Source organism: Prevotella sp. P4-51, from assembly GCF_002251455.1.
Taxonomy (GTDB): Bacteria; Bacteroidota; Bacteroidia; order Bacteroidales; family Bacteroidaceae; genus Prevotella.
The window spans coordinates 1-57,671 of the sequence record NZ_NPJM01000065.1 but is presented as its reverse complement, the minus strand read 5'-3'; the positions used below and the strand labels follow the sequence as shown (position 1 = coordinate 57,671).

General features: G+C 55.7%; 38 protein-coding genes (1 of these 38 running past the window's edge). 10 read left to right on the top strand and 28 right to left on the bottom strand.

Annotated elements, in window-relative coordinates; translation table 11 throughout:
* The 4 genes from CIK94_RS11495 to CIK94_RS11480 all read right to left on the bottom strand — a co-directional run.
* On the bottom strand, window positions 1-1,904 hold the 5' portion of the coding sequence (locus CIK94_RS11495; protein ID WP_094423159.1) for a TonB-dependent receptor. 1,360 nt of this gene lie to the left of the window's left edge; 1,904 of the gene's 3,264 nt are visible here — the first part of the coding sequence; the start codon lies at window positions 1,902-1,904; its stop codon lies off the left edge, out of view.
* Window positions 1,905-2,093: 189 nt separating this feature from the next.
* Complete coding sequence (locus CIK94_RS11490) at window positions 2,094-2,846, bottom strand: hypothetical protein (protein WP_158216574.1); 753 nt, start codon at window positions 2,844-2,846, stop codon at window positions 2,094-2,096.
* Between the two features lie 17 nt (window positions 2,847-2,863).
* Window positions 2,864-3,076, bottom strand: coding sequence for a hypothetical protein (locus CIK94_RS11485; RefSeq protein WP_158216573.1), 213 nt, complete (start codon window positions 3,074-3,076; stop codon window positions 2,864-2,866).
* Between the two features lie 342 nt (window positions 3,077-3,418).
* On the bottom strand, window positions 3,419-3,709 hold the full coding sequence (locus CIK94_RS11480; RefSeq protein WP_094423100.1) for a hypothetical protein: 291 nt from the start codon (window positions 3,707-3,709) through the stop codon (window positions 3,419-3,421).
* 158 nt (window positions 3,710-3,867) lie between these two features.
* Here CIK94_RS11480 and CIK94_RS11475 point away from each other — a divergent pair, with 158 nt between their 5' ends.
* On the top strand, window positions 3,868-4,812 hold the full coding sequence (locus tag CIK94_RS11475) for a cation diffusion facilitator family transporter (protein WP_254045975.1): 945 nt from the start codon (window positions 3,868-3,870) through the stop codon (window positions 4,810-4,812).
* An 80-nt stretch (window positions 4,813-4,892) separates the two neighbouring features.
* Here the strand turns inward: CIK94_RS11475 and CIK94_RS11470 are convergent, their stop codons facing one another.
* From CIK94_RS11470 to CIK94_RS11435, 9 genes are all read right to left on the bottom strand, one after another.
* The gene (locus tag CIK94_RS11470; RefSeq protein ID WP_094423099.1) at window positions 4,893-7,184 is read right to left on the bottom strand and encodes a beta-glucosidase; all 2,292 of its coding nucleotides are present in this window, start codon (window positions 7,182-7,184) and stop codon (window positions 4,893-4,895) included.
* Window positions 7,181-8,689, bottom strand: coding sequence for a glycoside hydrolase family 28 protein (locus tag CIK94_RS11465; RefSeq protein ID WP_094423098.1), 1,509 nt, complete (start codon window positions 8,687-8,689; stop codon window positions 7,181-7,183). The genes CIK94_RS11470 and CIK94_RS11465 overlap by 4 nt, the downstream gene beginning before the upstream one ends.
* Window positions 8,690-8,762: 73 nt before the next feature.
* The gene (locus tag CIK94_RS11460) at window positions 8,763-10,247 is read right to left on the bottom strand and encodes a glycoside hydrolase family 28 protein (protein WP_094423097.1); all 1,485 of its coding nucleotides are present in this window, start codon (window positions 10,245-10,247) and stop codon (window positions 8,763-8,765) included.
* A 271-nt stretch (window positions 10,248-10,518) separates the two neighbouring features.
* On the bottom strand, window positions 10,519-11,817 hold the full coding sequence (locus tag CIK94_RS11455) for an alpha-L-fucosidase (RefSeq protein WP_094423096.1): 1,299 nt from the start codon (window positions 11,815-11,817) through the stop codon (window positions 10,519-10,521).
* Window positions 11,818-14,105: 2,288 nt separating this feature from the next.
* Window positions 14,106-16,244, bottom strand: coding sequence for a M6 family metalloprotease domain-containing protein (locus tag CIK94_RS11450; RefSeq protein WP_158216571.1), 2,139 nt, complete (start codon window positions 16,242-16,244; stop codon window positions 14,106-14,108).
* Between the two features lie 13 nt (window positions 16,245-16,257).
* Window positions 16,258-16,413, bottom strand: a complete 156-nt coding sequence (locus CIK94_RS14675; RefSeq protein WP_216821943.1) for a hypothetical protein — start codon at window positions 16,411-16,413, stop codon at window positions 16,258-16,260.
* Window positions 16,414-16,450: 37 nt separating this feature from the next.
* On the bottom strand, window positions 16,451-17,347 hold the full coding sequence (locus tag CIK94_RS11445; RefSeq protein WP_094423094.1) for a Calx-beta domain-containing protein: 897 nt from the start codon (window positions 17,345-17,347) through the stop codon (window positions 16,451-16,453).
* A gap of 31 nt (window positions 17,348-17,378) precedes the next feature.
* Window positions 17,379-18,917 carry a RagB/SusD family nutrient uptake outer membrane protein gene (locus tag CIK94_RS11440; protein WP_022310336.1) on the bottom strand — a complete coding sequence of 513 codons (1,539 nt, stop codon included), beginning with the start codon at window positions 18,915-18,917 and terminating at the stop codon, window positions 17,379-17,381.
* 28 nt (window positions 18,918-18,945) lie between these two features.
* Window positions 18,946-21,963 carry a SusC/RagA family TonB-linked outer membrane protein gene (locus CIK94_RS11435; RefSeq protein WP_094387937.1) on the bottom strand — a complete coding sequence of 1,006 codons (3,018 nt, stop codon included), beginning with the start codon at window positions 21,961-21,963 and terminating at the stop codon, window positions 18,946-18,948.
* Window positions 21,964-22,491: 528 nt separating this feature from the next.
* On the opposite strand from CIK94_RS11435, the gene CIK94_RS11430 reads away from it, so the two are divergent.
* Window positions 22,492-22,851, top strand: coding sequence for a hypothetical protein (locus CIK94_RS11430; RefSeq protein ID WP_094423093.1), 360 nt, complete (start codon window positions 22,492-22,494; stop codon window positions 22,849-22,851).
* Between the two features lie 730 nt (window positions 22,852-23,581).
* Here the strand turns inward: CIK94_RS11430 and CIK94_RS11425 are convergent.
* The 7 genes from CIK94_RS11425 to CIK94_RS11395 form a co-directional block, all read right to left on the bottom strand.
* Window positions 23,582-24,340 (bottom strand): DUF1573 domain-containing protein, encoded by a 759-nt coding sequence (locus CIK94_RS11425; RefSeq protein ID WP_094423092.1) that lies wholly within the window; start codon window positions 24,338-24,340, stop codon window positions 23,582-23,584.
* Window positions 24,341-24,450: 110 nt separating this feature from the next.
* Window positions 24,451-25,881: a BT_3987 domain-containing protein gene (locus tag CIK94_RS11420; RefSeq protein ID WP_094387940.1), complete on the bottom strand. Its 1,431-nt coding sequence runs from the start codon at window positions 25,879-25,881 to the stop codon at window positions 24,451-24,453.
* A 34-nt stretch (window positions 25,882-25,915) separates the two neighbouring features.
* On the bottom strand, window positions 25,916-27,118 hold the full coding sequence (locus CIK94_RS11415) for a DUF1735 and LamG domain-containing protein (protein WP_094387043.1): 1,203 nt from the start codon (window positions 27,116-27,118) through the stop codon (window positions 25,916-25,918).
* Between the two features lie 41 nt (window positions 27,119-27,159).
* Window positions 27,160-28,140: a glycoside hydrolase family 18 gene (locus CIK94_RS11410; RefSeq protein ID WP_158214704.1), complete on the bottom strand. Its 981-nt coding sequence runs from the start codon at window positions 28,138-28,140 to the stop codon at window positions 27,160-27,162.
* Window positions 28,141-28,169: 29 nt separating this feature from the next.
* Window positions 28,170-29,759 (bottom strand): RagB/SusD family nutrient uptake outer membrane protein, encoded by a 1,590-nt coding sequence (locus CIK94_RS11405; RefSeq protein WP_022310602.1) that lies wholly within the window; start codon window positions 29,757-29,759, stop codon window positions 28,170-28,172.
* A 16-nt stretch (window positions 29,760-29,775) separates the two neighbouring features.
* Complete coding sequence (locus CIK94_RS11400; RefSeq protein ID WP_094423091.1) at window positions 29,776-33,084, bottom strand: SusC/RagA family TonB-linked outer membrane protein; 3,309 nt, start codon at window positions 33,082-33,084, stop codon at window positions 29,776-29,778.
* A 48-nt stretch (window positions 33,085-33,132) separates the two neighbouring features.
* The gene (locus CIK94_RS11395) at window positions 33,133-34,143 is read right to left on the bottom strand and encodes a FecR family protein (protein WP_094423090.1); all 1,011 of its coding nucleotides are present in this window, start codon (window positions 34,141-34,143) and stop codon (window positions 33,133-33,135) included.
* A gap of 285 nt (window positions 34,144-34,428) precedes the next feature.
* On the opposite strand from CIK94_RS11395, the gene CIK94_RS11390 reads away from it, so the two are divergent.
* The 6 genes from CIK94_RS11390 to CIK94_RS11365 all read left to right on the top strand — a co-directional run bounded on the left by CIK94_RS11390 (window position 34,429) and on the right by CIK94_RS11365 (window position 43,912).
* Window positions 34,429-35,037 (top strand): RNA polymerase sigma-70 factor, encoded by a 609-nt coding sequence (locus CIK94_RS11390; protein WP_094387023.1) that lies wholly within the window; start codon window positions 34,429-34,431, stop codon window positions 35,035-35,037.
* 462 nt (window positions 35,038-35,499) lie between these two features.
* A complete protein-coding gene (locus tag CIK94_RS11385) occupies window positions 35,500-36,663 on the top strand; it encodes a TlpA disulfide reductase family protein (protein WP_022310606.1) in 1,164 nt (387 codons plus the stop codon).
* Between the two features lie 208 nt (window positions 36,664-36,871).
* The gene (locus tag CIK94_RS11380) at window positions 36,872-37,393 is read left to right on the top strand and encodes an NUDIX domain-containing protein (protein WP_094387034.1); all 522 of its coding nucleotides are present in this window, start codon (window positions 36,872-36,874) and stop codon (window positions 37,391-37,393) included.
* Window positions 37,394-37,395: 2 nt separating this feature from the next.
* Complete coding sequence (locus CIK94_RS11375; RefSeq protein WP_254046211.1) at window positions 37,396-40,659, top strand: glycosyl hydrolase; 3,264 nt, start codon at window positions 37,396-37,398, stop codon at window positions 40,657-40,659.
* 301 nt (window positions 40,660-40,960) lie between these two features.
* Window positions 40,961-42,304, top strand: coding sequence for an anaerobic C4-dicarboxylate transporter family protein (locus CIK94_RS11370; RefSeq protein ID WP_094423158.1), 1,344 nt, complete (start codon window positions 40,961-40,963; stop codon window positions 42,302-42,304).
* A 189-nt stretch (window positions 42,305-42,493) separates the two neighbouring features.
* A complete protein-coding gene (locus tag CIK94_RS11365) occupies window positions 42,494-43,912 on the top strand; it encodes an aspartate ammonia-lyase (RefSeq protein ID WP_094387037.1) in 1,419 nt (472 codons plus the stop codon).
* Window positions 43,913-44,050: 138 nt separating this feature from the next.
* On the opposite strand, the gene CIK94_RS11360 is transcribed toward CIK94_RS11365, so the two are convergent.
* Window positions 44,051-45,187: an AraC family transcriptional regulator gene (locus tag CIK94_RS11360; RefSeq protein ID WP_144008384.1), complete on the bottom strand. Its 1,137-nt coding sequence runs from the start codon at window positions 45,185-45,187 to the stop codon at window positions 44,051-44,053.
* Between the two features lie 207 nt (window positions 45,188-45,394).
* Between CIK94_RS11360 and CIK94_RS11350 the strand changes: the two genes are divergently transcribed.
* The gene (locus CIK94_RS11350; RefSeq protein ID WP_144008383.1) at window positions 45,395-47,272 is read left to right on the top strand and encodes a hypothetical protein; all 1,878 of its coding nucleotides are present in this window, start codon (window positions 45,395-45,397) and stop codon (window positions 47,270-47,272) included.
* 74 nt (window positions 47,273-47,346) lie between these two features.
* Entirely contained in the window at window positions 47,347-50,190 is a 2,844-nt protein-coding gene (locus CIK94_RS11345) for a C10 family peptidase (RefSeq protein WP_094423086.1), read from the top strand.
* 162 nt (window positions 50,191-50,352) lie between these two features.
* Here CIK94_RS11345 and CIK94_RS11340 read toward each other — a convergent pair whose 3' ends face one another.
* The 7 genes from CIK94_RS11340 to CIK94_RS14670 all read right to left on the bottom strand — a co-directional run.
* Window positions 50,353-50,844, bottom strand: a complete 492-nt coding sequence (locus CIK94_RS11340) for a pyruvate ferredoxin oxidoreductase (protein ID WP_094387948.1) — start codon at window positions 50,842-50,844, stop codon at window positions 50,353-50,355.
* Window positions 50,834-51,346, bottom strand: a complete 513-nt coding sequence (locus CIK94_RS11335) for an RNA polymerase sigma factor (protein ID WP_094423085.1) — start codon at window positions 51,344-51,346, stop codon at window positions 50,834-50,836. The genes CIK94_RS11340 and CIK94_RS11335 overlap by 11 nt, the downstream gene beginning before the upstream one ends.
* 73 nt (window positions 51,347-51,419) lie before the next feature.
* The gene (gene argB / locus CIK94_RS11330) at window positions 51,420-52,205 is read right to left on the bottom strand and encodes an acetylglutamate kinase (protein ID WP_254046210.1); all 786 of its coding nucleotides are present in this window, start codon (window positions 52,203-52,205) and stop codon (window positions 51,420-51,422) included.
* Window positions 52,206-54,098: a biosynthetic arginine decarboxylase gene (gene speA, locus CIK94_RS11325; protein WP_094387030.1), complete on the bottom strand. Its 1,893-nt coding sequence runs from the start codon at window positions 54,096-54,098 to the stop codon at window positions 52,206-52,208. It lies immediately after the preceding gene.
* The gene (locus CIK94_RS11320) at window positions 54,095-54,628 is read right to left on the bottom strand and encodes a shikimate kinase (protein ID WP_094387949.1); all 534 of its coding nucleotides are present in this window, start codon (window positions 54,626-54,628) and stop codon (window positions 54,095-54,097) included. The genes speA and CIK94_RS11320 overlap by 4 nt, the downstream gene beginning before the upstream one ends.
* On the bottom strand, window positions 54,625-56,949 hold the full coding sequence (gene topA / locus CIK94_RS11315; protein ID WP_094423084.1) for a type I DNA topoisomerase: 2,325 nt from the start codon (window positions 56,947-56,949) through the stop codon (window positions 54,625-54,627). Before topA ends, CIK94_RS11320 begins: the two co-directional genes overlap by 4 nt.
* Window positions 56,950-57,385: 436 nt before the next feature.
* Window positions 57,386-57,671, bottom strand: a 286-nt coding sequence (locus CIK94_RS14670) for a hypothetical protein (RefSeq protein ID WP_216821942.1), incomplete at its 5' end; no start/stop codon positions are given.

Genomic DNA, 57,671 nt, shown 5'->3' with positions numbered 1-57,671 from the left:
TAGTACTTGCTGTCGAAGTTGTAGTTGAAACGAGCCAGGTAAGCAGCAGACTGGGTACGAGTGCGCTCGCGTCTTACATTCTGAGTGTTGGCAGCAGAAGCACCGTAGTAACCCAGAGAGGTAGAACCGGTGAAGTCCTTGAAGCTGAGGTAACGGTAGTTGTTGTCGTAAGACTCACGAGTGTAACCTACCATTGCGTCAACGTGGTGCTTGTCGATATCTGTACCATAGGTCAAGATATTGTCGGTATTCCAGTATGAAGAAACAGAAGCTGTAGAGATACCCTCAACCTTGTTGTTGAACTTAGTTGGGTCGTCCATCTGACCGGTATTGCGGGTGTCTACCCACATCTCGGGACGGTTGAATGTATCCTGGTAGCTTGAGTTGCGCTGAGCGTTCAAGGTGAAGCGATAAGACAGACCCTTAAGGAATGGGAAGTCAACCTGTGCGGTCAACACGCCATTGACGTTGTTACCGTTTCTGTCGTTGACACCATAGAGATAAGAGTCGGCTACACCACCGCTAACGCCTGAACCCCACAGAGGGCTGAGGGTATTGCCATCGGGGTGAGAGTTGTACCAAGAGGTATACTTGAGTGAGCTCTCAACGATATTGCCATCAGCATCTCTAACAGGCTGAACAGTCTTGAATGAGAAAGGAGAATACCACTCGGCGTTACCGAGAGTAGCGGTTACACCCCACTGACGCCAGCCGAGGTAGTTGGCCTTCAAACCAACCTTCAACCAGTCGGTAACGTCGATGTCAATCTTAGACATTACGTTGTACTTCTCGTAGTCATCACCACGCTGTACACCCTGACGGCGAGTGTAGTCGCCAGAGAGGTAGTACTTGACGCCCTTGCTGCCACCGGCAACACTCAGGTCGTACTGCTGGCCTACACCAGTGCGGGTAACTTCGTCGAGCCAGTTGGTCCACATGCCGGCATCGTAAGCCTGCTCTTCAGTTGTGGTAACGAAGAAGGCTTCCTTGTTTTGCTTGAAGAAATCCATAGACCATGTAGCATCTGCGGGGAAACGCGTGTCACCAGCAGCCTGCTTGGCATAGAAACGGTTCATCAAGAAGCGCTCGGTGTTGTTAACAAACTCTGGCTTACGGCTCCAGTCAGAGAAGCTCCAAGAAGAGTTGAAACGTACTGTAGGCTTGGCGCTCTCGCCACGCTTGGTGGTGATGATGATCACACCGTTGGCAGCACGCGAACCGTAGATAGCGGCTGCAGAAGCATCCTTCAATACGTCGATGGTAGCGATGTCATTGGTATTGATTTCGCTGATACCGCCATAAGAGATAACGCCATCGACGATGAGCAGAGGAGCATTGTTAGCCTGCTTAGCAGCAGCAGGACTCTCTGGGATCACGTTCTTACCACGCAGAGTCATGGTAGAAGAGTTGTCACCAGCAGCGCTGCTCGTAGGAGAGTAGTGCAGACCGGCTACCTGGCTTGACAGGGCAGACAGGGCGTTAGGGTTAGGCAGGTTGGTCAGCTTGCCGTCATCAAACTTCACGCTGGTGATGGCGCCAGACACGTCTTTACGCTTGGCGGTACCGTAACCTACGACTACTACCTGCTCGAGTACTTCTGCGTCCTCTTTCAGGGTTACATCTACTTTGTCACTGGCCTTTACGGTCTGCTCCTTGAAACCTACGCTTGACACCGTGAGCATTGCGCGCGGCTTCACGTTGAGTTTGAAGGTACCGTTGACGTCGGTAATGGTAGCGTTCTGCGTACCTACCTCCTTAACGGTAGCACCGATGATGGGTTCACCGTTGGCATCAACCACGGTACCACTGACTGTTTTCTTGTCTTGCTGTACGGCAAGAGACTTGCTTGCATTCAGGTTGTTGCTTTCGCTTGCTGACGCTGACAGCGGAGCAAGGGTCAACATAGAGGCAGCGAACAAATATGCCCACTGCTTCGAAATGTTCAAAGCACTGAATGAAGTCTTTTTCAGTTTCTCATCCATAAACTATGATTTAAAAGGTAATAAATAATATAAGTTTCGTAACTAACCAAGTTTTACAAGATACGGTTGACGCTATGCAAGCACCAGATGTATTTGGCCACTGGCTTTCACTCACTTTTTTCTGTGTTTTGGTGTGTCTCGGGGGCTGTTCGGGCCCGTCAACACCATTTCACTCGCAAATGTAAGCATTAAAATTTGATAACAACTTATAAATATGTCATTTCTTCTATTAATATTTAATATTTTTTTGAATTGTAACAGGAAATGGGGAATAATCGTTAAAATCGGAGTGGTAATCGGCGGGAAAAGGACGATAATTGGTGGAAGAAGAGGAATAATTGGGACAAGGAGCGCAGACAGAGCGCCAACCGACGAATGTAGTGTGGATGCGGTGGGGATGCACATTATTACATATATGACCACGGGGGATGGCAGAGGCATCACAGAGATGTAGCCCGAGATGGCATTAATCATCATTTCAAGGTGCGATTTCACTATTTCGGACTTGGATTTATGCGTTGCAGGATGCGAAATAGTCGTTTCATACCCTAAAATTTGTTTAATTGTGGATGTATTCAGGTTCGCGACAACCATAGATTTTGGCATGGGCGGGAAACGGATAACGCAAAAAGCCGTGGCGTCTTCTGATGGCTCCGCCATAGTGACCGTGGCTCCGATGGCAACCGGAAAACAAGTTTTCCTCGGTGCCATCATCACCACACCCACAGTCATGCAAAGCATGACATCAGAAGACACCACAAACAAAAAGCGGCCTACGGCCGTAAAAAAAGTCCGGCTGGCGCCGGTACAAAAACAGTTGCCGAGAAAATTTCCCTCCACCCGTGCTGATAATATGGAAACCACAATAAACAATCGGCAAGTTATGGGGATGGTAGGGATGGGCATGGGGATGGTTGGTCGCGTCCGTAGGGATGGTTGGCGTGGGCATTGGAATGGTTGGGATGGGCATGGGGATGGTTGGGATGGGCATGGGGATGGTTGGGATGGGCATGGGGATGGTTGGGATGGGCATGGGGATGGTTGGGATGGGCATGGGGATGGTTGGGATGGGAGTCCTTGTCGGAATGGTCCAACCCAGCGGCAACTCTGTAGGAGTTGCGTTTTCATAGTCCAGGGTTGCGGGCGAAGCTCGCTACCCTGGGTAGCGGCACAACTATTATAGCTACTCTGTAAGAGTTGCGATTAGCCGAAGGCGTTATACTCAGTTTTATGATAATCGCCTACACATTTCTGCCCAACATCCTGCTGCGGGTAACGCCTACGGCTAAGCGCAACTCTTACAGCGTTGCTACACCTTTTATATATATACCCAGGGTAGAGGCGCTGTACGCCTCAACCCTGGGCTGGGAAATCGCAACTCCTACAGAGTTGCCGCTGGGTGCGAACTGTATCCCCACTTGGCCACTTGTGTCCTCCTAAACTACTCCAACCTTCGCTTCCACCCACACCATCATCCCCACGCCTACACCTACCCACAACTCCACCCACACCATCAACCCCTCACCTACTCCTACCCACAACTCCACCCGCACCATCATCCCCACGCCTACACCTACCCACAACTCCACCCACGCCATCATCCCCTCGCCTACACCTACCCACAACTCCACCCGCACCATCATCCTCTCACCTACTCCAACCCACAACTCCACCCACATCATCATCCCCACGCCTACACCTACACGCAAGTCCACCCACACCATCATCCCCACGCCTACACCTACACCGCATGGGGGAATCGGAGTGCCTTATTCCTGCAAAAATGGGGATGAAAAAAATGGGGGAAATGATACTATATATATAAATAATGTGTACTTTTGCACCGTTGACCCTATCTTCGGGGCCAACGTAAATGCAAAATATCATGACAATAACGAAGAAGGAGGAACAGATGGTCGCCGACGAGCGGGTGCGCGCCATCAACAGGGTGACCATCAAGGGCAGCATCATCAATGTGGTGCTGCTGATATTCAAGTTTGTCGCCGGCATCGTGGGCGGTTCGGCTGCGATGATAGCCGATGCGGTGCACTCGCTGTCGGACTTTCTGACCGACGTGGTGGTGGTGGTCTTCGTAAGGCTGGGCAGCAAGCCCGAAGACGGAGACCATGACTACGGTCACGGCAAGTATGAGACGCTGGCGACGGCAGCCATCGGCATGGCGCTGGGCGTGGTGGGCGCAATGCTCTGCTATGGTGGCGCAGACAAGATAGTGGACGCCATGAGGGGCGAGGCGCTCGAGCAGCCGGGGTGGATAGCTCTGGCGGCAGCGCTGATGAGCATAGCGCTCAAGGAGTGGGCTTACCGCTTCACGGTAAGCGTAGGCCGACGGTTGGACTCGCCCGCCGTGGTCGCCAACGCATGGCATCACCGCTCTGACGCGCTCTCGAGCATCGGCACAGCCATAGGCATCGGCGGCGCCATCATCCTGGGCAGCCGCTGGGCTGTGCTCGACCCCATCGCCGCCGTGGTGGTGAGCGTCTTCATCATGCGCACCGCCTATACACTGGTGGGCCAGTCGATGGGCGAGCTGCTCGAGAAGAGTCTGCCCGAAGACATGGAGCGGCAGATAGCCGACATCGCCAGCGAAGAGCCCACGGTGAGCGCCATCCACCATCTGCGCACGCGCCGCATAGGCAGCCACATCGCCATCGATATGCACGTGCGCATGCCGGGAGCGCTCTCGCTCTACGAAGCCCATCAGCACGCCACCAACATAGAGCAGCGGCTGAGGGAGCGGTTTGGCGAGGAAACGTATATCAATCTGCACGTGGAGCCGGTCAAGGTCAACGGCGAATATGTGAAGCCATAACGCAGCCCCATACAACAAGAGCGGGGAGGCATGCCATAGACAGGCACGTCTCCCCGCTCTCTTTGTATGGGGCAGACCGCTTAGCGGAGCACGCCGTTGACCCGCTCGACGACGAGGGGTGCCGACACCTGGATGTGGGCTTTCAGCCGGGCATCGCGGGCATTGGCGCCAATCTCGAGGGTATAGTCGCCGGCATCGAGTACCCATGCGTTCTGCGCCTCGTCGAAGCAGGCGAGGTCGCGCTGGGTGATGGTGAGACTGAGGGTCTCGCTCTCGCCGGGCTGGAGCGTGCGGGTCTTGCCAAAGGCGACGAGCTGATGGCGCAGCGAGCGCACGGGGGCATAAACCTGTACCACCTCCTTGCCGGCGCAGGTTCCAGTGTTGGTGACCTTGACGCTGAGGGCGAAGTTGCCATCGGCCTGGGCGCGGCAGACGGCGTCGCTGTAGGCGAAGGTGGTGTAGCTGAGTCCGAAGCCAAAGGGATAGGCCACAGGGCGGTTGAAGGTGTCGAAGTAGCGGTATCCCACGTACATACCCTCAACATAGTCTACGTAGTGTACGTTCTTAATGGCCGGTGTACGCGGTATCTTGGGGTAGTTACCGATAGCTTTGGGGCCGTGGTAGTCGTAGGGGAAGTTGTCGTGGGTGCTGCAGTCTTCGTAGCGCAGAGGGAAAGTCATGGTCAGGCGGCCCGAGGGACACACCTTGCCGGTGAGCACGCGGCATACGGCGTCGCCGGCTTCCTGTCCGGGCAACCACGAGAGCACCACTGCGTCGGCAAGCGAGCGCCAGGATGCCACCTCGACCACGCCCGACACATTGAGCACCACTATCACGCGCTTCCGGGCGGCGTGGAAGGCTCGGCTCACCTGGGCTATCAGCCGATGTTCGACGTCGGAGAGCAGATATTCTGTCGCATGCAGGCGGTCGGCTCCCTCACCACAGCTGCGGCCGATGGTGATGATGGCGACATCATCGGTCTGGGCGCTGCGGGCTATCACAGCCGAGTCGATGGTGAGCTCGGGGATGGCGGCGTAGCCCAGCGGGTCGTAGGCGCGGGCTGCGATGGTATCGCGGATGATGCGCTGGTAGGTCTGTGCCACGTCGGCATTGGTCTCGACGCCCACATTGGCAAATCCCTCAAGGAGATTGACGGTGTAGGGGGTCTTGACATTGCCCGAGCCGGTGCCGACGGAGATGAAGTTGTAAGAGGAGACGCCAAACATGCCCACGCGCCGGGTCTCCTTGGCGAGGGGCAGGGTCTGGTTATGGTTCTCGAGCAGCACGATGCCTTCCTCGGCAGCCTCGCGCGACTTGATGGCGTGGGCTTTGAGGTCGGGGTTCTCGCTATAGGTGCGGGGGGTGATGCGCTCGGTGCGGGCTACAAACTGGAGCATGCGGCGGGCACAGCTGTCGAGGGCGGCCACAGAGAGGGTGCCGGCCTTGACGGCGGCCTTGATCTCCTGACGCTGCTGGGCGGTGCCGGGGGCAAGCAGGTCGTTGCCAGCCCATATCTCGCGGCCGGAGTCGCGCCATCCGGGGGCAGCCCAGTCGCTCACCACGAAGCCGCGGAAGCCGAAGTCGCCGCGGAGGATGGTGGTGAGCAGGTCGCGACTCTCCATACACTGCTGGCCGTTGATCATATTGTACGCACTCATCACCGACCAGGGATCGCTCTCACGCACGGCTATCTCGAAGGGCTTCAGGTAGAGCTCGCGCAGGGGTCGCTGGGCGATGCGCACATCGACATCCTTGCGGTTGGTCTCCTGGTTGTTCACGGCAAAATGCTTGAGGGTGGCGCCGACATGCTGGCTCTGGATGCCACGCACAAAGGCTGCCGCCATCTTACCGGTGAGGAGCGGGTCTTCGGAGTAGTACTCGAAGTTGCGGCCTCCGAGCGGGTCGCGGTGCAGGTTCATGCCCGGGCCGAAGATGAGGTCGAGCCCGTATTCATGGGCCTCGTTTCCGATGGCCTCTCCCACCTCATAGATGAGGGGCTGGTTCCACGACGAGGCAAGGGCGGTGCCGATGGGGAAGCCGGTGTGGTAGTAGCGGCGGCTCTGGCCCTCGCGCATGGTATCGATGCGGAGTCCGGCAGGACCGTCGGTGAGCGCGGTGGGCGGGATGCCGAGGCGGGGGATGGGCGAGGTGGTTCCGGCAGCACCGGGCACGAGCTTCTTGGTGTTGCCATAGCCGGTGAAGGTCTCATTGCCGGCGCCCACGACGATGTTGATCTTCTCGTCGAGGGTCATGTGGGCGAGCACGTCATCGACATTGTCGCGGGTGAGCTGCGGCGCCTTGCCGCAGGCCACCATGACGAGAGCGAGCGCCATGGCGCCCATGCTCAGAGGGGTGAAGAGCTTACGTTTCATTGCTTGGAGTTATCGTAGATTTGTCCGTTCGTCTTGCCAAAGGGGTAAGAGATGTTCTCAAACTTGACATTCGAAGCGTCGTCGAGAACGAAGGCAGGACGGAAGTCGTCATTGCGGAGCAGGAGGTTGACATTGCGGAAGGTGACGCCATCGGCATGGCGCACGTAGAAACCGTAACAGGGCAGCTCGCCAAACATATCAAACTCGGGATAACGGTTGATCTGCTCGGGTATCTTGCTGAGCTCGCCCATGGTGAGGTAGCGCAGACCCTTGTCGGCTCCACCGGGGTAGATGATGGTGACATTGTCGATGAGCACATTGCGCACCTTGACGCCGGGGATGCCCACGATGCTCGAAGGCATGGGGTTGCGCATGGTGTTGGTGATGGGGCCGCGCAACTTATAGCCTACATCGGGGCGCTCGAAGGGAACTTCGCACACCATGTTGCGGATGGTCACACCATCGACGATGCCGTCGCGGCGGTCGGCCTGGCGCTTGCCGAGGCGGATGAAGATGGGGTTGCCGGTATTGAGAGCGTGGATATTCTCAACGAGCACGTTGCGCACTTCGCCGCCGTCGACAGCCTCGATGGCTATGGCAGAGCGGAAGGTGTTGCTGACCTTGATGTCACGGATGGTAATGTTCTTGAAACCACCGGCAGAGTTGGTACCGAACTTGATGGCCGACGCCGAACTCTCCACAGCGCAGTTGTAGACCTGGATGTCGTCGCAGGCGAGCTCGAGCTTGTCTGACTTGAGGCAGATACCGTCGTCGGCAGCATCGACGTGGCTGTCGCGGATGATGACATGCTGGCAGTCCACGATGTCGATACCGTCGTTGTTCCAGTAGGCGCGGTTGAGCACATCCACGCGCTCGATGAGCAGGTTCTTGCACTGGAAGAAGACGAGTCCCCAGCAGGCGCCGTTGCGCAGATGGAGTCCGCTCACCTCGATACCGTCGCAGGCATTGATGGTGAAGAGGTTGGGGCGCATGGCCTCGCGTGGGCGGTTGAGTCGGTCAAAGTAGTTGGGGTCGGGGCGCACGCCAGCCTTGTGCAGGCTGTCGATGGCGAGAGCCAGCTCGCAGCCGCGGGCGTCGATGGTGCCCTCGCCGGTGAGCTTGATGTTCTTGGCTTGGTATGCCTCGATGAGCGCGAGGCTCAGATAGTTCCACTTCTTAGGGTCGCTGCGGTCGGCGCCCTCCTTGGTGATGTCGATGTAGTCATAGGGATTGGTACTGCCCAAGAGGGTGGCGCCGCTCTTGAGGTGGAGCTCGATATTGGAACGCAGCTCGAGGGTACCGATGACATAGTTGCCGGGCTCGAAGACGATGGTGCCGCCGCCCTTACGACTCAGGTCGTCGATGGCGCGCTGGATGGCGGGAGTGTTGACGGTCTGACCGTCGGCTACGAGTTTGAGACCCGTAGAGCTCACGGTCTTGGCAGCTTCGGCCACAGTGGCAACGAGCATCATGGCTGCCACGAGAATATAGTTACGGTATTTCATAATGTTTGCTATGGGCAGCGTCTGCCCGATGATAGTTGTGGTTGTTATTTATGTCTATATAAGTATATGTAGATTAATCGTGACGATGGCACTTGCCACAGTGCTTGGGCTCGGGCAGAGTGATGTTGACTCCCTCGTCCTTGTAGCCATTGACATTGACCTGGCAGATGGCGGGACGGAAGTCGCGGTCGCGCAGGGTGAGGTTGACATTGCGCAGGGTGATGCCCTCGACGTGGCGCAGGAAGAAGGCCCAGGCGGGGAGCTCGCCAAACATGGTGAACTCAGGGTAGCGGTCGTAGTTTTCGGGAACCTCGGGCGCCTTGACATAGGCCATACCCTTGTCGGCACGACCGGGAGCGCTGATATTGATGTTCTCGAGCACCACGTTCTCTACAGGATGACCGGGCCAACCGGTGATACTTGAGGGGAAGGGGTTGTGGAAGTAGCTTACCTCGGGGCCGCGGATATCATAGTCGGTGTCGGGACGGCCGAAGGCGAGCTCAACATCCATATTGCGCAGGGTGATGTTGCGGATATAGCCCTGGTCGTTCTGGGCACGATTGCCCAACTTGACGAAGATGGCGTTGCCGGTATTGGTTGCCTTGAGACCGTCGACTACGATGTTCTCTATCTGCGAACCGTCGACGCTCTCGATGGCGATACACGAGCGGAAGGTGTCGATTACGCGGATGTTGGTAATGGTGATGTCGCGGAAATTACCCCAAGTGGCAGTGCCGAACTTGACAGCCGAGGCAGAGCTGCGTATCTCGCAGCTGTCGATGACGAGGTTCTGGCTTACGCCGCGCTTGTGGTAGCTCTTCAGGCAGATGCCGTCGTCGGCGGCATTGATGCGGCAGTTGGTGATACGCGAGTCGCGGCAGTCGGTCATGTCGATACCGTCGTTGTTCCAGTAGGCACGGTTGTAGACATCGAGGTGATGGAGATTCATATTGGAGCAGAGGTCGAAGGAGAGACCCCAGCAGGCGCTGTTGCGCAGATGGAGGCCGGCGATTTCGACTCCGTCACACTCGGAGAAGAAGAAGAGCTTGGGACGCATGATCTCACTGGGACGACGCAGACGCTTGCTGTAGTTGGGGTCACTCTTCACGCCACATTTCACGAGCGAGTCGATGGTGAGCGCCAGCTCCTGACCCTGTCCGTCGATGACTCCCTCGCCGGTGAGGGCGATATTGCGGGCACCCTGGGCGAGCACGAGGGCATACTTGGAGTTGTCCTTGCGCACCACGTCGCCGTCGCCCATCACCTGCAGCTGGTAATAGTCATCGGGATTGGTGCTGCCCAAGAGCACGGCTCCGCGCTCGAGGTGAAGCTCTACCCCACTCTTCAGCTGGATGGCCCCGGTGAGGTAAAGGCCCTTACTGATTGACAACTTGCCACCGCCCTTCTTAGACAGACGGTCGATGGCGTTCTGGATAGCTTCGGTGTTAAGGGTCTTGCCATCGGCAACGAGCTTGAGCGACGCCGAGGTAACCACTTTGGCGGCGCTGAGGCTGAGCGACAGCATCGCCATGAGGATGAATGATACGGTCTTCTTCATGATAAGGCAAAGATAGCAAAAAACAGAGTGACACACAAAAAGTTTAGCATTAATTCGTGTTATTTTTTCAATCATTCAAGTAATTACTGGGCAGGGCGAGGGAAGGACTGACTACGGACTGCCTGATTTTGAGCATCTGAAGGGGTAATGTGAGGCAAATCTGATACCACCTACATCACATCTCCCCACCCCCAAGCTCAAGGATATGACAAAGCCCGAAACCTGCAGATGGTTTCGGGCTTTGTTGGTTCTCTTGGTGAGAGGCGGCAGACTATTTGAGAGTCAGCTCAACGATGGTGTCCACACCCTTGGGCACAGCGGGGAGCTCGAGGGTCACGCCCTCAGCGTTCTTGCTGACACGCACCTTCTGGTGACCGTCAAACATACGCGCACTGGCCACACGGCGTTCGGTGAGGGGGAGGAAGAGGGCACGGTCCTGGCAGTTCATGATATGCACATAGAGGGTGTTGCCCTTCTGGGTGGTAACGCCCCAGTCATGGGGACGCACGATGCCACCGCGGGTGCCGTAGATGGTCTCGCCATAGCGGCCCATCCAGTCACCAATAGCCTTGAGGCGCTCGACAGCCTCTACGGGCAGCTTGCCGTCGGGGCGGGGACCGATGTTGATGACATAGTTGGCATTGTTGCCGGCAGCCTTGATGATGTGCTGGATGATATATTCAGAGCTCTTGTACTTCTTGTCGGTGATGTCGTAGCCCCAGACCTTGTTCATGGTCATCACAGTCTCCAGAGGCAACTGTCCTATCACCGTTCCCTTGGAATAACCGGCTGTGTTCTGACCGGGCAGGTCCTGCTCAAAGGTTTGCAGGTCTTCGCCGGGCTTGGGGGCCTTGTGGTGGTTGTTGGCCACGAGACAGCCGGGCTGCAGGCGGTGGATAAGGCTGTACTGCTCGTCGAGACGCCAGTCAAACTTGGGGTTGTTCTTCTGGTCCCAGTAGCCGTCAAACCAGATGGCACCGATGGGGCCATAGTTGGTGAGCAGCTCGGTGAGCTGGTGCTTCATGAAAGCGAGGTAGGAGTCATAGTTGTACTGGTCCTTGGGCTTGCCGATACCCATACCGCTCCATCCCTGAGGATAGTCGGGGCGCGACCAGTCTACATGAGAATAGTAGAGGTGGAGCTTGATGCCATACTTCTGACAGGCATCAGCGAGCTCTTTGAGAACATCACGGTGGAAGGGGGTACCATCGACGATGTTATAGTTATTGGCCGATGTCTTGAACATCGAGAAGCCATCGTGATGACGGGTGGTAAAGGTGACGTAGCGGGCACCGGCGGCCTTGAACGCCTTGACCCATTCCTCGGCGTCGAACTTGGAGGGATAGAAACCGTCGGCCAGGTGGGTATATTCCTTATAATTAATGTTGCGGTTACTCATCACCCACTCGCCGTTGCCGAGCATGGAGTAGAGTCCCCAGTGGATGTAGATGCCAAACTTGTTGTCCTGGAATTCGGTACGGGCCTTGAGGATTTCGGGCGAAGCCTGATACTGAGCCGAGGCGGTAAGGCTTGCCACCATCAGCAGGAGTAGTGTTGAAATTTTCTTCATGACATTGATGATTGTTATAACGCACACAAAGTTAAGGATTTTGGCTGAAAGAGCCAAACGAATGTCCGCTTTTTAGCTGTCCGTCCCCCAAGATTTTGAGAGCCCCGCCATAGACCGAGGACAGACAAATAGAGTAATGCAGGATAATGGGATGCAATGTAGAGACGATTAGTATTAACCGAGCATAACGCCTGCGGCTAATCGCAACTCCTTCAGAGTAGCTATAATAGTTGTGCTGCTACCCAGGGTAGCGGACTACGCCCGCAACCCTGGGCTGGGAAAGCGCAACTCCTACAGAGTTGCTGCTGCTGACAAGCTCCACAACAAAAGGGACCAGCAGCGTACCCCACCCCAGTCTTCCCAAGAGGGTAAATAGCGATTTGACACCCGACAACGGCATAGGCAGTACGCCGCAGACGGTACGCATCACCGGCAACTGTGAACCGAATGCCACCGGCGCGGCGCAATGCGACGCGGAAAGGTAATGGAGTTGCGATTACATAGCCCAAGGTTGAGGTGCGGAGTTGATTTACCTTGGTCAATGATATAGGCAGTACGGCGCAGACGGTACACATCACCGGCAACTCTAAACCGAAGGTCACCGGCGCGGCGCAATGCGATGCGGAAAGGTAATGAAGTTGCGATTTCATAGCCCAGGGTTGAGGTGCGGAGTTGTTTTACCTTGGTCGATGATATAGGCAGTACGGTGCAGACGGTACGCACCCCCGGCAACTCTGTAGGAGTTGCGATTTCACAGCCCAGGGTTGAGGTGCGAAGCGCCTCAACCCTGGGTATTGGTACAAAAAGGGTAGCAACGCTGAACCGAAGGTCACCGGCGCGGCGCTTTGCGACGCGGAAAGGTAAAGTGTTGCGTTTAGCCGTAGGCGTTACCTCCAGCAGGATAATGGAAAAAAAGGTGTAGACGATTAGTATTAACCGAGCATAACGCCTTCGGCTAATCGCAACTCCTTCAGAGTAGCTATAATAGTTGTGCAGCTACCCAGGGTAGCGGACTACGCCCGCAACCCTGGGCTGGGAAAGCGCAACTCCTACAGAGTTGCTGCTGCTGACAAGCTCCACAACAAAAGGGACCAGCAGCGTACCCCACCCCAGTCTTCCCAAGAGGGTAAATAGCGATTTGACACCCGACAACGGCATAGGCAGTACGCCGCAGACGGTACGCATCACCGGCAACTGTGAACCGAAGGTCACCGGCGCGGCGCAATGCGACGCGGAAAGGTAATGGAGTTGCGATTACATAGCCCAAGATTGAGGTGCGGAGTTGATTTACCTTGGTCAATGATATAGACAGTACGGCGCAGACGGTACACATCACCGGCAACTCTAAACCGAAGGTCACCGGCGCGGCGCAATGAGACGCGGAAAGGTAATGGAGTTGCGATTTCACAGCCCAGGGTTGAGGTGCGAAGCGCCTCTACCCTGGGTATTGGTACAAAAAAAGGTAGCAACGCTGTAAGTGTTGCGCTTAGCCGTAGGCGTTACCTCCAGCAGGATAATGGAAAAAAAAGGTGTAGACGATTATTATTAACCGAGCATAACGCCTTCGGCTAATCGCAACTCCTTCAGAGTAGCTATAATAGTTGTGCAGCTACCCAGGGTAGCGGACTACGCCCGCAACCCTGGGCTGGGGAAGCGCAACTCCTACAGAGTTGCTGCTGCTGACAAGCTCCACAACAAAAGAGACCAGCAGCGTACCCCACCCCAGTCTTCCCATGAGCGTAAATAGCGATTTGACACCCGACAACGGCATAGGCAGTACGGTGCAGACGGTACGCACCCCCGGCAACTCTGTAGGAGTTGCGATTTCACAGCCCAGGGTTGAGGTGCGAAGCGCCTCTACCCTGGGTATTGGTACAAAAAAGGTAGCAACGCTGAACCGAAGGTCACCGGCGCGGCGCTTTGCGACGCGGAAAGGTAAATTGTTGCGTTTAGCCGTAGGCGTTACCTCCAGCAGGATAATGGAAAAAAAGGTGTAGACGATTAGTATTAACCGAGCATAACGCCTTCGGCTAATCGCAACTCCTTCAGAGTAGCTATAATAGTTGTGCAGCTACCCAGGGTAGCGGACTACGCCCGCAACCCTGGGCTGGGAAAGCGCAACTCCTACAGAGTTGCTGCTGCTGACAAGCTCCACAACAAAAGGGACCAGCAGCGTACCCCACCCCAGTTCTCCCAAAGGGCTTACAACTACAACCCACATCGCCGACACCATGTCCACAGAGGACACGATGTCGGCGATGCCTATATATATTAATAAGGTGTAACCCTTACTTCACTACCTTATGGCCGTTGATGATGTAGACGCCGTGGGGGAGCGAGCTGGCGTCGGTGCCGAGATAGACACCCGAGAGGGTGTAGATTCCCACCTTGGCGGGACGGGCAGAGGGAGTGTAGACATTGTCGATACCCGACTCTACGCTGGTCTGGATTTCAACCTCATCGAGGAAGAGACGGCAGGAGTTGAAGGTGAGCTGAGTCTTGCCCGATGCTCTCAGCGTGGTGCTGCAGTCGGTCCACTGGCCTTCGGTCAGGTTGAAAGTACTGGTCGACAGCGTACCGTTGCTGGTAGAGAGGGTGAGCGTATTGCTGTTGTTCTTGTCGAAGGGAGCAGCCTTGAACTTGATGGTGACAGGCGTGTTGGCGTCGACATTGAATGAAGGACTCGTCAGATCATAGGTGCCTGACGCCTTGCCATTGCGACCTACGACGGCACACTGATAAGCGCCCTTGAGGGTCATATCAGCATCCCATCCTGTAACATCGGGTTCGAAAGTACCATTGGCAAAGTTTCTTGCCATCAAAGTGCTGGCGGGCTTATAGAAGCCATTGTCGTCGTTGGCACCGGTACCGAGACAGCGGTCGAAGGTCTCCTTGAGCAGATAGCCTTCCTGAGAAGCGCCGTTGTTGAGGTTGGCAAAGTTGAACGAAGCCAGACCGCCCGAGCAAGACATCTTGCTGATGAGGATGTTCATAAGCATCCTGCCGTTGTTGTCGTTATACACCACACAGGCCGGACTGGTGTTATTGCCCAGACTGTTGTGTCCGCCATAGGGCCATGCGTCGCCCGCCTCTGTTTCACCGCTCTTGACATTGTCAGCAGGGATGATGGTGATGCGCTCGTGGTCGTTGCCTCTATCAGGAGTATTGGGGCAGTTCCACTGCCAGAGAGTAGGATTATAGTCGATATGATTGATCATAATGCCCGAAGACGCGATATACTTGTCCCAACCTTCCTGCTGACGGTTCTCGATGAGATAGTACTCATTGCTGCTGCCGGGGTTGGTCACCTTGTAGACTTCGCCACCCTTGGCAGTGGTCTTCAGGTCCTTGACGCTGCAGGTAAGAGTTTCAGAGAGGTCAACGGGCTTGATCCATCCGCCGACCATCTTCTCGTAAGCGGTGTAGCCGGCAGGACAATACTCGTTGCCATTGTAGCTGCCCGAGCACATGAGGTCCCAGGTGCCCATGCCATACCAGGTGTTGCTGGTACCAGAGTTGCCGCGGGTGTCATACATGTCGGGATAACCCAAGCAGTGGGAGAACTCGTGGCAGATGGTGCCGATGCCCATATAGCTGCTGGCACTGCGCAACTCGTTGGAGCAGGCGTAGACGCTGACTTTCTTGTTGCCATACTTCACGGGCGAAGCGAGCTGCCACTTGTGGGGCCATACGGTATCGGCGCCGCCACCAGTAGCCTCGCCACGGCCGGCATAGATGACATAGACTTCCTCGACAAAGCCGTCGCCGTCCCAGTCATAGGGCGAGAAGTCGAGGCCATCGGCATAAGCCTTGTTGCAGGCATCAAGTATCATACCACGGGCGTTCTGGTCGTTGCCGTTGACATTGCCACCATAAGAAACCTGCGAGCCGAGGGTATAGGGACCTACCACGTCGAAGGTGATGTTGAACACGCCACCGCTCTGGGCGCTGAAGTAGTCTGCCACGCTGCCTACAAACTTACCTTCTTTGAGACCTTTCTCATTGGCCACGCGGTTGTAGTAAGCCTGGGGGTCGTCCATCGTGAAAGCAACGTCAGAGAACTGGGCGAGGATAATGAGGCAACGCTTCTCGCCGGTGAAGTTGACACGCTGTGCCACCTTCTCTCTCCACGACTTGCGCTGCTTGCCCTGACTGCGGGCAGGCTCCATCTGGCTGCGCATGTTGGTGGCGTTGAGCTGCAGCTGCTGCATGTCTGCCACACGCAGCACATCGTTGCTCTCAAGGGTGTAACAGGCGCCGTTCTCGGCTTTCCAGTAACGCATAAACTCGTCGCCACACAGCTGTACGCGAACAGTCTTGCCATCGGCGGTCTTGAAGATGCGCCACACGCTTGGGTCGGCGGGGACGGCATGGACTGCTACTGTAGCTACCAACAGCAACAGTGCAGTAAGGAATCTTTTCATCATGATTTGAATTATTTTATTTGACATTTTTGTCGATAACGTGTTCATTAGCAAACTCGTATGCAAAAATAATTATTTTTTCCAACCTAACGGCTATCATCGGGCAACAAAATGAGGTCATGGCATAAAAAAAGATTGCCAGCGCTGTGCCGGCAATCTTTTTTATTGTCATTTCCGCATGAGTCATCACGCAGATTTCTGCTAATCGATTAGCGTACCATGGTAATTTTCTTGGCCGAGAACCATATATAACCCGTGAATGAACCGTCGGAACCGAAGATACCACCACACAAGACCTTGTCGGCATCGAAGGTGACAGTCTTGAAGTCTGCACTCCAGGTACCACCGATAGGCTCGGTAGTAAGATTTCTACCGTCTTGAGAGAAGAGACATACGTAGTTAGGAGCATTGCCAAGACCGAAGTCTACACCGTCGGCAAACTTGTAAGAACCCAGTTCGTCGAATGCCAATGAGCCCTGTTTGGTAGCCTTGTCGTAGTCATACTTGAGCACGGCCATTGTCCAGTCATAGCCCATCATGCCAGAGACATAGAGATAGTGGTTGTAGTCCTCGCTTTCCTCATCGCCGCCGGTCACGGTTACCGACCACTCCTTGGCAGCACCATTGGCGTCGACGCACTTCATCTTCCATACACCCTGGAGTTTCTCATAGAACTCAGAGTCGTTGTCACGAAGTACAACATTGGTAGAAGAGTTGGCGCCTACCTTGGCGCCATCGGCAGAAACGATATATACTTCGAAGGTACGGTTTTCATTGATTTCATCGTCATCGACGGTCTTGACTTCTACCTTGCCGGCACCGTCAGAGATGACGATGGTAGTATCGGTGACCATATAGTTGACGTCCTTCTTGGCAGGGTTGCTGCCCGACTCTCTCATTGACACATGTACACGCACGGGAGCTGTAGTCTCACCTTTGACAACGATAGGCACATTGAAAAGACCTGCACCTTCCTTGACCTTGACTTCTGTCTTGCCCATCTCGACGGTTACGTCGGCATTGGTGTTCCAGCTGGCATCATCGTCCGAGCAGGCCGCAAAGAAAGCGGTCACTGCAAGGAGCATAAACAATTTGATATATTTCATACTGTGATGTATTCTTTAATAGTTATACTGATTAATCGGCGTATCCGGGGTTCTGCTGAGTCTTCAGCTTGGGGTTGCTGTCTAGCTCGCTCTGAGGAATAGGCCATGTGTAACGATAGTCACCAGCCTTATAGGTAACGCTTGCGCTCTTCACGGTGATGATACCGTTGATACCCATAGCGGCAGGATAGTCGGCAGTACGGCTGAAGCCGAGACCCAGACGACGCAGGTCGCTCAGACGGAAGCCCTCGCCTACAAACTCAAGCTGACGCTGACGCAGAGCCGAGGTGAGCAGCTGCTCAGAGGTGAACGAAGCGGCCTGATAGTCCTCGATACGGTTCTTGAGGAAGGTGTTCAGATAGCTTGAGCCATCCACATTGGTGCGGGCAGCAGCCTCGGCAGCGATGAGGTACATCTCAGAGAGACGGAAAGGCTTGCACATGTTGACCAGGTTGTTAGCGCTACCGGTACGCAGTGAGCTGTTGCCGGGGAACTTGACAAACTGGTACAGAGCATAGGTGCTACCCTCGACCTTTACACCCTCGTTGACCTCGAAGAATGTGTCGAAGCGCACGTCGCCTTCAACAGCAAAGGTATTCAGAGTGGCGTAGGTGGGGATGTAGTCGCAAGTCTGGTTGTCGGAAGAGATGTAAGCACCACCTACCGAACCGCCAAGCTCAGTATTTGACATGAAGGGGCGGAAGATCACCTCGGTACCGGCGTCATTGGTCCAGAGCTTCTTGTAATCGGCAATGGTGGTAAGAGTATAGGCACCGTTGGTGATTACGTCCTTGGCCTTGGCAAGAGCTGTGGGATAGTCGCCCTTGACGAGAGCCACACGAGCCATCATAGCCTCTACGGCAAACGAAGATACGTAAGCGGCGTTGGGCTTGAGCAGGTCGGCTACATCACTGGCACCGCTGGCCTCGTATGCCTTGATGCCGTCGTAGGCATTGGCAAGGTCGGTCTCGATGAGACTGAAGGTCTCTGCCAATGTGCTGCGGTCGGGATAGTAGGACGCATTGGATGTAGGATAGTAGACCGTCTGTAGGGGCAGACCAGAATGCTCTGCCTCGGGATTGGTCTGTGTGTAAGACTGGCAGAAGTGGTCGGCCAGGAAGAAGTAAGCATAGGCACGGGTAAACGAAGCCTCTGCGCGATAGCGTTTGATGGCAAGCACCTGGGCATCGGTAAGACCCTCCTGACCCAGCAGCTTGTCGGCCTCTTCCATCAGCTTGTTACAGTTCTTGATGACGCTGTAGCAGCTACCCCACATGCTCTCGATTTCGCCGGTAGAAGCGAGGATGTTACCGCTGTTGAGCTCACCGTTACGGTTACCGTTGCTCAACAAGCCCACAAACTCGTCGGCTACCAGGTCGGGCTGGTAGAGCCAACCGCCGGAAGTAAGACCGCGAAGATTGCTGTAGAGGATGTTACGGAACTGATAGAGGTCCTTCTCGTTGCGAATTGCGGACTGGTCGTCGAGAGCTCCGAAGGGCTTCTGGTCCATGCTACATGAAGTAACGAACAATGTCGCAAGCAACATCAGTGAAAAATATATTTTTTTCATATTCTTTTCCATTTATCGTGTTATATTGTTAGAATGTAACTTCGGCACCGAGCACGAACTGGCGGGTGTTAGGATAGTTGAACTTAACCAGGTTGATATCGGGCTCTGGGTCATAACCAGAGAACGAAGTAATGGTGAAGAGGTTACGAGCGATACCAAATACCTTGAAGCCCTTGACATAGCGCAGAGGAGCAAGCCACTTCTTGGGCAGGTCGTACTGGAGGCTCAGGGTCTTCATACGCAGGAATGAAGCGTTGTCGAGCAGATTGTCGTCGAGCATGGTCACGTTGTATCCAGCAGCAGGGATATCGGTAATCTGACCGGGCTTGGTCCAGATGTTCAGCATCTTGGTCTGCTGGTTCCATGAAGTAGCGTTGGCGGGGTTGGCGGTGAAGACTTCCTCGTTCATCAGCAGGTACTTGCCGTTCTGCCAAGCGAAGTCAGCGATGATGGCAAAGCCCTTCCAGGTGAAGTTGGTACCGAAACCACCAATCCAGGGGGCATAACGGTTCTTGCCAGTCCATACAGTACAGTTCTCCTCGCTGAAGGTCTTGGTGATGTTGCCATCCTTGTCGTACCACATGGGGGCACCGTCGCGTGGGTCAACGCCTGCACGGCGGGGCAGATAGAACTCACCATAGCTGCGGCCTACCTCATAGCGTACACCGGTATTGGCGATGGTATAGTTGTCACGACCGGCAAAGAGCTCGGTGATTTCGTTCTTGTTGTAACCTACGTTGGCCTTGAAGGTCCAGCGCATGTCGCGAGTCTTGATGATGTCTACATCGACGTCGGCTTCAAATCCCTTGTTGACCATCGAACCTACGTTACCCACACCAGCAGAGAAACCAGTGGTGAAAGAGTAAGGAACGTCCATAATCATATCGGTACTCTTGTTCTTGTAGAGGTTGATGTTGACACCCAGACGGTCAAAGACGCGGGCATTGATACCGAAGTTGAGCTTGTCCACCTTCTCCCAAGTCAGCATATAGTTGGCAGCCTGTGCGATACCCAGAGTGGTCTGGCCGTTGTAGAGCGAACCCTGGCCATAGAGACCGAAGTACTCGTAGGCACCAGGACCTGCGTCACTACCGGTAGTACCATAGTTGAGACTCAGTGAGGCATCGTTGAGCCAACTTACGTCCTTGAGGAAGCTCTCCTTCTTGGCATCCCACTTCACACCGAGTGACCAGAAGGTACCCCAGCGGTGGTCGGGAGCAAACTTAGAGCTACCGTCGCGACGGATAGAGCTGTAGAAATAATACTTCTCCTTGAAGTTGTACTCCAGAGTGGCGAAGAGTGAGTTGGCAACAACCTTGGTCTGAGCGTCCTCGAGGTCAGAGAGGGCAACGTTAGTACCGCTGGTGATGTTCATCAGACGGGCATCGGCATGACCTGTTGCGAAGGCACCAAACTGCCAGTCCTTGGTGATGCGGGTTTCCTCACCGACCAGCACGTCGATGTTGTGGTCGCCAAAGCCCTTGCGGTATTCAGCAGTGTGGATGAGGTTGTACTGATAAGAAGAGGTATAACGGTTCTGTACGGCACCGGTATTCATCGAGCCTACAGCGCCATCACCTACAATGTCGCCCATAGGAGTCCGGAAAGTCTCCCAAGGCAGGTTGCGGTTGTCGAGGGTCTGGTTGACCAGCTCGAGCGACTGCTGGGCGGTCAGGGTAAGACCGTCGATAGGAGTAAGCACCTCATTGAGTGAAGTGTTGAGGGTGATACGCTTGCGGAAAGAGCGACGGTATCTGCTGTCCTGCTCCATGGTCTTCATACCAGAGTAGTGCAGATAGTCGGCCTTGGCGCCCTTGATGAGCTTGCCGCTGTCGTCGAAGCTATAATAATAAGGTACGTCGAAGGGCAGAGCCTTACGGGCAAATACCAGAGGGTTGTTAGTATAAATGCTGCTGGCACTCTGCATGGCGCTCCATACGGCGTTCTGCTCGAAGTCCTGTACACCGATGTTGGCGCTGTAGCCCACCTTGAAGAACTTGTTCAGACGAGCGTTGATACGGGCATTGAGGACAGAGCGCTGCATAGCAGACTTCTCTACCAGACCCTGCTGCTTGTGGTGGTTGTAAGACATATAGTAGTTGACTGTCTGGCTACCGCCCTGCATGGTGGCATTGATATCATAAGTAGGAGCCGAGCTGCTCAGCACCTCGTCATACCAGTTGGTATTGAGGCCGTAGTTCTTGACCAGATTGCGGATTTCGTCGCTTACGGGCTGACCGATAATATCGCGGAACTGTACGTACTGCTCAGAGTTCATCATCTCTGCACCGTCGGAAGTAGGAGAAGAAACACCCCACTGGGCCTTGACACTAACCTGGGCGCTCTCGTTGTAACGGCCCTGCTTAGAGGTGATAAGGATCACACCGTTGGCAGCACGCGCACCGTAAATAGAAGTAGAGGCAGCATCCTTGAGCACGGTGATATTGGCAATGTCCTCAGGGTTGAGGGTGCTGAAGAATGAAGAGCTGATAGGTGCACCATCCAGAATGAAGAGGGGCTGGTTGCTGGTCTGCAGGAAGTTGACACCACGCAGACGGATTGTAGCTGTGGTCGAAGGGTCACCGGCTGAGCTGAGCACAGACAGACCAGAAACCTGACCGGCAAGAGCGTCGGTGAAGTTAGGGGTAACAATCTTGCCGAGCTTTTCAGAGCCTACAGTACCGATGGCACCTACAACGGCACCCACCTTCTTGGCCTGGCCGTAACCGGTAACCACTACTTGCTCCAATACATGACTGTCGGGGTCGAGCACGACCATCATGTTGGCAGAGGCTTTAAGACGCTTGGTAACCATACCGATGGATGAAAACTCGAGTTCAGCGTTCTTGCTGTTTACCACGAGCGAGAATTTTCCATCAATGTCTGTGGCGACACCAGTCTTGGTGCCTACGACTTTAACAGACGCACCAATTACAGGCTCGTTGTCTTCGCTGCTGACTACGGTACCTGTAACTTTTGTTTGTGCCAGCGCCATTCCTATGCTCAGGAAGAGGCAGGCAAAAAACATCGATAGTCTTTTTTCCATAAAATCTCTCTCTTTTAAATTAAAAACTATATTAACTATTATTATTATTTCATCCTCAATGACAAGTTTTCGGGGTCTTACCACCGTCTCCGGCAGCATTATGCTGACATTTTGGAAACCAAAAGCGCAAAAAACAATCCTTTAAGCACAACCTTAGAGCCGTTTTTAAGTCGTTTTGCAACTATATGTACGTGCAAAATTAATAGTATTAATGATAAATAGCAAAAATTATACAAAATATTATTACGGGGTTAACGTTTATTAACTATTAAAGGAGCTTTCAGATGATTTATATCAAGGATTGCGATTGCAGAAGATAACAAATTATAATTAGAAAGCCACAATATTTAACGGATTGTTATCGATAGTGGTATATTTAATCATTATTTATTCATCCGAGGTAATGTTAAAAACCTCAAACTGCCAAATCAGCGTTTTCGAGTTGGCTTATAGCATAGTAGGAGGGCTACCCCGCGTCCGTTTCCCACCACGTCCACCCCTTTTCCTCCCGCATTTGCAAGCAGCGGGATGATTGTTGTGATGGCGGAGGTTGGCGACACCCACACCGAGACCTATGCAAAAAGTCCCGAGCACAGCCTAATGACGCCCGAGCACATCGAAAACCCGATTTCGTGGTGTGAAATGGTGATTGCAAGCCAGGATATCCATTATGCAAGCTACGAAATGACGATTTCACACCGTGAGCGTCGTTTTACGATGTACATTGACGGGATGGGGCAAGACAATAAAAGATACAAAAAGCCGATGGCGTCTTCTGAAGGCTCCGCCTTAGTGGCGCTGACGGCATCGGCAGGAGGAGAGGCCCCTCCCCTAACCCTCCCCAAGGGGCGGGAGTTCATACTTGGTGTGTTTAAGGCGTTTAGATAAAACTCCTTCCCCTTGGGAAATACTGGGATGGCCCCAAGCGGCATCTTCTACATCCATGGACACGAACAACATATCCCTCATGACGAACACCACGTAAGCAGCGGCAACTCCTACATCCATGCACACGAACATTATACCCACCATGACGAAACCGTCGTAAGCAGCGGCAACTCATACATCCATGCACACGAACATTATACCCTCCATGACAAAACACACATAAGCAGCGGCAACTCTGTAGGAGTTGCGTTTCCCCAGCCCAGGGTTGCGGGCGAAGCACGCTACCCTGGGTACGCGCCCCCACTAACCTTGCTACTCTGTAAGAGTTGCGATTAGCCGTAGGCGTTATTCTCAATCTTATGGTTTCCGCCTGCCCAGTGCTTGCAGATAGCCTGCTGCGGGTAACGCCTTCGGCTAAACGCAACTCCTACAGAGTTGCTATCCTTTTTCGCATCAATACCCAGGGTAGAGGCGCTGCGCACCTCAACCCTGGGCTATGAAATCGCAACTCCTACAGAGTTGCCAAGGGCGCGCGCCATCCACAATGGGCCACTTATATCATTGCCATCCCCTTGCAGCATCAACGAATGGAGGACGACAACCACAGCGATACCCCCAACCGCCCCACTCCACCTTATTATATATATAGGGCGCACCTCTCTGCCCACCCTGGGGCACGAAAAAGCCCCAGACCGGGTGGGGCCGGGGCTCTTGATGAAATATGAGAGACTTAATTCAACAGTCTGAACTTCTGGGCTACATTCCACTTCACGACGAGGGGCTTTGCCTCCTTGCCGTTGACCACGGGGATGACGTGGATGCGGCGGGGGGCGTAGTGGCGGCGGGAATAGAGGGAGCTCACGTGTATCGACTTGCGCTCGTGGGGCTGGAGACGCACCATAGAGGGCATCTTGAGCACCGTATTGTTGGGCACACGCTTGAACTGGATGGTCATCGGCTTATCGGTGTCGTTGGCGAGCTTCAGCTCGAAGGTGTGGGTCTGCCCCACGGTCAACTCGGGAAACGGCAGCAGCTGCTGGTTCATGAAGAGGCCGTGTCCGTAGTCGAAGGGATGGTCTTCACGCACGGGGTGGACCATAGGCACGATGTTGGCCTTGACCCAGAGACGCACGTAAGCCGAACCGTCGTTGACGAGCACCACCACCTGCTTGACAAAGTTGCCCTGCTTGTGGTCGGGGTCGAGCGACACGGTGACCCGGGCTGTCTCGCCCGGACGCACGGCACGCTTGGTATAGTCGGCGACCATGCAGCCACACCACGTGTTGACTGCCGAGATGGCCACGGGACTCTTGCCGTTGTTGCGCAGACGGAAGACATGGACCACCTTACCGTCTTTCTCGTAGATGGTACCGAAGTCGTGGGTGCGCTCTACGGGCTTGAACGTCTCAAGAAACTGTGGTTCGCCCTGTGCCTGTGCCGTGAGTGCCGTGAAGAGTGAAAGTATGAGGAATAGCAATGATTTCATCATGTCATTATCCTTGGATTGTTAGGGAAGTATAGGGTGCCCACGCCCCAATCATGAGGAGGGGCACCCCTGTCAACGCTATCGATTGAACTGAATCAATCTTCTATGCATGTTCAGTCTACGAAGGTGAGTCCCCAAGTTGTGGAGACATAGCTTGCGCCCCATCCATAGTTGCCGTAGCTCCAACCCCAGTGGTTGGGATCGAGCGTCTGCTCTACCTTGACATAACGGGCATTGACAGCACCATAGAGTACATACCACTGGCTGCTCCAGCTCTCACGATAGGTGCCCTTGCCATTGACATCGCCCAGGTCTACCCAGTTGGCATTGTCCTCGCTCAGATAGAAGCGGAAAGACTTACCGGGAGAACAAGAGAGCTTGAAGGCACCCACCTTGTGTACGGCTCCGAAGTCTACGACAAACGAGGCATTGTCGATATTGAACTGAGAGAACTTCCATGTCGACAGTTTGAGTTCATCCTTATTGTAGTTGACGGCAGAGATACACTTCCAGGCGCTGATGTCGCTCACGGCTGTACCCAGCAGTGCTGTAGGATTGTCCTGGATGAGGCTCTCCTCGGTGGTCACCACGAGATAAGCCACCTGGCTGTCGAGGGTCACCTTGGTGCCGTTGGCATACTCAGCTACGAGTCGCAGCGGAGCCACATAGCCTGCCTCGGTCAGCGTCTGACCCAGCTCGGTGGGCAGCTCCACATGGAGTTGGGCGCCTTGACTTCCAGCAGCCACCGTGGCAGCTGTCACCTCGAGGGCACCAGCCACATTGGCGGGCAGTGACTTGTAGTTCTTGCCGTTCTCGGTGTTGTAGGCATCCACGAGGCTGTTGTCTACGGTAGCCGACACCTTCACATCACTGTCGAGCGCGAAGTGCAGGCTCACGTTATAGTCGGCCTTGACCTCGCCAAAGACTCCCACGGGAGTGCGCACGATGCTGCTCTTGGCTGAGTTTGAGCCTGCGAGATAGACCATATCGTTGGTGGTATGGATGGCTACATAGTAGACGCCCATCTCCTCGCTTGCCACCACGGGACGGTCGGTATCGAGGGACCCCTCCTTGACGGCGGTGAGTCTGAGGGGCACCACATACTCGGGCTCGGTCAGACGGGCACAAGCCTCGGCGGGGATGGTCACCTTGAGAGGTTCGGAGGCCACGTTGGCTCCGGCGCTGATGCCCGTCTTCTCCAGCTGGATGGCAGCGAGCACATCGGCAGGCACGGTGGTGGCCACGCCGTTATATTCCTTGTTATATTCAGATACCATTGTGGTGTCGGGGGCGGCACTAATGGTGATGCTGTCTGCCGAAGCATACTGCAGACGCGCCTTGACGTTGGCGGTGATGTCGCCGAAAGAGCCTACCGGTGTGTGGTAGACGGTACACTCGGTCACTTTGGCTACCGACTGGTCTACGTAGATGAGGTTGTTGTTGGAACCGTCTACATCGTAGGCCTCGTCGTCGCTACAGCCGCTGAGAGTGGCTGTTCCAAGGAACAGCACTCCACAGGCGATATATAATTTGTTCAGTTTCATTGATTGTAAGTTTTATCGGTTAGACGACACTGTATTAGTAGGGGCACTTATGATTGGGCACCCATGATGGTGAGCCACTCTTGGCCACGGCGTTGTATCCATGACCGGTCTGGTCGAGGATCGAACCGTCTTCCTGCTGGTCTGTACCGCAGAAGCGCCAGTATGCGATGAGTCCCGGTGTGTGGGGGTCTACATAGCAGATGTTGTTGAGCAGGTCGGCAGGAGTGCGGGCAACGTTCCATACGCGGAATTCACTTACGCGGCCGTTGAGATAGCGGCCTCCGGCAGAGTAGCCGATGGCGAAGGGACCGTTGTTGTCGCCGTATGAGGTTCCGTAATCATAGCTCCACACGAGCGAGATGTCGCCAGTAGCCTTGACAGGGTCACCCATAGGTTCGCCGTCGAGATACATGGTAATCTGAGAGCCGTCATAGACACAGGCAAAGTGGCACCATTTCTTGGTGGGGAAGTGGGTGGGGAATGTGGTGGGGTGAGCCGTTCCCTTGTCGGGCTTGTCCCAAGAGGGCGCACCGGTCTTGCCACCGGCGAGCTGCAGCTGGTCGGGGTCGCACGATACGTCGCCGAAGCGCAGCAGGAAGTTCTCCTCGCATCCCATCAGTGAAGAGATGTAGGGATTGGTGTGGCAGAAGTCGTTGACATATACTTTGCACTCCATAGTGAGCTGGGAGAGATGACCCAGGGCCTCGTTGTTGCGGAAGCCGGGAACCAGGAATGGCCTGCCGTTGATGTCGGCCACGTCGGTAGTGATGATGGGCACGAAGACGATGTATGCCACCGAGCCAGCCTCGAGCAGATTGCCATCGCTCTTGACGCGCACGGGCAGACAATAGTTCTTGCCTTCCTCAAACTGTGATGGATCGCCTATCATCAACTTGGCCTGAGATGACACAAAGTTACCCGGGGTGATGGTAACGTTGGCATCCTCGATGCTGTAAGCCGATGTGGGAGGCACGATGTAGCTCGAGTTGTTGGCCTTGTTGTAGGCGTCGAGCAGCTCGGGGGCAGCCTCAAAGGTGGCCGTGACGGGGGCGCTCACCTTGCCGGTGCAGGTGACAGAGAGGTCTACCTGGTCGGCGCCCTCAAAGCCCTTGCGTATGGTATTCTTCTGCATGGTGCCCGTGATGTAAACCACATCGCGGTAGTCGCCATTGCTCTCCTGACAGGCGGCGAAGACCAGGGCTACCATAGCCATCATAAATAATCTTATCTTATTCATAATCGTTGTTCTAAATCTTTATACTGTTACTAATCACGGTTTTAGTGGATAGCAGGGTTCTGGATTTGGATGCCGTGGCGCATATTGGCGTAGTTGCTGCATCCATAGCCAGTGTTGATATAGTCGCGGTGCATGAAGAAGGCACCAAAACCACCCTTGCGGCCAGTGCTGGGCTGATAGCGGGCATAATTGAGCAGCTGTCCGCACTCAGCAGCCTTCCAGTTGTCACCCACGTTCTCGGTATAGACCACCTTCTCGGTAGGACAGCCACTGAAGGGCACGCGACCGGGGCTTCCGCCATAGGTCTGGTTGACATACCAGTTGGTAAACTTATTGGTATTGCCGCTGGGGGCACTTCCGTAGTAGTCAATGCAGAGTAGCATGTTGGGGTTGCCCTTGATGGTAAATCCGTCGGGATAGGTAAAGGTGCTGTCGGGCGATGCCATGGGGCCGACGAACTGGCCTACATACTCCACGAAGTAGTCGAGGTTGCCACCGGAGAGCGGGTCGCCCTCAGGCTCATAGTCCATGTCGATACCGTCGAGTCCATTCTCAAAGATGGGACGCAGCAGGTCCTGGGCGTAGGCACGCATGGCTGCCTGGGGGTCGTTCTGCTTTACCCAGATAGAGTCGTAGAACTCTGGACGGGTGCGGATGCGGATGATGGTAGGTACCACGAGCCGGGTACCCTTGACTTCCTGCACATACTTCATCTCACGATATACCTCGGGCAGATAGTGAGTATCTACGTGGGTAGAGTCGTCAGAGGGGATGCCACCCCAGAGTGAGCAGATATCGAGCGAGTCGGGCAGACCGAGGAAGCGGGTAGCCAGCGAGGTGCTCTGGGTGTAGTCGGCGAACCATCCCCAAGCGATGGAATGGTCACTCTTCTTGTAGTCGCGCAAGTTCTTGTAATACTGCGGGCCGTAGGTGGTGGGGGCAACCACCGTGGCGTTCTCTACATCGGTATCGCATGAAGCAAACATGCAGGCGATGAGCAGCAGCGGCATAATATATTTCATTATTTTCATAGATGCTGTCATTTAGGTGATTAATGTTTAGGGTTCTTGTCCCACCAGAGTTTGGTACCGCCATTGTCGGGACCACCGAGCAGACCTACGGCAGCCTGTACATTAGCATTGTTGTTGGAATACTCAGAAGCGGGGAAGCGCAGACGACGAATCTGCAGATTGGTATTTACTGCGCCGTTGCTGGCGTTATGGTCTACGGTGAAGAGCTTGGGATAACCCGTACGGCGATACTCACTCCAAGCCTCCTGACCATCGGGGAAGATGGCGAGATACTTCTGGGTGATGATGCGCTCGAGCTTCTGCTCGGTCTGGGCGTTGTTGTCCCACTTGGGGGTGATGGTGCTCAGCGCCGAGGCGTCGCGACCGTTGCCGCTGTTGTCGGTGAAGGTGGCGGGCACGTTGTTGCTCTCCAGATAGGCATCGGCACCGCTCACGCCACGCTCCTGGAACGAAGCGCGTACACCAGCCTTATAGAGTTCTTCGACCGAGCTTGCGCCCATATCCCATCTGAGCTTGGCCTCAGCTCTGAGGAAGAAGCTCTCGGCTGCCGACATCCACTGTATGGCTGCATTTGACTCCACATTCGCTACCGATGTCTTGGCTGTATAGTCGCTCTGGTTGCGTATCTGCAGACCGGGATAGACGCCGTGGATGCCACCACCGTTGGCGGCTTCGGCGAAGTAGACCTTGGCACGAGGGTCGGCGTAGCCGTTGAGATAGCTGTCGATAGAGGCACCCATGCGCATATCGCCGAAGCTCTGGGTAACCTCCCAGATGGGGTTCAGGTAAGAGTACTTGGCATTGTTGGCATGAAGTGCAGTCTTCTCAAGGAAGCCCAGGCTGTTATCGATAGACTTCTGAGCCTCCTGCTTGGCGAGGGCCTCGTTGGCATAAGCCACGCGGAGAGCCAGACGCAGACGCAGGGTATTGGCAAACTTGACCCAGCTCTCTACATCGCCGCCGAAGACAAAGTCAAAGTTGGCGAGGAGCTTGGCAGAAGCCGATGCCTCATGATAGGAAGTGAGCACGTCGATGGCGTCGTCGAGCTCGGCAAAGAAGGCTTTGTACACATCCTCCTGGCTGTCGTAAGCCACATTGATGCCGGTACCGAAGCGGGTGTAGGGCAGCGGGCCATACATGTCTGCCAGACGGCTCATGCCGAATACCTTGACCACATTGCCCAGAGCTGTCACGGCAGCCGTACCGTTCTTGTCAGAGTTGGTCTTCAGCGAGAGCCAGGGCTGCATCAGATTGGTATAGGTGTCGTTGAAGGGCAGGTTTACCCACTTGTCGGGCATCAGATAATGGGCATTGTGCAGCGAGCCCACATCGTAAGAAGCCTTGATATTGGAGAAATAGCCAGAGAAGAGGCCGCCGGTGAGCATATCCTCTACCTGGTAATCGGCGCCCTTGTCCAGACCTACGATGAATACGTTGTGCTGCATCTGGGAGAAGAAGGCACCGGTATTCATATTGTCGTGGGTCATATCTTCTTCAGTAGCCGAGTTATGGTCAGTGTTCCACTTGTCAAACTCAGACGTACATGAAGAGAGCACTACGGCAGATGCCATGACGGCGAGACTGCCTGTGATGAATTTATTGAGTTTCATAATCGTTATAGGGTCTTTAGAAGTCAACTTTTACAGAGAAACCAAGATTGCGCAGGCTCGGCATCATGAAGTTGTCGATACCGGTGAAGTAGGTACCCGTACTGGCGGTGAGTTCGGGGTCGAACGGAGCCTTGCAGTAGAACATGAGCAGGTTGCGGCCGGTGAAGGCGAGGCGCAGGTTCTCTATCCAGGGCACCCACTTGCTGATGGGCAGACTGTAGCCCACAGAGAGTTCAGACAGACGCACGTTGGTAGCGCTGTAGATGTAGTATGCACCCACGCTGGGACCTATCTTGCTGTAGTAGTCCTGGGCAGGGATGCGGTAGCCGTTGACGAGTGCGCCACCCAGGTCGCGGGCCTCGGCTGTAGTCTTGCTGGCACCGAAGTAGTCCATGTAGCCCTGGGTAATGGATGATACCCGACCACCCACACGGGCACTGATGAGGAAGCCCAGGTCTATGCCCTTCCAGGAGAAGCTGTTGCGCCAGCCCATGTTATACTTGGGATTGACGTTGCCGGCATATACATACTTGCCTTCATCCACACCGGCGATGTTGCGTGAGGTGTAGTCGACGATGAGGTAGCCGTGCTCGTCCATCTTGGGGATGGTGACATAGAGGTCGCCCATAGAGCCGCCCTCGGTGAGGCGCACCTTGACAGAACCCAGATTGAGCATGTCCATGCCGTCGAGCGACACGTTTACCTTGTTGCCGTTGGCAAGGGTGAGCTCGGTAGGAGCGAGGAGTTGCTTGATTTTGTTCTTGTTGAGGGTGTAGGTGAAGGTGCTTGACCACTTCACGGGACCCAGAGGTTGGTTCAGCGTGAGCGAAGCCTCAATACCCTTGTTGTCGATACGACCACCGTTGATAGGCAGCTTGCTGTAACCCGACGAGGCAGACAGTTCGGGAAGGAAGAACTGGTCGGTGGTGCGGGTAGAGTAAAGGCTGACGTTAAGGTTTACCTTGTCCTGCCACAGGTTGGCCTGCAGACCCAGCTCCCATGCCTTGGTGCGCTCGGGCTTCAGGTTGTTGTTGGGATAGTAAGAGGTAGTAGAGGGCGCGGCGTTGGAGTAAGTGTAGCGGGTGAGCGCATAGAACTTCTCGGGTGTGTTACCCACCTCACTGTAGCTGCCACGGAGCTTGAGGAAGGAGAGCACCTTGCTCTTCAGACCAGGTATCATCTCGGTCAGGATGGCGCTCACACCGGCAGAGGGATAGAAGAAGCCTTTGTTGCGATACTGGGTGTTGCCGAGGAAAGAGTCCCAGTCGTTGCGGGCGGTGAGGTCGAGATAGACCATACTCTTATAGCCCACCTGGGCGGTGGCAAAGACACTCTGTACCTGGTGGTGGTAGTTGAGTGCGGGGTCGGCGTCCATGTGTGAGTTGGCGCGGTTTACGGCATTGAGGGTGAAGTTGTTGGCGACATTGAGGAAACCGCCGACATAGGTGTAGCTGGTCTCCACATCCTTGATAGAGGTACCGAGGTTGGCGGTGAGCGAGAAGTCACCGAAGTACTTGTCGATATTCAGGATGGCGTCGCCGTAGATTTGACGGGTGTTGTCGTTGGTGCGGTAATAGGCACCATACTCACCGGCGAAGAGGGGGTCGGTAGAGGCGGCATAGCGTTTCTCATAGATGCCAGAGGTCTTGTCCATCTTGGCACGGCCAGAGAGGGTGATGCCCTTGGCGATATCGAAGGTCAGACCAGCACTGAGGATAAAGCGGTCCTTGTGGTTTTCGGCGATGTCGCGGTTGATTTCCCAGTAGGGGTTCATCATGGAGAGTCCCTGGTTGCCGAAAGGCCAGTACTGGGTCTTGAAGTTGCGTTCGGGGTCGTACTGCTCAAAGGGAGTGTACTTGCGGATATCGTCGCCGGCGGGGAAGAGGTAGACGGGGACGATGGGGTTGAAGTAGAAACCCTGGGATATCATGTTCTGTTCCTTCACACTCATGTACATGGCGCTGAGGTCAAGGTGCAGACGGTCTTTGAGGAAGTCAGTGGTGTTGCGGATGGTGAAGTTGTAGCGCGACATCTCGTTGTTCTCCACGATGCCCTCGGCATTGGTGGTAGAGGCAGAGACAAAGGTCTGGCTGTGCTCCGAACCTACAGAGAAGGTAACCGAGTTGCCCACGTTGTAACCTGTCTGGAAGAAGTCGAGCGGGTCGTAGCTTGAGGGAGTAGCCAGCTTGGAGCCCCAACTTGAGAAGGTGCCGTTGCCGGTCTGTCCGTAAGTGTTCTGGAACTCGGGAGTCACAAAGGGTGAGAAGAAGGAGGTGTTGTTGCTGTAGCTCACGCGCACCTTGCCCACAGTACCCTTCTTGGTGGTAATCATGACCACACCGTTGGCAGCGTCGCTACCATAGAGGGCAGAGGCGGCAGCACCGCTCAGCACCGAGATGCTCTCGATATCATCGGGGTTCACCATAGAGGCGGCGTCGCCGGTCTGGGCGTCACCGTGGTAGGCGTCGGTAGGTTGGTTGGCCTGGAGCGAAGGCATGGGAATACCGTCAATCACGTAGAGGGCGTTGTTGTTGCCGTTGATAGACTTGTTACCACGCATCACCACCTTGACGCCGCCACCGATACCGGCAGCACTGGCGTTGATTTCGACACCTGCCACCTTGCCGGCGAGGGCGTTCATGAAGTTGGCGTCCTTGACACCGGTGATATCCGAGTTCTTGAGTTGCTGCACGTTATAGGTCAGCGCCTTCGACTCTTTCTTGATACCCAGGGCGGTAACGACCACCTCGTTCAGGGTCTTCTCGTCCTGAGCGATGTTTACGGTCAGGTTGTCGCCTTTGGCGGTAACTGACTTGGGCTGGTAGCCGAGATACGACACCTCTATCTTGCTGCCTTCTTCGGCAGAGATGGTGAAGTTGCCGTCCAGGTCGGTCACCACGGCAGCGCCAGTGGCCTTGCTGCGTACGGTAGCGCCTATCACGGGCTCACCGTTCTCGTCGAGCACCTGACCTTTGACGGTCTTCTTGGGAGCCTGGGGGTCCTTGGCAGCGGGTTTGGCTTCACGCTTGAAGATGGTAATCATCTTGTGGTCTATCTTGAAGCCAAGATGAGAACCCAAGACCTTGGTCAACACGTCGCGGACGGGTGTGGCATGGAAGGTGGCTGTCACCTTCTGGCTGGCGTTCACTTCGTCCACTTTGTAGATTACAGACATCTTGGTTTGGCGTTCCACTTCTTTCAATACGTTGCGGAGGCTCTCGTTACTGAACGTCTTGGTAACGGTCTGAGCACTCATGCTGAGCGCACTGAACATCAGTGTGACCAACAGGCAGATGCCGAGCAATTTGCTTTGCTTACTGTTCATAGCAGTTGGTTGTTTTTAGTTAGACAATTTAATATATAGGTTTTATTTTCAGTAGTGTTTAGTAGAGGTGTTTTGGTATTGGCGGGGCGGGGGGCAGTCGCCGATGGGAATCTCCTTACCATCGCGACATACCTGCATGCTTGTGATGCTCTGGAGAGCGTCGAGCACATCGTCTATGGTCTCCTTGTTGCGCAGCGAGATGGCAAACTCCATCTTGCGCAGACGCTCAGAGGTGATAGTGATGTTTACAGCGTAGCGGCGGGAGAGCAGCTTGGCGAGGTCTTCGAGGCTAATCTCAGAGAATTCGGTCATGCCCTGTACCCACGCATGGTGGTCGGTGGTATAGCGGCTCTTGGAGAATTTTCCGGTAATCACATTGAGGCTTACCATATCGCCGGGCTCCATCGTGAGGCGGTCGGCGCCGCGGTCTATCACCACCTTACCCTGCAAGAGGGTCGTGGTGATGTTTTTGTCATCATTGTAGGCAGAGATGTCAAAGCGGGTACCCTTGACCACCACGTCGTAGCCGCGGGTGTTTACCACAAACTCGGCGCCATCGCGCTTGGCGACCTCGAAATAGCCTTGTCCTTCGAGGACTACACGGCGGTTATTGTCACCGAAGCGGTTGGAATAGCGCAGCGAAGAGCCTGCGTTGAGCCATACCAGCGAGCCGTCGGGCAGGGAGAGGCGGGTCTTGCTGCCCATAGGTGCGGTGAGGGTGTAGTAGTGTTCGGGCTGAAGGCTGGTGGCATACCACCCGACAAAAGCCGAGCACAACATAAGCAGCACCACGGCAGCCGCTGCTGCCACACGCCACATTGGCCGGCGCTGCCGACGAGCCTCGGCGCCACACATCCAGTCACAGAAGCGTGTCCATGCGCTTTCGGTGACCATATCGAAGTGTGGGCGCGACGCCCATTCGGCTTCCCAGCTGCGGAAAGTGGCAAGGGCCTCACTGTCCTGTGCGAGGTAATCGAACAGAGCTTTCTCATCTTCGCGGGAAATCTTTCCCTCGAAATACTTGTTGGCCAATGCCTTCATTTCACTTCCCATCAACATTTCTTAATATAACGTTAGTATTGGTTTCACTATTAGGATGGCGCCAGCGGTCTTTCCGAAGACGCCCGAGCACGTCAAAACTGACATACTGTCACTATTGAAACAACCCGTAGACACTTTACCCGCCCTCGGAGATAACTTTTTTTCAAAAATATTTGCACTTTTCTGCTTAAATTCATACTTTTGCACCGTCAATCGTGATGCAAGCGGTCGTCGGAGCCATCTATATAATATATAATAAGGTGTAGCACGCCCGTGGTGACTGAATAAAAAAGTGTAAAAACCATGCGTTTCTATAAGGAACAAAGCGAACTCTTTGAGGGAATACAGAACGGCGACGCCGATGCTTTCGAGTATGTCTTCAAGACGTACTACCCTCGTCTGCGCAATTATGCCAACCGCTTTGTGAGCGATAGCGACGACTTGGAAGACATCCTGCAGAACTGTTTCATCCACCTGTGGGAACGCCGAGACAGCATCACGTTCATCTCCATTTCATCTCTGCTCTTCACCATGGTGCGCAACGGCTGTCTGAACTACCTCAAGCACCAGACGATGGTCAACGGCTACGAGGCAGGCTCGCTCAGCAAGATACCCGGCGCCGAAGAGCTCTACAGCACCGACATGAAGGGCACCACCGACAGCGACACGCTCTACAACGAACTGACCCGCCAGATAGAGCAGGTCATGGAAGAACTGTCGCCGCGCTGCCGCGAGATTTTCACCATGAGCCGCTTTGAAGGACTCAAGAACCGCGAGATAGCCGACCAGCTGGGCATCTCGGTCAAGGTGGTCGAGAAGCACATCACCAAGGCGCTTGCCGTTTTCCGCACCCATTTCAAAACGGGCAGAGCCTCCGCGCTGCTCCTGCTATGGCTCATCGCCATGGCATAATCGCCTCCCCCTCTCTTATTCCATCTCTGCCACGCGCCCCTCGACCTTGGGCGCAGCACTGCGCGTATTCAGTTCGCTGCCAATGGTTTCGGCGAGCGCAGAGACCGTCATCACGACTGCCGTGACCACCACTGGCGGCTCGTAACATAAGGTACGTACGCTCGTGACGCAAGACACGAAGCCGCGTAACATAAGGCACGAGCCCACGTGACTTATGATACGAGCCCGCCATGATGATCACCACGCCGGCGGCGGCACACTCCACGACTGGCAACCCGCTTTCTGCCGAGCCAACCGCCCCTCCACGACCGTCTACCGCCCCTCCACGACCGCCAGACAAGCCCTCCACGGGAGCCGACAGAACGGGCTGGTTGGGGGCAATGACCAAAAAAAATGCAATTTAGTTTTGTATTTCACTCGGTTTGCACTACCTTTGTAGTGGAAAAAGTAAACAAGACTGAAATGAAGATATCCAAAATCATGTCTTTCATGGCCGTGGGCGTGGCTGTGCTCGCGCTGTCGGCCTGTGGCAACAAGAAGTTTGAGGTCAATGGCAACATCAAGGACGCCAAGGACTCCACACTCTATTTTGAGAACCTCAGCCTCAACGGACCTGTAGTCCTCGACTCTGTCAAGTTGGGCGAAGACGGTGCCTTCGACTTCAAGGCCGACGCCACCGACGCCCCCGAGTTCTACCGTCTGCGTATAGCCGGCCAGATTATCAATGTTGCCATCGACTCTACCGAGACCGTCAAGTTCAATGCCTCCTACCCCACCATGTCGGCCGAATACGAGGTCGAAGGTTCGGAGAACTGCAAGAAGATACGTGAACTGGCCCAGAAGCAGCTGCAGCTGCAGCGCACCATCAATGCCCTCGTCGCCAACCCCGCCTTGGGCGTAGACAGCGTGGAAGTGGCTGTGGCCAGAGTGCTCGCCGCTTACAAGGAAGATGTGAAGCTCAACTATATCTACAAGGAGCCGATGAAGAGCTATGCCTACTTCGCGCTCTTCCAGACCTATGTGCTGGGCAACCGTCAGGCGCTCATCTTCAACCCTCGTCTCAACAGCGACGACATCAAGGTCTATGCTGCCGTAGCCACCAGCTGGGACACCTTCCACCCCAATGCTGAGCGCGGCACCAACCTCCACAATATTGCCATCGAGAGTATGAAGGACCAGCGCATCGTGCGCAACGAGCAGGTTGCCAGCCAGATTGACGCCAGCAAGGTGCAGGTGGCCGGACTCATAGACCTCGCCCTCACCGACAACAAGGGTGTGACCCGCCGTCTCACCGACCTCAAGGGCAAGGTGGTGCTGCTCGACTTCCATGTCTTCGCCAGCGAGCAGAGCACCAAGCGCATCATGATGATGCGTGACCTCTACAACAAGTATCATGGCCAGGGTCTGGAAATCTACCAGATTTCGCTCGACCCCAATGAGCACTTCTGGAAGACACAGACTGCAGCGCTGCCCTGGATAAGCGTGCGCGACGAAGCCGGCACCTCTGCCCGCACCTACAACATCATGGGCATTCCGTCGTTCTTCCTGATAGACCGCAACAACAATCTCTACAAGCGCGGAGAGCAGGTAAGCGACATCGACGCCGAAATCAAGAAACTGTTATAAGACCACGGGCTGCCGGGACATAACCTCCAGCCTGCGCTCTATGATATAACGAGAACTTTAAGCATTCATAAAAACATCATCAACCGATGAGCGACCTCTGGTGTGAACCACGGGTCGCTTTTTTTTGATTTACAACTATGTTTTATGATAAAAGAGCGGCGTCATCGGCGTTTTTTTCGTAATATTGCATATTAACTTGTCAACTGCGATGGATATACTTACACGATTCAAGCATTGCCCCGTGTGTGGAGGCAGTCTCCAACCCGACTCAGCGAAGAGTATGCGCTGCCACAACTGTGGCTTCGAATACTTTGTCAATGCCAGCGCAGCCTATGTGGCGCTCATCTACGACGAGCGTGGCAGGCTGCTCGTGGTGCGCCGTCGCTGCGAGCCCGCCAAAGGCACGCTCGACCTGCCGGGAGGCTTTGCCGACATGGGCGAGACGGTAGAAACTGGCGTGGCGCGCGAGGTAAAGGAGGAAACGGGGCTCACCGTGACCGCCATGGACTACCTCTTCAGCCAGCCCAACCGCTATCTCTACAGCGGCATCGACATCCCCACACTCGACCTCTTCTTCCGCTGTCGCGTAGACGACATCTCGACGCTCGCTGCCGGCGACGACGCCGCCGAGACCCTGTGGCTCGCCCCCGACGAGATACACCCTGACGACTTCGGGCTCACCTCCATCCGCGAGGGAGTGAAACGCATAATCAATAACAATCAGATATAAGCATGAAAAATATCAGAACCATCTTACTCGCCATGGCCCTGACCACAGCTACAGGCAGCATGGCACAGAGCGACCTGCAACAGCAGTTTGCCAACCCGCCCCAAGAGGCGAGACCTCGTGTGTGGTGGCACTGGATGAACGGCAATATCTCCAAGTATGGCATCAAGAAAGACCTGGAGTGGATGCACCGCGCCGGAATAGCCGGTATCCATGTCTTCGATGCCGGTCTGAACACGCCGCAGATAGTGCCCCACCGCATCACGTACATGACGCCCGAGTGGAAAGATTGCTTCCGCTACGCCGTGCACATTGCCGACTCGCTGGGCATGACGATGGCCATCCCCAGTTCGCCAGGCTGGAGCAACACGGGCGGTCCCTGGGTCACTCCCCACGATGCCATGAAGAAGATCACGTGGCGCGCGGTGAGGGTAAAGGGTGGCAAGAAACTCACCGTCAATCTCCCCGGTATCTACACCACCACCGGACACTTCCAGAACGTAGAAAACACCAACAGCCCTGAAACCTTCAGTCAGCAGATAGGCATCGTGGCAGTGCGTATGCCCGATACCGACATCGATATAGCCTCTCTCAACCCCACCATCACGGTGAGCAAGGGTGAGCCCACGGTGGCACAACTCACCGACGGCGACTACAGCAAGGGTACCCGCGTGGAACCCGACGCCGAGGGCAACATCTGGGCACAGTACACCTTTGAGAAGCCCGTAACCATCAAGGCGCTGTCGCTCTCGGACGGCAACAACCGCAGTACCTGGAACAGCTGGTCGGCACCGCTGTACTACCGCTTGGAGACGAGCAACGACGGCAAGACATTCACCAAGGTATGCGACATCCCGCAGAGCGGTACGTTCCAGCAGACCATCGACCTGTCTCCCACCACGGCACGCTGCTTCCGCGTGGTATGCCAGCTGCCGCAGAAAGACAAGCAGGGCGAGTATGTCAACCTGATGGAGTATAACCTCTACACCACCAGCCGCATCAACTTTGCCGAGGAGAAGGCTGGATTTACCTCCTTCGGCGACCTCGACCAGTACCCATCACGCCCCGACAGCGACGTGTCGGCTGCAGGCGATGTGGTGGTGCTCACCGACAAGGTCGACGCCGACGGACGCCTCACCTGGAACGCCCCACGTGGCAACTGGGTCATCTACCGCTTCGGTACGTCGCTCTTCGGTTCGCGCAACGGCCCTGCCTCGCCCGAAGCCACGGGTCTGGAGGTCGACAAGATGGACCGCGAGGCTGTGCACAAGTATATCGAGCACTATATAGACCTCTATCGCGACGCCTCTGGCGGCAACATCGGCAAGCGCGGCATCCAGTATCTGCTCATCGACAGCTACGAGCCCGGCAAAGCCACATGGACCCTGCAGATGCCGGCACAGTTTGAGCGTCGGCGCGGCTATAGCATCTATCCCTGGCTGCCCGTGCTTACCGGCGTCATCGTGGGAAGCGTGGAGCAGAGCGAGCAGTTCCTCTACGACTATCGCCAGACCATCGGCGAGCTCATGGACGAGTCGCTCTACGCCGAGGTGGCTGATGCCGCCCACCGTCATGGCATGAAAATCTATATCGAGTCGCACGAGAACGGACGCCAGATGCTCGCCGACGGTATCAGCGTCAAGGCGAAAGGCGACATCCCTATGGGCGCCATGTGGGCAGAGAAGCGCGCCGACCTGAGCATGTATGAGTGCGACCTGCGCGAGACCTCCTCTACCGCCCACATCTATGGCAAGAAGTATGTGGCTGGCGAGTCGTTCACCGCCGACGGCCGCCACGAGATGTGCTATACCTTCTATCCCGGCAACCTCAAACCCATCGCCGACTACATGATGTCGTGCGGTCTTAACCGCTTCATCATCCACGAGAGCGCCCATCAGCCCGTCGACGACCGCAAGCCCGGACTCGCTCTGGCTATCTACGGCCAGTGGTTCAACCGCCACGAGACCTGGGCAGAGCAAGCCCGCCCATGGACCGACTATCTCGGCCGCTCCAGCTACATGATGCAGCAGGGCAAATACGTGGCAGACATCGCCTACTACTATGGCGGCGACAACAGCGTCACCGGCCGCTTCGCCCACAACCATCCCGCCATTCCCCGTGGCTATAACTTCGACTACGTGAACCCCGGCGCGCTCATGGACGTGTTCGGCTACGACGGACAGAAGCTCACTACCAAGGCAGGAATGAGCTATCGACTGCTGGTAATAGACCGCCAGGTGACACGGATGACCGTCGACGAGCTCAAGGCGATAGCCCGCCTCGCCAAGGCTGGCGCCCCCATCTGCGGCAAGCGCCCCACCATACAGCCCAACCTCAAGGGCGACGACGCCGAGTGGCACCGCCTGGTGGCAGAGATATGGGACAGCAACCGCGCAAACGTGATGGAAAACCTGTCGATGGAAGAGGCACTCGCCAAGACGGGCGTGGCTCCTGACTTCAGCTTCGTGGCAGCCGACAAGGACAAGGCTACGCCCGACAGCATACGCTGGATGCACCGCCGCACGGCAGACTCGGAAATCTACTGGGTGGCCAACGCGATAGACCAGCCCAAGCGCATCACAGCCTCATTCAACGTGACCGGCAAGAAGCCCATGCTCTGGAACGCAGAGAACGCCTCTATCAAGCCCGTGGGCTATACTATGGCTGACGGCCATACCAGCATCGACCTTGACCTCGACCCCTACGGTGCGCTCTTCATCGTCTTCACCGAACCTACCGACGAGAAGCACCTGGCCATCTCCCACGCCGAGGAACAGGAAGTGATGACGCTCGACAACGACTGGCACGTCTACTTCGGTGGTGTGCAGGACACTCCCGAGAGCATCGAGATGCCCACCCTGCGCTCGCTCACCGAGAGCGATGATGCCCAGATACGCTACTTCTCAGGCACGGCTGTCTATACCCGTGACTTTGACGTCAAGGGATATAACAAGCGCGCCACCTACCGCCTCGACCTGGGCGGAGTGGGCTGCATGGCAGAGGTTTACCTCAACGGCCAGATGCTGGGAATACTCTGGAAGGCGCCCTACGCCATCGACATCACGCCCGCACTCAAGAAGAAGGGCAACAAGCTCGAGGTGCGCGTCACCAACCTGTGGGCCAACCGCGTCATAGGCGACAAGCAGCCCGACAAGAAGAAACGCTACGCATGGGCATCCTACAACAATGCCTTCAGAGCTTCGTCGAAGCCTCTCCCCGCAGGTCTGCTGGGCGGCGTACGCCTGCTCTGCACCCCTGCCGGCAAGTAGCACCCCCACCCTCCGGCTCACCGTCGGAGGGGAACACATAGACACGATGCCGCCGAAGCGCCGCACCCGACCAGACATGGCATAGAGCCACGCAGCATGGTCGGCGGCGGACTTCGGCGGCATTGTCGTATGGATGCAGCCCCGCCCCACGCGAAAAATCTTTTGCCCGCGGCCAACAATAATCATGAATTTATAGGCAGAGTCTGAAGAAAATGGCGTATATTTGCACTTGATGCCCGCCACAATCTACGGCAAAGGCACATCATCGACCTCAAACCTAAAAACAGAGAACCTAATCATCATGGCGACAGCTATCATACTCCTACAGTTTGCCATCGTACTGGCACTGATATTCAAGGGCGCCCGCACGGGCGGCATAGGACTCGGCATCTACGGCATGGTAGGTGTGTTCATCCTCGTCTTCATCTTCGGACTCAAGCCCGGCCATCTGCCCATCGACGTGATGCTCATCATCGTGTCGGTAATCACGGCGGCAGCCACCCTGCAAGCCGCCGGAGGTCTGGACTATCTCGTAGGACTCGCCGCCAGGTTTCTGCGCCGCCACCCCACCCACATCACCTACCTCGGCCCACTCACCACGTGGCTCTTCTGCCTCGTGGCAGGCACCGCCCACACCTGCTACTCCCTCCTGCCCATCATCTCTGAGATTGCCACCAACTCCAAGATACGCCCCGAGCGGCCGCTGAGCGTCGCCACCATAGCCGCCTCGCTCGGCATCACCGGCAGCCCCGTCTCGGCAGCCACCGCAGCCGTCATCAGCACCGACCTGTTGGGCGGCGCGGGCATCGAGTTGAAGCACATCCTCATGGTCTGCATCCCCGCCTCGCTGGTGGCCATCATCGTGGCTGCATGGGTACAGAACCGCATAGGCAAAGAGCTGCACGAAGACGAAATCTACTGCGAGCGCGTGCGCCAGGGGCTGATACGGCCCGAGCAGGACCTCCGTCTGATAGACGAGATGATAAAGAACCCCGACCCCAAGGCCAAGTATGCCGTGCTGGCGTTTCTCACAGGCGTAGTGCTGGTGGTGCTCTTTGGCAGCATCCCCACCATGCGGCCCGCGTTCATGATAGATGGCGAGCTGCACCGCGTCACCATGCCCGAGACCATCGAGATCGTGATGATGTCGACCGCCGCGCTCATCCTCACCGTGAGCAGAGCCAGCGTGCAGACCGCCGTCAAGGGCAATGTCTTCGACGCGGGCATGTGTGCCCTGGTCGCCATCTTCGGCATAGCCTGGATGGGTGACACCTTCTTCAACGGCAACCTCGCCTTCTTCAAAGACCACATTGCCGACATCGTCACCCACTATCCCTTCCTCTTCGCCATAGCCCTCTTCATCATGTCCATCATGCTCTTCTCCCAGGCTGCCACCGTGCGCACCCTCTACCCCTTGGGCATAGGACTCGGCATCCCGCCACTGGCGCTCATCGCGATGTTTCCGGCGGTCAACGGCTACTTCTTCCTGCCCAACTACCCCACCACCGTCGCTGCCATCAACTTCGACCGTACCGGCTCGACGCGTATAGGGCGATTTGTGATTAACCACTCTTTCCAGCTGCCCGGCATCATCACCACCGTGGTCTCCATCGGCGTGGGCTATCTCATCATCCAGTTCATGTAGCACCGTGGCGGGCACTGCCAAACTGCCTGAAACCAAAGAAAAACCGGCAAGGGATAGGTTTTTACAAATAAAGGTTCGTTTTTTATAAAAGGAATATGAACAAATAGGCGTAACTTTGCCCCTGTAAATACCAAGATGATGGTTATACCCATCACAGACACGAATACAAACAATATAACCATTTATATTATGACAGACGAAAAGAAATTCAGAGTAGAGGCCGACCTCTTGGGCGAACTCAACGTTCCCGCCGACGCCCTCTATGGCGTGCAGACACAGCGCGGTATCAACAATTACCACATCTCGCGCAAGACTATGTGTGACTATCCAGACTTTATCATCGCCATCGCGTACGTCAAGCTGGCTGCCGCACAGACCAACCACTCGCTCGGAGTCATCAACGACGAAATCTCGGGCGCCATGGCCGAAGCCTGCCGTGAGATTATCGACGGCAAGTGGCATGAGAACTTCCCCATCGACATGGTGCAAGGCGGTGCCGGTACATCGGTCAACATGAATGCCAACGAGGTGATAGCCAACCGTGCACTCGAAATTCTTGGCCGTCAGAAAGGCGACTACCAGTATGTATCTCCCAACGACCACTGCAACTGTGGCCAGAGTACCAATGACGTCTACCCCACCAGTATACGCCTTGCGCTTATCCGCATGAACCTCCATCTGGTCAAGGCATTGACCGGACTCATCAGCGCCTTCCGCTACAAGGGCGAAGAGTACACCGACACCATCAAGATGGGTCGCACACAGCTGCAGGACGCCGTGCCTATGACTGTGGGTCAGGAGTTCAAGGCCTACGCCAACAACCTGGAAGAGGAAATCCTCAACCTGGAGCGCAACGTGAAGCTGCTGCACGAAATCAACATGGGCGGTACTGCCATCGGTACCGGTCTCAACGCCGTGCCTGGCTTTGCCAAGCTCTGCGCAGCCAATCTGAGCAAGCTCACCGGTGAGAATTTCATCTCGGCAAGTGACCTCGTAGAGGCTACGCCCGATACTGGCGCCTATGTGAGCTATTCGTCAGCGCTGAAGCGTCTTGCCATCAAGCTCTCTAAAATCTGCAACGACCTGCGACTCATGGCTTCAGGTCCCCGCTGCGGTCTCAACGAAATCAACCTGCCTCCCAAGGCTCCCGGTTCATCTATCATGCCCGGCAAGGTGAACCCCGTCATCCCCGAGGTAACCAACCAGGTCTGCTTCAAGGTCATCGGCAACGACACCACCGTGAGCTTTGCCGCCGAAGCCGGCCAGCTGGAGCTCAACGTGATGGAGCCTATCATCACAGAGAGCCTCTTCGAGAGCCTCACTTGGCTGAGGAATGTCATCGAGACCCTTACCGAAGAGTGCATCCTCGGTATCACCGTCAACAAGGAACACTGCTACGAGATGGTCAAGAACAGCATTGGCATCGTGACCGCCCTGAACCCCATCATCGGCTACAAGAAGAGTTCGATGGTAGCCAAGGAAGCCCACGATACCGGCCGCTCGGTCTATGACATAGTTATCGAGAAGGGACTTATGACCAAGGAAGAGCTGGACAAAGCCCTCGACCCCAAGGAGATGCTCCAGTCGCACAAGTTTACGCTGAAGTAATGTAATCCCAATATATATGTATGTAAAGAGCCTGCAGGCCGACACCCCTCATTCTCTCGGGGTTAGGCTTGCAGGCTTGTTTTGTTTCAGGATGGCTGCGGCGGGCACAGCGATGACTCGCAGGGAGCCATCGAGGGTCTATCGGTTGCGATAGGCTATGGGCGTCATGCCCGAGCGCTGCTTGAAGAAGTTGGTGAGGGCACTCTGGTCGCTGAAGTTCAAGTGGTCGGCTATCTCGCCCATGGTCATGTCGGTCTGGGTAAGCATATTGCAGATTTCCTTGTAGAGCAGCGAGGTGACGTGGTCATTGATGGTAGAGCCGCTTATCTCCTTGACCAGCCGGGAGAGATAAGGGGCAGACAGATTGAGCTTGTCGGCATAGAAACGTATCTGGCGTTCCTTGCGGAAGTTGCGATAAAGATGGTGGAGGAACACTTCGTAGACCGCCTTCTTATGCCCCAAGTCGTGGGAGATAGAGCGCTGCGTGTAGGGCAGCTCGTCGATGATGAGACGCAGCACGTTGACCATGCTCTGTATCATCTCTATCTTGTTGATGTGCTGGTGGCGCACGATATCGCGCATGAAGTGGAAGATATCCTGCATGCTCTTGTATTTCTCGTCGGTGAGGCGGTAGTGGGAGGCGTGCGGCGCAAACGACTCGTCGACCAGCACGCACTCGGCTTCGAAGTCGGGCGACACATCGCGCAGCTGCGCCGTGTCGCGGACCGACACCACCAGGAGCGAAGCCCGAGAGAGAACCGCATCGGGCCCCTCGCCGTCGGCGTCGACAAGCCGGCAGCTGCCCCGCTCCACCAGCAGCAGCTTGGTGAAGAGCGTGCGCTCGGCCATCATGTCGACGAGCGTCGCGCCCTCCCCGGCTGTGACAGCCAAGTGGGCGGCATAGGCACCAAATATATCGCTGAGATGATATTGGGTGGCAAAATCCTCCAGGTTGTATATCTTCTGGTTCATGCCATTAGAGTCTTCATGGTCAGAGGCGCTTGCTGCATGGCTGCACGGCAATGCCGCAACGGAGAGCGGACCTGCGCCCCCGACATTTGGGGCAAAAGTAACAATAAAATCGCAGAAACAGGCGGCTTTGGCGCCTATTTTTACGTTATCCCCCTCAATTCTTACTCCCGAAGCCATGGCGGCTGTCGCCGAGGGCATCTCGGCGACCCTCGTGACCATCCCGACGACCGCCGAGATGCCCTCGGCGGCAGCACCGACAATCATAAAGACGGCAAAAGCGAACACGAAGCTAACAAAAATCACCGAAAATCATGACAAATGTCAGAAAAACAGGCAGTAAAGTGATATTTCTGGAGTAAATACATGGTTATTTTGTAATATTTTGTTACCTTTGCGCCACCAAAAATGATAATTCCTGCCATCTTCGGCATCACCACAGTGAAAAGAGACTGCCCGGAGAGGGCAAACTTACGGATAATGAGGAAAGAAACAAATCTAAAACAGAACGATATGACAAAAAAACTACTCATGATGGCAATGCTCCTTTCAGCATTTGCCTTTGCAGTTCCGGCATCGGGCCAGGACGACAATGTGACCGTGGTAATCGACGAGAACTTCGACTCCTTCACCGAGGGTAGCGAAGACGCTCCCGCCACTACCGACATCGGCGGCTACAGCGGCAAGCTCTATAAACTGGGTTGGAGCGGCAGCAGTTCCAAGGTCTATGAAGCCGGCGGCAAACTCAAGGTTGCCGGTTCGGGAGCTCTCGAGACTGGCAATCTGAAGAAAGCAGTATCTACCCAGGTGCTTAAGATTACAGCCCGTGTGCGTGCCGCAGCCGACTACGGAGAAGCCATTACCTTCGCTGTGGGCTACTCTTTCAAAAATCAGGTGGTCTTCAACGACAACAAGTGGCATGACGTGACATTATATGTAGGATCTGTGTCATCCAGCTCGAGATTAAAGATTACCCCGCTGCTCGAAGGCTTCTTCATCGACGAAATCAAGGCAGTCACCAGCCCCACTATCGTGGCTGTACCCGTGCCCGAGCTGCCCTCACAGGCCGACGGCGTGTCCTTCACCGCCAAGTGGGCCCACGACCGTACCAATAAAGACTATCTGCTCGATGTCTACTCCAAGGCCGACAATGGTTCCAAGGAGTATGTGCTCAAGGACGAGGTGGTAAAGGTAGTGTCTGCTTACGCCAGCACCGTAGAGAAGAAGGTGGAAGGACTGGACGCCAGCAAGACCTACTACTACACCGTGCGCGGCCGCAACAAGAATGGCAACGTATCGGACTACTCTGACGAAATCGAGGTCATCCGCGTGCTCAAGAGCATCGACGCCCCCAAGGCCATCGCTGCCACAGGCGTGACAGCCACCTCCTTCAGAGCCAACTGGGAGGCTGTGGCTGAGGCGAAGAGATATGCCGTGAACCTGACCAAGACCAAGACGCTGCAGGCAGCCACCACGGTCAAGGTGCTGGACGATGACTTTGCCAAGGTGACCATGGGCTCGCTGGAGAAAGTGGAGTTCGGACTGCTGAGCGATTTTGACAGCTATACCAAGACCCCCGGATGGAGTGCAGTAGACTTTGCCCTGGCTTCGGGATACATGGTACTGTCGCCCTATAGCAAGACAAGTTCGCTGACCACACCCAAACTGGACCTCACAGCCGACAACGGCGCTTGCACCGTGAACTTCAACATGGCAGAGGGCGCCTATGGCCAATACACCTCAGGCAGCAAGGTCACCGTGAGCCTCTATGACACCGACCCCAACGTCGACGGATTTGAGGGCACACCTCTGGAGAGCAAGACCGTGACCACCAACAAGGGATTTGCCGACTACAAGGTAGAGTTTACCAAGGGCGCAGCCACATCGTACATCATGTTCTCGTACGAGAACGGTGGCACCACCAACAAGATATTCTTCGACGCCATCAACGTGGAGCAGAAGATGCCTGCCGGTGCTAAGGTGACCACTGCGATAAGCGTCAACGAGACCGAAGATACCTACTACGACTTCACCATCGACTCGCCCGAGGACAACACCGTATACAGCTATACCGTGAACGCCATCGGACAGACCGTAGTAGACGGCGAGCTGGCCGACCTTTACTCTGACGAGTCCAACAAGATAGAGGTGAGTCTGAGTGGTTCGGTAGGCATCGACAACGTGGACAACCAGGGCGACGTAGTGGTCAAGGCCGACAACGGCACCATCAGCGTAAGCCTCGCCACAGCCGGCCGCATAGCCGTGTACGACCTCACCGGCCGTCTGATTGCCCAGACCTATGGCAAGGCTGGCGCCAACACTCTGAGCGTGGCCCAGCGCCAGGTGGTAGTGGTTCGCGCCGCCAACAAGTCATTCAAACTGGCACTTTAATAACCCCCTATAAATAATAAAGGTAGTCCGCACGCCCATAGAGGCACGGACTGCCTTTTTCAAATTTAATCCCAATGATACGCAGATTATCCATTCTTTTCCTGCTCATAGCAGTGACCGTGGGCCACATGATGGCCAATCCCGTCACCCAAGCCCAGGCAGAGCAGATGGCACGCAGCTTCATCACACAGCGCCCCAACGCCTCTGCCAAGACTGTGCTGCGCCACATGGCTGTGGCAAAGTCGGGTGCCAAGGAGATACAACCCTACTACGTGTTCAATGCCGGCGATGACGAGGGCTTTGTCATCGTCTCGGGCGAGGACCGCTTTGCCAATGTCATAGCCTATGCCGACCGCGGCCGCTTCACCCTCGACGGCGCACCTGCAAGCCTGCGCTCGTGGATGGAACTCTACGCCCGCTACGTGGAAGCCTACTGGCACAACGACTCGCTGGCTGCCGACACCCCGGCACGCGCCGGCGCCAAAGTGGTGGTGGCTCCGCTACTCGACAACATACGCTGGGGTCAGGACGCACCCTTCAACGACATGTGTCCCACCTATAGCGACGGAGGCAAGACCGTGCACTACTACACAGGCTGTGTGGCTACGGCAGCTACGCAGATTATGCGCTACTACAAATATCCCACCCGCGGAACAGGCGAGAAGACCTGCACCGTGAAGGGTATAGAACTCTCTGCCAACTTCGGCGAGACCACCTATGACTGGGACAACATGCTGGCTTACTACAAGCGCAACGGCATATTCTCTATCGCCCAGCGCGACGCTGTGGCTAAGCTGGCAGCCCACTTCGGCGTGGCTGTAGAGATGGAATACGAGAAGGCTGGCAGTGGCGCCTCGCCCATGATGGTGCCCGGCGCGCTGAAGAACTATTTCGGCTACGACAAGCACGTCACCCTGCGCAAGCGCAGCTACTACGGCACCACCGAGTGGATGAATATCATCAAGGCTGAGCTGGACGCCGGACGCCCCGTCTACTACGGCGGTGCGAGTGATGCCGGACAGGGTGGCCACGCCTTTGTCTGCGACGGATATGATGACAACGGCTATGTGCACATCAACTGGGGATGGTATGGCGACAGCAACGGCTACTTCCTCGTAAACCGTCTGAACCCCTCGGACTTGGGCGAAGGCGGTGGAAGCGGTGGCTACAACCGCGACCAGGAGATGGTGACGGGCATACAGCCTGCCACCGAGAGCGAAGGCGATGTGGAGCTGCCCCTCTATGGCAGCGTGAGACTCTCTATCACTCCCTATGGCGGCAACTCGTTCAGCCTGATGACCATCCTCGAAAACCTCGATACCGACGACTTCGACGGTGCTCTGGCAGCTGTCATCACCCAGAACGGCGTCATCAAGAAGGTGCTCAAGGAGGAAAGCCTCAACGTGAAAGGCTATGCTGGCAGCAAGTCGGGAACAGCCTATGTGACCATGCGCGACATCACCGCTACAGCCGACGGACTGGCTGACGGCGCATACGAAATCCGCTTTGCCTACAAGGCCAAAGGCGCCAAGACATGGCAGGTGGTGCGCCACTATACGGGCTTCCCCAGATATGTAGACATGACCGTAGAGGGCGGCAAGGTGGTGCTGGGAGAGGTTCACGCCGTGACACCACGCGTAAAACTGCTCGCCCCAATCACATGCAACAACGAGATACACGCCGGCGGAGCTGCGCTCTTCAGAGTGAAGCTGCACAACGGCGGCGATGATATGCAACTGAAATCGGTGGTGGTGGCTATGACCTCGAAAGCCAACCCCGAGGAGGTAATCACCGGCAAGATTTCGGCAAGCGTATACGAGGAGAGCGACTATAACGCCTCGGTGCTCGTGACTCTGCCAGAGACTGCCACACCGGGCAGCTACACCGTCACAGCCTATGCCGAGGGCTACGAGGCATATCCCTTTGACGACAGCGCCGTAGGCCGCACCGAGGTAGAGGTGCTCGACAAGACCTCAGAGCCCATCCTGGGCGTCACCCAGCGCATGGAATGGACCACAAACGACGCTGCCCAAACCCTGAAGCAGGGCGATATGCTCATGCTGGGCTTTGTGGTGCGCAACTTCGGCGCTGCGGGCAAGGCTGGCGTGGTAACCCGTCTGCAGGATGTCAATGACCCCGAGCATAGCTACGTGCTGCGTCAGACCGACTATACCTTCAAACAGGGCGAAGAGAAGACCTTCACACTGGGACGCTATCTCAACATCGACGCCGGCACCTATACACTCGCTGTGACAGCCGTCGGCGAGAACGGCAAGGCGCTCACCATCGCCCAGCCCGAAGTGAAGACCACTGTCACCATCGCCCCCAACAGCGAACTGGCGATTAAGGTGAAGAGCATGAAGCTCGACAACGTGCTCTCGCCCGGCAAGAAATCTGCCGGCCAACTGGTGGTACACCTTAATAAAGACTATTCCAACTATGTCTATCTGCGTCTGCGCCAGTTTACCAATACCGGCGGCGAACTCGTATTGATGAAGCGCATCAGCAACGGAAAAGCCGGTGATGACGTGACCTTCAACTTCAACTACACCCCCACCGTGGCTGTAGGCACCTATATGCCTATGGTGGAGTATAAGTCGGAGAGCGGCTCGTATGTGGGTGCCGACGGACTGGCCAACTACTACCGCGAAATAAGCGTGGTGGATGCCACAGGAGTGGATGAAATCACAACAGAGGCTTCGGCTGCGGGAGCAACCATAAGCTGCCGCGAGGGCGTGGTAAGCGTAAGCACCGCCGAGGGCGTCAGCGTGGTAAGGCTGAGCGTAGCCTCGACCGCCGGAGCCACCGTATGGAGCGGAAAGGCAAACCAGGCCGACCTGAACAGCCTGCCCCATGGAGTATATGTCGTGAGCGTTTATACCAATAGAGGTACCGTAACCCGCAAGGTGTGTCTGTAAAGGCCCACCCTGCGAGTAACCCAAATAAACAAGGGATGCCACTTAGTGAGCGGCATCCCTTTTCTACGTTAGTATGTTATGAAAAATTTGAGAGAAAATAGAAACTTCACAGTTTCATTCTTTTGTTTTACTAAACATGATTTTATAGAGAAAGCATAGAAATTATCTTTTCATAATCGGCGTCGTACAGACCTCGGAAGGCTGCACATTGGACTGCGGCATAGTGTCGAGCACAGCCGAGTCGGCTCTTGCCACCGAGTGCATCTGCTGGATGCGGTTGTAGTTGGTGGCTCCGCTGCCGATAACAGGACCATTGTTGTCAAACGACATCTGGAAGGCGTTGCTCAACGTGAGGATGATGGCCACCACGGCAGCTGCCTTGAAGAGAGGTCTCAACCGCTGGGTCATAGTAATGACGCGGGCCTTGACCTGCTTGGGCTCTTCGGTCATGGCGAGCATACGGGCGTCGAAGTCGTCGCCCAGCACGTCGGTCTTGGGCTCGGTGGCCTCGTAGACGAAGAGTGCCTGGTACTTGGCCAGCTCGGCAGGTACAGACTTCTGACTGAAGAAAGCCTTGAGAATGCTTTCTTCTTCGACCGTAGTCTCACACGCCCAGTAGCGCTCCAGCAATTGTTTGATATAGTTATAGTCCATAATTGTCAAAATCATTAAATTTCTGCTTGATGGTCTGGCGGGCTCGGAAGATATTCACCTTGACCTGTTCCTCGCTTATCTCCATCATGCGAGCAATTTCCTTGTACGTTTTCCCTTCAAAATCGCGCAGCTGCATACACATACGCTGCTTGTCGGGAAGAGCATTGACCAAGCGATGAACCAGCTCGACTCTGTCGCTTTGCGCCGCTCTCTCATCGGGAGTCGACGCGCTGTCGGCCTTGTCTTCCGGCAAATCGGGGGTGGAATCGCTGAGGTGGGAGCTCTTTCGTATGTAATCCAACGCAAGGTTCTTGCAGATGGTAGTACAGAAAGCCTCTATAGACTCTATCTCGCTCCACGTGTCGCGCCTGTTCCACACCTTAATCATCGTTTCCTGCACGATATCCTCCGCTTCGGCCTTGTCAAGCGTAATGCGGAGCGCCACTCTGAAAAGCATATTCTTCAGGGGGAGTATATCGTCGTGAAAACTGATAATCTTCATCGTTGCTCTATTAATAAGACGTTTGTTGGAAACTAAAGTTACAGTTGTGGGGATATTTTTTCGATTTTAACACTTAACGGATAATTGTTCCCTGTTGGCCGTCGATGGCATCGGCTTGGGTGATGACCACCCTGGCGACGCCCTCGTCGATGGCTGCGAGCGCATTCTCTACCTTGGGAATCATGCCACCGGCTATCACGCCATCGGCCACGTATCTATCGAAGTCGGCGCGGGTGATGGTGGGTATCACGCTATTGTCGTCGTCGGGGTTGCTCAGCACGCCGCGCTTCTCGAAGGCGTAGACGAGCGTGACCTCGTAGTCGCGGGCCACCGCGCAAGCCACCGTCTTGGCGATGGTGTCGGCATTGGTATTGAGGATATGGCCCTCGCCGTCGTGGGTGAGTGGCGCCACCACTGGGGTGACTCCCGACTCGACCAGCCGGGCTATCATCTGACCGTCGGCAGCATCGACATCGCCTACGAAGCCATAGTCGACGCCGTCCTTGACCGGACGCTTATGGGCACGGATGATATTGGCATCGGCGCCAGTGAGGCCGATGGCATTGACGCCTATGGCTTGCAGTCCAGCCACGATATTCTTGTTGACCAGTCCGCCATAGACCATCGTGACCACTTCGAGCATGGCTGCGTCGGTGATGCGTCGGCCGCCCACCATAGTCGTCTTGATGCCCAGCGCCTCGGCCACCTTGGTAGCGCGACGCCCGCCGCCATGCACCAGAATCTTGCGGCCTGGGATGGCGGCAAAGTCGGTGAGCAGACGGCTGAGCGCCGTAGCGTCTTCGACCACGGCACCGCCGACCTTGACCACCGTTATTGTTGTTTTGTTGGCTTTCATCATTTATTCCAGATAGGTATATCCATAAAGTCCAGAGCGATAGTTGGACAGGAACTCCTTGCCCTCCTCGAGCGAGATTTTACCGTTCTTGACGCTCTTGGTCACCCAAATCTCGAGCTGGCGCACCAGCTTCTTCGGGTTGTACTGCACGTAGTCGAGCACCTCCTCGACGGTCTCGCCATCGATAATCTGGTCGATGTGGTAGTGGCCGTCCTTGACGCTGACGTGCACGGCGTTGGTGTCGCCAAAGAGGTTGTGCATGTCGCCGAGTATCTCCTGATAGGCACCCACAAGGAAGACGCCGAGGTAATAAGGCTCGTTGCGGCGCAAGGCATGGAGGGGCAGCACATGAGAGAGGTGGCCCTCCTTGACGAAGTTGGCTATCTTGCCATCCGAGTCGCAGGTGATATCCTGCAGGGTTGCGTTGCGCGTAGGCCGTTCGGTAAGGCGCTGAATGGGCATTATGGGGAACAGCTGGTCGATGGCCCACGAGTCGGGGAGGCTCTGGAACAGCGAGAAGTTGCAGAAATACTTGTCGGCGAGCAGTTTGTCGATATTGCGCAGCTCTTCGGGCACGTGCTTCATCTGCTTGGAGAGCGTATTGATTTCATGGCATACGCTCCAGTACATGCTCTCAATCTCGGCACGGGTCTTGAGGTCTACAATGCCATGAGAGAAGAGCTCGAGGGCCTCGTCGCGTATCTGCTCGGCATCGTGCCAGTCTTCGAGCATATTCTTGGAGTTGAGGTTGTCCCATATCTCGTAGAGGTCCTTGACCAGCTGGTGGTCGGAGTCCTTGGCCTCAAACTCCTCGGGCATCTCGGGCAGGCTGGCGGTCTCGAGCACGTCGATAACCAGTACCGAGTGGTGTGCCGTGAGCGACCGGCCGCTCTCGGTGATGATGTTGGGATGGGCTATGTCGTTCTTGTTGGCTGCGTCGACGAAGGTATAGACACAGTCGTTGACATACTCCTGGATAGAGTAGTTGACCGAGCTCTCGCTGTTGGCCGAGCGGGTGCCGTCGTAGTCCACTCCCAGTCCGCCGCCACAGTCGACGAAGTCCACGTTGTACCCCATCTTGTGTAGGTTGATGTAGAACTGAGCCGCCTCACGCAGCGCGGTCTGTATACGTCGTATCTTGGTAATCTGGCTGCCAATGTGGAAGTGGATAAGACGAAGGCTGTCGTGCAGCCCCTTCTCATCAAGGATGCGCAGGGCGTCGAGGAGCTCCGAACTGGTAAGTCCGAACTTCGACGCATCGCCTCCGCTCTCGGCCCATTTGCCCGAACCGCTCGATGCGAGCTTGATGCGTATGCCCAGGTTAGGCTTCACGTTGAGCTTCTTGGCTGCGCGGGCGATGATGTCAAGCTCGTTGAGTTTCTCGACAACGATAAAGATGCGCTTTCCCATCTTCTGGGCCAGCAGAGCCAACTCGATGTAGCTCTGGTCCTTGTATCCGTTGCAGATGATGAGCGAGTCGCTCTGGCACTGCACGGCTATCACGGCGTGGAGCTCGGGCTTGGAACCCGCCTCAAGTCCCAGATTGAACTTGCGGCCGTGCGAGATGATTTCCTCGACCACCGGCTGCATCTGGTTGACCTTGATGGGATAGATAATAAAGTTCTGTGCCTTGTACTCATACTCCTCTGCCGCCCGCTTGAAGCAGTTGGCGGTCTTCTCGATACGGTTGTCGAGGATATCGGGGAATCTGAGCAGCAGCGGGGGCGTCACGTCGCGCAGCGACAGCTCATCTACAATCTCGCGCAAGTCTATCTGGGCTTCATCCTTACAGGGAGAGACGCTGACGTTGCCTTCCTCGTTGATGTCAAAGTAAGAAGCTCCCCAGCCTTTGATGTTATACATCTCGCGAGAGTCTTCGATGCTCCATTTCTTCATATTCCAAGTTCGTTTTTTAGTTGTTGGGTGGTAAAATGTATCTTCTTAAAATCGTCCATGACGCTTACGTCGATGGTATAGTGGGCTTTGGTGTAGTAGGGTTCGCGCTCGGCGAGCTGGCGGGTTATGTACTGGCGCACCTCTTCGGGCGTTTTGTTGAGCAGCAATGGTCTCACGGTGTGTCCCATGCTCAGATGCTTGTACAGCACGTCTGGCGACGCCTTGAGATAGACCGTTGCGCCCTGGCGGTTGAGGTAGTCCATGTTGTCGAAGAAGCAGGGAGTGCCGCCACCACAACTGATGATGACGTCCTCAAACTCTGCCACCTCGTGGAGCATATTGTGCTCGATGCGGCGGAACCCTTCCTCGCCGCGCTCGTCAAAGATTTCCTTGACGGTGTGGTGCATACGGCTCTCGATATACCAGTCGAGGTCGTAGAACCTCATCCCCATGTCGCGGGCAAGCGCATTGCCAAGCGTGGTCTTGCCCGCGCCCATATATCCTATAAGAATAATACGCGTGGGGGTCATTTCTTGCGGCGAGCTTTGGGTTCGGGGGCTTTGTCTACGATTTCCTTGCACTCGGCGTAGGTAAGTTGGGCGGCGCGCTCATGCAGGCTCTTCGGCAGACGATAGTTTTTGCCGTCGCAGGTGATATAGGGACCGAAGCGGCCATTGAGCACCTGCATCGTGGAATCTTCTTCAAACGACTTGATGTGGCGCTGGCGCTCCTGCTCGCGCTTCTCGGCGATGAGCTTGATGGCATCGGCGAGCGTTACTGTCATCGGATCCATCTCTTTAGGCAGTGATACATACTTGCCGTCATGCTGAACGTAGGGACCGAAACGACCTGAGCCGATGGTGACGATGTCTCCTTCGTACTCGCCGATATTGCGGGGCAGACGGAACAGCTCGAGAGCCTCGTCGAGGGTGATGGTCTCGATGCTCTTGCCCGACGGCAGCTGCGCAAAGCGTGGCTTCACCTCGTCGTCGGCGCTGCCTATCTGCACTACAGGGCCAAAGCGTCCTATCTTGACGAATACCGGACGATGGGAAAGAGGGTCTACACCCAGTTCGCGCTCACCTGCCTTATGCTCCGAGCGGGCGTTCATCACCTTGCGCACGGTGGGCTCGAAGTCGTGGTCGAAGTTGTGCATCATACTGGTCCACTCTTCGTGTCCTTCGGCTATCTGGTCAAACTGGCTCTCCACCTTGGCGGTGAAGTTGTAGTCCATAATCTCGGGGAAGTGCTCCATCAGGAAGTCGTTGACCACGGTACCGATGTCGGTGGGCAGCAGCTTGCCCTTCTCCTTGCCTGCCACCTCGGTGCGGGTCTTCGATACGATGCGGCTGGCGCTCAGCGTGTCGGTCACGTACTGCCGCTCTTCGCCCGCCTTGTCTCCCTTGACCACATACTCGCGCTGCTGGATGGTAGAGATGGTCGGCGCGTAGGTAGAGGGTCGTCCTATGCCCAGTTCTTCGAGCTTCTTGACCAGGCTGGCCTCGGTATATCTCACGGGGCCTTGTGAATATTTCTCTGTCGATGTGATGGTCTTGCGTTCCAGAAGGTCTCCGGCAGAGAGGGCAGGCAGAGTGTTGCCGCCTTCATTGTCCAGGTTCTCGTCGTCGGTAGACTCGTGATATACCTTGAGGAATCCGTCGAAGGTAACCACCTCGCCGTCGGCGATGAACTTCTCCTCCTGTCCGTCGATGTCTATCGTCACCACCGTCTTCTCTATCTCCGACTCTGCCATCTGCGATGCCACGGTGCGTTTCCATATCAGGTCGTAGAGACGGCGCTCCTGCACGGTGCCCTCGATGGTCTGCTCCGATATATAGGTAGGACGTATGGCCTCGTGGGCTTCCTGCGCACCCTTGCTGTGGGTGTGGAAGTTGCGGGTGTGGCTGTACTCGGCTCCCCAGAGCTGGGTGATGGCGTCGCGGCTGGCTGCCAGAGCGAGCTTGGACAGGTTTACGCTGTCGGTACGCATGTAGGTGATTCGTCCGTTCTCGTAGAGATGCTGCGCCACCATCATGGTCTGGGTCACGGTATATCCCAGCTTGCGGGCGGCCTCCTGCTGCAGCGTAGAGGTAGTGAAGGGAGGTGCGGGCATACGCTTGAGCGGCTTCTTGCTTACCGAACCGACGGTAAACTGGGCCTTGCGGCAGCGCTCCAGGAATGCTACGGCCTCTTCGCGGGTGGCAAAGCGCTTGTCGAGTTCGGCTTTGACCTCGGCGATGTGGCCTTCGGCCTGGGGCACGGTGAAGACGGCGCTCACGCGATAGTAGGGCTCGCTCACGAAGGCCTGTATCTCGCGCTCGCGCTCAACGATGAGTCTTACAGCCACGCTCTGCACGCGTCCGGCAGACAATGCGGGCTTCACCTTGCGCCACAATACGGGCGAGAGCTTGAATCCCACGAGTCGGTCGAGCACTCGGCGTGCCTGCTGGGCATTGACGAGGTTCATGTCGAGATGGCGGGGATGCTCGATGGCATCAAGGATGGCGTTGGGGGTAATCTCGTGGAATACGATGCGGTTGGTATTGTCCTTGTCCAGGCCCAACACCTCACACAGATGCCAACTGATGGCCTCTCCCTCGCGGTCTTCATCGGATGCCAACCACACGCGCTGTGCCTCCTTGACCTGCTTCTTGAGCTCGCTCACCAACTTGCGTTTCTCCTCAGGTATCTCGTAATCGGGCTCCATCGTCTTCTCGTTGATGGAGAGCGTCTTCTTTTTCAGGTCACGTATGTGGCCGAAACTTGACATGACCTTGTAGTCCTTGCCAAGAAACTTCTCTATGGTTTTAGCCTTTGCGGGGCTCTCTACAATCACCAAATTCTCGTGCATAGTAAATCATATTTGTTATTTGAAGCGCAAAAGTAGACAAAAAAATCGCTTATACCTTATTATATAGGTGTTTTTTTGATTTTTTTAAGGATTGCGGCGCTTCTCGCCATGACAAAGCCCACTTGGGCGACTATCAGCACAGGCAACGAGGGCATGACGGCGGTGCGCGAGATGACCTCCTCCTACCCCGTCGGCATGGCAAAAATCGCGGCGATGAACTTCATACTGATTTCAGGGGCTGAAACGGTCGTTGCAAACCATGATTTCCGCGTTGCACGACCCGATTTCTGTATTGCACATCACGATTTCTGCATTGCACGCCACGAACTCGGTTTCACTTTGACCTACAGATGTTTTGACAATACTCTCCGACGCGCCGCGGTGGCAAAAATCGCGGCGGAAAACGACCTCTTTCGCGACGGAAAAATCTACGGCGTCAGCGAGGGTCATCACGGCTCTCGCAGAGGTACCCTCCACGCTCACCGGGACGCCCTCCACGCTCGCCAAGGTACCCTCCACAGATGCCGAGGTCATCAGCTTCTGGAGGAAGGTGGATAGGGAGTGGCGAAAGGTGGGTAGAGGATGCGGGAAGGTGACAAGAGACTATGGGGAGGTGGGCGGAAGTTGAGGGAAGATGGGTAGAGGAGGTGGGGAGGTGGGCAGAGGATGCGGGAAGGTGGATGGAGGATGCGGGAAGGTGACAAGAGACTATGGGGAGGTGG

Coding starts and splice junctions, on each gene's coding strand:
- CIK94_RS11480 (WP_094423100.1), bottom strand. CDS start 3,709: ATGATGGTGTGGGTGGACTTGCGTGTAGGTGTAGGCGTGGGGATGATG.
- CIK94_RS11475 (WP_254045975.1), top strand. CDS start 3,868: ATGACAATAACGAAGAAGGAGGAACAGATGGTCGCCGACGAGCGGGTG.
- CIK94_RS11470 (WP_094423099.1), bottom strand. CDS start 7,184: ATGAAACGTAAGCTCTTCACCCCTCTGAGCATGGGCGCCATGGCGCTC.
- CIK94_RS11465 (WP_094423098.1), bottom strand. CDS start 8,689: ATGAAATACCGTAACTATATTCTCGTGGCAGCCATGATGCTCGTTGCC.
- CIK94_RS11460 (WP_094423097.1), bottom strand. CDS start 10,247: ATGAAGAAGACCGTATCATTCATCCTCATGGCGATGCTGTCGCTCAGC.
- CIK94_RS11455 (WP_094423096.1), bottom strand. CDS start 11,817: ATGAAGAAAATTTCAACACTACTCCTGCTGATGGTGGCAAGCCTTACC.
- CIK94_RS11450 (WP_158216571.1), bottom strand. CDS start 16,244: ATGATGAAAAGATTCCTTACTGCACTGTTGCTGTTGGTAGCTACAGTA.
- CIK94_RS14675 (WP_216821943.1), bottom strand. CDS start 16,413: ATGACAATAAAAAAGATTGCCGGCACAGCGCTGGCAATCTTTTTTTAT.
- CIK94_RS11445 (WP_094423094.1), bottom strand. CDS start 17,347: ATGAAATATATCAAATTGTTTATGCTCCTTGCAGTGACCGCTTTCTTT.
- CIK94_RS11440 (WP_022310336.1), bottom strand. CDS start 18,917: ATGAAAAAAATATATTTTTCACTGATGTTGCTTGCGACATTGTTCGTT.
- CIK94_RS11435 (WP_094387937.1), bottom strand. CDS start 21,963: ATGGAAAAAAGACTATCGATGTTTTTTGCCTGCCTCTTCCTGAGCATA.
- CIK94_RS11430 (WP_094423093.1), top strand. CDS start 22,492: ATGATTGTTGTGATGGCGGAGGTTGGCGACACCCACACCGAGACCTAT.
- CIK94_RS11425 (WP_094423092.1), bottom strand. CDS start 24,340: ATGATGAAATCATTGCTATTCCTCATACTTTCACTCTTCACGGCACTC.
- CIK94_RS11420 (WP_094387940.1), bottom strand. CDS start 25,881: ATGAAACTGAACAAATTATATATCGCCTGTGGAGTGCTGTTCCTTGGA.
- CIK94_RS11415 (WP_094387043.1), bottom strand. CDS start 27,118: ATGAATAAGATAAGATTATTTATGATGGCTATGGTAGCCCTGGTCTTC.
- CIK94_RS11410 (WP_158214704.1), bottom strand. CDS start 28,140: ATGAAATATATTATGCCGCTGCTGCTCATCGCCTGCATGTTTGCTTCA.
- CIK94_RS11405 (WP_022310602.1), bottom strand. CDS start 29,759: ATGAAACTCAATAAATTCATCACAGGCAGTCTCGCCGTCATGGCATCT.
- CIK94_RS11400 (WP_094423091.1), bottom strand. CDS start 33,084: ATGAACAGTAAGCAAAGCAAATTGCTCGGCATCTGCCTGTTGGTCACA.
- CIK94_RS11395 (WP_094423090.1), bottom strand. CDS start 34,143: ATGTTGATGGGAAGTGAAATGAAGGCATTGGCCAACAAGTATTTCGAG.
- CIK94_RS11390 (WP_094387023.1), top strand. CDS start 34,429: ATGCGTTTCTATAAGGAACAAAGCGAACTCTTTGAGGGAATACAGAAC.
- CIK94_RS11385 (WP_022310606.1), top strand. CDS start 35,500: ATGAAGATATCCAAAATCATGTCTTTCATGGCCGTGGGCGTGGCTGTG.
- CIK94_RS11380 (WP_094387034.1), top strand. CDS start 36,872: ATGGATATACTTACACGATTCAAGCATTGCCCCGTGTGTGGAGGCAGT.
- CIK94_RS11375 (WP_254046211.1), top strand. CDS start 37,396: ATGAAAAATATCAGAACCATCTTACTCGCCATGGCCCTGACCACAGCT.
- CIK94_RS11370 (WP_094423158.1), top strand. CDS start 40,961: ATGGCGACAGCTATCATACTCCTACAGTTTGCCATCGTACTGGCACTG.
- CIK94_RS11365 (WP_094387037.1), top strand. CDS start 42,494: ATGACAGACGAAAAGAAATTCAGAGTAGAGGCCGACCTCTTGGGCGAA.
- CIK94_RS11350 (WP_144008383.1), top strand. CDS start 45,395: ATGACAAAAAAACTACTCATGATGGCAATGCTCCTTTCAGCATTTGCC.
- CIK94_RS11345 (WP_094423086.1), top strand. CDS start 47,347: ATGATACGCAGATTATCCATTCTTTTCCTGCTCATAGCAGTGACCGTG.
- CIK94_RS11340 (WP_094387948.1), bottom strand. CDS start 50,844: ATGGACTATAACTATATCAAACAATTGCTGGAGCGCTACTGGGCGTGT.
- CIK94_RS11335 (WP_094423085.1), bottom strand. CDS start 51,346: ATGAAGATTATCAGTTTTCACGACGATATACTCCCCCTGAAGAATATG.
- argB (WP_254046210.1), bottom strand. CDS start 52,205: ATGATGAAAGCCAACAAAACAACAATAACGGTGGTCAAGGTCGGCGGT.
- speA (WP_094387030.1), bottom strand. CDS start 54,098: ATGAAGAAATGGAGCATCGAAGACTCTCGCGAGATGTATAACATCAAA.
- CIK94_RS11320 (WP_094387949.1), bottom strand. CDS start 54,628: ATGACCCCCACGCGTATTATTCTTATAGGATATATGGGCGCGGGCAAG.
- topA (WP_094423084.1), bottom strand. CDS start 56,949: ATGCACGAGAATTTGGTGATTGTAGAGAGCCCCGCAAAGGCTAAAACC.